This is a genomic window from Streptosporangium amethystogenes, assembly GCF_000721075.1.
Lineage (GTDB): Bacteria > Actinomycetota > Actinomycetes > Streptosporangiales > Streptosporangiaceae > Streptosporangium > Streptosporangium amethystogenes.
The window spans coordinates 57,672-115,342 of the sequence record NZ_JOEQ01000027.1; the positions used below are offsets into that span (position 1 = coordinate 57,672).

Below are 57,671 nucleotides of genomic sequence, written 5' to 3' on the forward strand. Positions count from 1 at the left end.
CAGCCGCGTGGTGGAGGAGCGGTTGACGAACAGCGCCTTGCGTCCGGTCTCGGCGTGCGTGCGCACCACGGGACGCTCGATCGGCGGCCACTTGGCCTGGACCTGCTCCAGGTCGAAGTCGTGCCCCTTGGAAATGGCCTTCTTCATCGAGGCCGTGATGTCGTGGATCGCGGTGAGCTCGTCGCAGAGCCGCTGGATGGGCGGAGAGAGCGTCTCGTAGGCCAGCTGGGCGTTGGCCCAGAGGGTGTCACCGCCGACGGAGGGCAGTTGCACGCAGCGCAGCAGCGAGCCCATCGGCGGAACCGGCTCGAAGGTGTTGTCGCTGTGCCACTCGTCGCCCCCCTCGCCCTTGGGGTCGGTCTGGTCGAGGACGTGGATGGCGGTGCCGCCGTCCTTCTTGAAGGCGGGGTGGTTGATCGAGCCGAAGTTCTCCGCGAAGCGGATGTGCTCTTCGTCACTGATGTGCTGGTCACGGAAGAAGAGGACCTTGTGCTCCACCCAGCCGCGCCGGATCTCCTGGACCTCCCCCTCCGACAGTGGCTTGCGCAGGTCGACACCGTTCACCTCGGCGCCGATGTGCCTGGTCACGGGTTTGAACTCGATCATCTTCGGACGCCCTCCATCGTGGCCGCACGGCATTCGTGAAGGTTAGGTCATCCTTACCTAGCCCTCTTTTCGAGCCTAGCCCGATCCACTAAAACAAGCAATTGCTTGGTAAAGCATACGTTCCGGGCCGGCGCCGGTCGAGGGTGAACCCCGCCCGCCGCGGACACCCTCGCCAGGAGGTCACGCCGGGCCGGCGGGGAGCGAGGGAGCTGGCAGGCTCCGCGCCATGGTTTGATGCATCCACTATGGACGTCACCACCTGGTATCTCGAACAGACCTCACGCTCGGACCTGCTGCCCGCCAAGTCGCCGTCGATCGAGGTCGACGTCGTGCACGCCGAGGTGCCCTCGCCCGAGTTCAGCCGGTTCCTCAGCACGGCCGTCGGCGGAGAATGGCACTGGACCAACCGGCTGCCGTGGACCTGGCGGGAGTGGAGCGACTGGCTGGAGAGCGGCGTGGAGACGTGGGTGGCCTATCACCGCGGCACCCCCGCGGGCTACGTCGAGCTCGCCCCCCAGGACGGCGCGGCGGTCGAGATCACCTGCTTCGGCCTCCTGCCGTGGGCGATCGGCAGAGGCGTCGGCGGCCGTCTGCTGGAGGTCGGCACCGCCAGGGCCTGGGACCTGGCCGACCGGCAGCCCGGCCGGGAGCCGACCCGGCGGGTGTGGCTGCACACCTGCTCCCTCGACAGCCCGGTGGCGCTCGCCAACTATCAGGCCCGCGGCTTCAGGATCTACGACACCAGGTTGAACGTGCCCGGCGACGAGCACGAGGGAGAGACCCCCGGCCCCTGGCCCGGGGCGGGCCCCAGGACCCGCGACACCCCCTGATACCCCCTGACACCCCGCCCGGAACGGCGGTAGCCCTCGGCGGCAGGCCAGGGAAGGCCCGAAGGTGTCGGATGAGCTGGGTATGGTATCGAGTCTCGGTACCATACCCGGCTTCCCGCCGGACGCCCCGGCCCGAGGCTTCCCGGGGAGCCGGTGCGGACGGTTCGACCACGAAGACAGAAGGAGGATGCGCCTCCCCCTCGGCCTGACGGCCGGGGCGCGCGCGCAGGAAATCAGATGGCTCGACGGACGACCACACCCCCGACCGACGAGGGCTTCGAGGAGCGGATCGTCGACATCGACGTTTCCACCGAGATGCGCACCAGCTTCCTCGAATATGCATATTCGGTCATCTACCAGCGTGCACTGCCGGACGCCAGGGACGGCCTCAAGCCGGTCCAGCGCCGCATCCTCTACTCGATGAGCGAGATGGGCCTGCGGCCCGACCGGGGCCACGTCAAGTCCTCGCGCGTCGTCGGCGACGTGATGGGCAAGCTCCACCCGCACGGCGACACCGCCATCTACGACGCGCTGGTCCGGATGGCCCAGCCGTTCTCGATGCGCCTGCCGCTCATCGACGGGCACGGCAACTTCGGCTCCCCCGACGACATGCCCGCCGCGATGCGCTACACCGAGGCCCGGCTGGCCTCGGCTGCCATGGCCGTGGTCCAGTCGATCGACGAGGACACCGTCGATTTCAAACCCAACTACGACGGTCAGGAGACCGAGCCCACGGTCATGCCGTCGGCCTTCCCCAACCTGCTGGTCAACGGGGCCACCGGCATCGCGGTCGGGATGGCCACCAACATGGCGCCGCACAACCTCGTCGAGGTCGTCGCCGCCGCCCGCCACCTGATCAAGAAGCCGGATGCGACGCTCGACGACCTGATGCGGTTCGTCCCCGGCCCCGACCTGCCCACCGGCGGCACGATCATCGGCCTCGACGGCATCCGCGACGCGTACGCCAAGGGCCGTGGCACCTTCCGGATGCGCGCCAAGTGCGCCATCGAGCAGGTCAGCCCCCGCCGCAAGGGCATCGTCGTCACCGAACTGCCCTTCAACGTCGGCCCCGAGCGCGTGGTCACCAAGATCAGGGAGCTGGTCACCGCCAAGAAGCTCCAGGGTATCTCCGACCTCAAGGATCTCAGCGACCGGCACAAGGGCCTCCGCCTGGTCATCGAGATCAAGAACGGCTTCATCCCCGAGGCCGTGCTGGAGGAGCTCTATCGGCTCACCCCGATGGAGGAGACCTTCGGCATCAACAACGTCGCGCTGGTCGACGGCGAGCCGCGCACGCTGGGCCTGCGCGAACTGCTCCAGGTCTACGTCGACCACCGTGTCGACGTGGTCCGCCGCCGTTCGCTGTACCGCAGGCGCAAGCGCGAGGAGCGGCTGCACCTCGTCGAGGGTCTCATCGTCGCCCTGCTCAACATCGACGAGGTGATCCGGGTCATCCGTTCCTCCGATGACTCCGCCCAGGCCCGCGAGCGCCTGACGCAGGCTTTTCAGCTGTCGGAGATCCAGGCCAACTACATCCTCGACACCCCGCTGCGCCGCCTGACCCGCTACGACAAGCTGGAGCTCGACCGCGAGAGCCAGACGCTGCGCGACGAGATCGCCGAGCTGACCGCGATCCTGTCCTCTGACGACAGGCTCCGCAAGGTCGTCTCCGACGAGCTCGCCCAGATCTCCAAGACCTTCGGCACCCCGCGCCGCACGGTGCTGCTGGAGTCCTCCGGGGTGGCGAGGAACGTCTCGGTTCCCCTGGAGGTCGCCGACGACCCCTGCCTGGTGCTGTTCTCGTCCACCGGACTGCTGGCCCGCACGACCGACGCCTCGCCGCTGGCCGGCGACGGTGACCGCTCGGCCCACGACGTGCTGGTCTCCGCGGTGCGGAGCACGGTCAGGGGCGAGGTGGGCGTGGTCACCAACCAGGGGCGGATGATCCGGGTCCAGGTGGTCGACCTGCCCACGCTGCCCCGCTCGGCCAACCCGCCGTCGCTGTCCGGAGGCCACCCGGTCACCGAGTACGTCACCTTCAACCCGGGTGAGACCGTCGTCGGCATCGGCTCGCTCGACCCCGACGGGCCCGGCCTGGCACTGGGCACCGCGCAGGGTGTGGTCAAACGGGTCGTCCCCGACTACCCGGCCAACCGCGACGACTTCGAGGTCATCGGCCTCAAGGACGGCGACACCGTGGTGGGCGCGGTGGAGCTGATGAGCGAGGACCACGACCTGGTCTTCATCACCTCCGAGGCCCAGCTGCTGCGCTACCCCGCCTCCGTGGTCCGCCCTCAGGGCCGCCCGGCGGGGGGCATGGCCGGCGTGCGGCTGGACGGAGACGCCGTGGTGATCTGGTTCGGTGTGGTCGACCCCTCCCGCGAGTCGCAGGTCGTGACGATCGCCGGATCCTCGACCGCACTACCGGGCACCCAGATCGGTGGCGCCAAGATCTCCGACTTCGCCGAATACCCGCCGAAGGGCCGCGGCACCGGCGGTGTCCGCGTCCAGCGGTTCCTCAAGGGCGAGGACGTCCTGCTGCTCGCCTGGGCGGGTCCCGGCCCGGCCCGCGCGGTCTCGGCCGTCGGCAAGCCCGTGCCGCTTCCCGAGGAGCTGGGCCGCCGCGACGGCTCCGGGGTCCGGCTCACCCACACGGTGTCGGCCGTGGGCGGCTCTCTGTGCGCCGAGGACGGCCCGCAGGACCAGGGGGAGGCCACCTCCCCGGAATGATCCTCATCCCCCGCGCAGGACCCCGAGGAGCCCCCGTCAGGACGACGGGGGCTCCTCGGGGCCGGCGGGGATGACGGGTCCCGCGAGGCCACCCGGCAGGTCTCGGCTTTCGGGGTGCACTCGGGATCTCAGGTGAGCGCCCCCTGAAGTGCGAACCTGATGGCCATCAGCAACTGCCAGGGCTCACCCGACTCCCAGAAGCGGATGACCCGGGCCACTCGATCCGGCGGATCGAACCCGCCGGCCCCGTACGGCCCGAAACACCCCGCCTCCACGAGGACGGCCACGAACGGGTCGTCCTCCTTCAGGGACCGGGTGTAGGCCGCCGCGTCGAGCAGGGCCAGCGCCGAGCGCGCGTTGCGCCCTCCGTCCCTGGACTCCACCCGGTCCAGCTTCCGCCTGCCCTGGTCACGGAGATAGTCGGCCAGCGATTCCGTCCTGCTCATTACCCTCTCCACCTCCCGGACTTCGAGTGACGACATCATCACTCAATGTCAGTTCGAGCGGTGGGATCTTGGTGAAGTCGTCACCTGAGGCGCCCCCGACAACTCTCGCTAAACAGGCATGCCGCATCATTAGTCCGTTAGCTCCATCGACCGAGGGATACGTACGTGAGTGCCTTTGACGACCTGCTGGCCGCCAACGAGGAGTTCTCCGCCACGTTCACCGACGCGGAACTGACCGGCAAGGCCGCTCGTGGCCTTGCGGTGGTCACCTGCATGGACTCCCGGATCGATCCGCTGGGTCTCTTCGGCCTGAAACCGGGCGACGCCAAGATCCTCCGCAACGCCGGCGCCAGGGTGACCGACGACGTGCTGCGCACGCTCGTCCTGGCGGTCAACCTGCTGGCGGTGGAACGGGTGCTGGTCATGCCGCACACCGACTGCGGCATGACCAAGGTCACCGACGACGAGGTACATGCGATCGCCGCCCGCCGGGGTGTCGACACCCGGAGTCTGGACTTCCACACCGTCCCCGACCAGGACGCGGCGCTACGCCACGACCTCATCCGGATCAGGACCAGCCCGTTCCTTCCGGCGGGCATGCCGGTGGGCGGCGCCATCTACGACGTGCGCACCGGCAAGCTGATGCCGGTCGAGATCTGAGCCTCGGGTCCCGGCCCCGTCGCGGCCCACGGCCCGCCGGACCGCCCCGCTACGCGTCGATGTGGTCGCGGTCGATCTCGGCCGAGCTGCTCACGATGAACTCCCGGCGCGGGGCCACGTCGCTGCCCATCAGGAGGGCGAAGATACGCTCGGCCTCCTCGATGTCCTGGATGCGCACCCTGCGCAGGGTGCGGTGGCGGGGCTCCATGGTCGTCTCGGCCAACTGGTCGGCGTCCATCTCGCCCAGGCCCTTGTACCGCTGGACCGGGTCCTTCCAGCGCTTACCCCTGCGCTCCAGATCACGCAGCACCTTGTGCAGCTCGGCGTCGGAGTAGCAGTAGACGTACTTGCCGTGACCGCGGCTGGGGTTGATGACCTCGATCCGATGCAGCGGCGGCACGGCGGCGAAAACGCGCCCGGCCTCGACCATCGGCTTCATGTAGCGGTGGAACAGGGTCAGCAGCAGACAGCGGATGTGCGCCCCGTCGACGTCGGCGTCGGCCATCAGGATGACCTTGCCGTAGCGAGCCGCCTCGATGTCGAAGGATCGGCCGGAACCCGCCCCGATCACCTGGATGATCGCGGCACACTCGGCGTTCTTGAGCATGTCCGCGACGGACGCCTTCTGCACGTTCAGGATCTTGCCCCGGATCGGCAGCAGCGCCTGGAACTCCGAGTCGCGGGCCGCGCGGGCGGTGCCCAGCGCCGAGTCACCCTCGACGATGAACAGCTCGCTGCGGTCGACCTCGTCACTACGGCAGTCGACCAGCTTGGCGGGGAGCGCCGAATTCTCCAGGGCGGTCTTGCGGCGCTGGTTGTCGCGGTGCTCCCGGGCGGCGATACGGGCCTTGGCCGCCGCGACGATCTTCTCCAGGGCCGCACGGAGCTGCGGCTTCACAGTGCGCGACGGGTTGGCGAGCAGTTCCTTGAGCTCACGCGAGACGACGTGGGCGACGATCCGGGAGGCCGCCGAGGTGCCCAGGACCTCCTTGGTCTGGCCCTCGAACTGCGGCTCGGGCACCCGGACGGTCACCACCGCGGTGAGACCCTCCATGATGTCCTCGCGGGTGACCGGGGCGTCGCCGTTCTTGAGCAGACGGGTCTCGCGCAGTTGCTCGTTCAGGGTGCGGACGAGGGCGCGCTCGAAGCCGTTGACATGGGTGCCGCCCTTGGGGGTGGCGATCACGTTGACGAAGGACCTGACCGTGCTGTCGTAGCCCTTGCCCCAGCGCACCGCCACGTCGACGGTGAGCTCGCGCTGGACCTCGGTCGGGGTCATGTGCCCCAGGTCGTCGAGGACGGGGACCGTCTCGTGGAAGTGGCCCGAGCCCTGCAGGCGCAGCACCTCGCAGACCGCCTCGTCGCGGGCGAGGAACTCGGTGAACTCCGAGATGCCGCCGTCGAAGTGGAACTCCTCCTCGACCGCCTCCTCGCCGCGGCTGTCACGCACGGCCAGGGTCAGGCCGGGGACCAGGAACGCGGTCTGGCGCAGGCGGACATGGATCTCGTCGAGGGAGACCTCGGCCTCGGGGAGGAAGATCTGGTGGTCGACCCAGAAGCGCACGCGGGTGCCGGTGACCTTCTTCGCGACGGCGCCTCCGTCACGCAGCCCCGACTTCTTCTTGAACTTGGCCTTGGGCCCGTCGCCCTCGAAGACGCCGGGAACGCCCCTGCGGAAGCTGATCTCGTGGATCCGGCCGTCACGGTCGACCTCGACGTCCAGCCGCGAGGAGAGGGCGTTGACCACGGAGGCGCCGACGCCGTGCAGGCCACCGGAGGCGCCGTAGGAACCGCCGCCGAACTTCCCGCCGGCGTGCAGCTTGGTGTAGACGAGCTCGACGCCCGCCAGACCGCTCTTGGGCTCGACGTCGACGGGGATGCCCCGGCCGTTGTCACGGACCTCGATGGAGCCGTCGGCGTGGAGTTCGACCTCGATCCGGGTGCAGTAGCCGGCCAGGGCCTCGTCGACCCCGTTGTCCACGATCTCCCACAGGCAGTGCATGAGACCGCGGCTGTCGGTCGACCCGATGTACATACCGGGGCGCTTACGGACGGCTTCGAGCCCCTCCAGCACCGACAGGTGGCGGGCCGTATAACCCGTCTCCGCGCTAACTGCGGTCACACCCACTCCCAGCTCTGTCGAACACGTGTGCGCAGCTTACCGTTCTTCCCGCCACGACGCGTACAAGCTTGCCATCCGGTGGACAACGGCGTTACATCCAGCGTGATCATCGTTACTTTCGGCCGCTTTCCGCTCTGGGCGTAGCAGGGGGTCGATTGGGAACGTTCGTATCGGGTTAGATGTTCTCTCAAGTGACTGACGCCAGATCCTCCACCTCAGGGGATGACCTGAAAGGCGATACGTGACTGGAACCCTCGCCCCCGCCAAGCAGCTGACCGCTGCGGACCGCTGTGACCGGTGCGGCGCCCAGGCCTACATCCGCGCGACCCTGCCCGTAGGTGGGGAGCTGCTGTTCTGCGCCCACCACGGGCGTCAGCACGTAGCCGTGCTGAGAGACAAGGGTGCCAACATCCAGGACGAGTCTGCGCGTCTCAGTGACGCTCCGGCAACGGCAGGCAACGACGAACGATAACCAGACGGATGGAGCCGTCATCGGACCCGATAGTGATATCGGCCCGCCACGGTGAAGCCATGGCGCTCGTAGAGCGTCCTGGCCACCGTGTTCGACTCCACCACTACTAAATATGCCCGCTGCGTGCCCTGCTCTCGCGCATGTGTGAGCAGGGCGCGTAACACCTTCCCTCCGTGGCCCTTGCGCCGCGCGTGCGGCACCACGGCCATGGAGTAGATCCCGAACCACTCCCCCTGGGCCACACCCCGCCCCACGGCCTCCTCACCGAGCGAGGCGTACGTGGCGGGCACACCGGTGAGGATCCGCGCGGCCGTCGCCAGACCGTCGCCGCCGAACCTCCCGTCCACGCTCCACCAGGCGTCCAGCCATGCCCGCGAGGGCGCTTCGGCGAGATCGACCTCCTCCCGCGACGCGCCGCCGTTCCCGGGCGCCTCGGGCACCAGATTCGCCGTCATGACCAGCGTTGGATCCACCACCCGATAGCCACGCGCGTGCAGCAACGCGTCCAGGCCGGGTGTGGCGCCACCTCCCACCGAGAAGACGCAGGGCAGGCCCCGGTCGGCGTAGAACTTCTCCGCCACCTCGACGCCCGCCTCCAGATCCCCCGGCTCCCCCAGCGGCAGCACGGAGTTGGCCCGCTTGGTCACCCCGTACGCCGCACGCAGGATCCAACCACCCGCGTCCAGCCGGTGAATCGCCGGCCATGCCTGGTCGACCAGCCGGTCAAAGACCTCAACGATCATGTTGCAGGATCCTAACCCCTCGGTCGCCGCACTACGCTCGGTGAATGTGCTGATTCTGCTACCTCCGTCCGAGGGAAAGGCCGCGCTGGGTGACGGCCCCGCCCTCAACCTGTCCCGGCTGAGTTTCCCCGCCCTCGCCCCGTCCAGGCGACGCGTCCTGGACGCGCTCACCGCCCTGTGCGAGGGTCCCGCCGCGCGGGAGGTGCTCGGACTGTCGCCAGGACAGGCAGGTGAGATCGGCAAGAACCTGCTTCTGCGCACCGCGCCCACGCTGGCCGCGGCCGACCTGTACACCGGCGTGCTCTACGACAATCTTCACCTGGCCTCGCTCTCCCCCGAGGCCGCCGCGCGGGCCTCGGAAAGTCTGCTGATCTTCTCCGGCCTATGGGGTCTCCTGCGGATCAGCGACCGGGTACCCCCGTATCGGCTGTCGATGGGGGTGCGACTGCCGCCGCTCGGCGGTCTTGGCGCCTTCTGGCGCCGATCGGTCACCCCGCTGCTCGACGCCGAGCCCGGTCTGGTGGTGGATCTGCGCTCGGGCACCTACGCGGCGGCGTGGCAGCCGGGCGGCAGGGCGGTGGCGGTGCGGGTACTCAAGGAGGGGAAGGTCGTCAGCCACATGGCGAAGGCCACTCGCGGCGTCATAGCCCGCTCGCTGCTGGAGGGGGGCATCGATCCACAGAGCCCCGAGGAGCTCACGAAGATCCTGGACCACCTTGGGCACTCCGTCACTCTGTGTCCACCTCCCGGGGGGAGGCAGTCATGGATACTTAACGTAACGGTGTGATATTCGCCACATTTCCCTTATAGCCCCACACCAAGACCTGACGGACCCGGTTCACGCCGGGACAAGGCGGAGCCGCCCACAGGCCCGCTCGAACTGCTGAGCGGGATCACCCAGATAGGACCACGGCAGCCGGCTGACCCTGCCCCCCGTACGTGTCAGGTGTCCACGCGCGGGCCTGCGCAGGTCGGCCAGGTAAAAGGCGGCCCCGAACAGGTTGTGCGCCTCTATCGATCGTGGATGGCTGTCGCCGCCCAGCCAGCGGCCCGCGTGCGAGACGATCTCGCGCAGCGCTCCGTCCGAGAACCAGCCTCCGCGTGACATCGGTGACCGCTCGGCGGCCACCTGCTCGAAGTGCGCCAGCGGCAGCAGGGCCGCCATCGGGTCCCCGTCGGGCGCCTGCGACACGGCCTGCCTGGCGAACTCCAGCATCTCCTGGGCGCTGCCGCCCCAGGCCGGGGACAACGTCATGAGCCTGGCCACATTGGCCGGGAACAGCGTCGGATAACGGCGAACGGCTTCAAACCAGACCGCGTCCTTCTCCTGACGCGGCCGGTCGAGGCCGAGATAGAGCCACATGATCGACTCCCAGGGCACCGGATCGGACGGCACGAGCGCCGCCGCGGTGAAAAGCGGCTGCCTGGCTCTCTCCATCGCCGCCTGGAACGCCTGCAGACGCTGCGCCTGCACGGCCCGGGCCTTGACATCCGGCTTGATCGTCCAGGCTTCCTCAATGCGGGTACGCCCGAGCCAGAGCCACAGGTCGGGGTTGGTCCGGTCATGGAGCGCCAGCGCCTCAATGGCGCCACTGTGACCGACTGCCGCCCTGGCCAGCGCCTCGACCCTGAGCGCGCGCCTCTCCGGATCACCTCGGGCCGCGCCGAGCGTGAACCTACCGCTCTCGAACACCCTCCGGCGCACCGCGGCGACCGCGTCGTCGAGCATCACGTCCGCCCACGGACGATCGACGATCACCCGCAGCCTCCGGGCGCGAATCCTGTCAACTTCGGCCACACCCATGAGGCGGGAGCCTAGAAGTTCGTTTCACACCCTGTGCTACCGACCTGTTACACCGGCGTTAATGACGTAGGGCCCGCACCGGACAGTGCGGGCCCTCTGTCAGAGAATCTCAGTCAAGGTAGTCGCGCAGGACCTGCGACCGAGACGGGTGGCGGAGCTTGGACATGGTCTTGGACTCGATCTGCCGGATGCGCTCGCGCGTCACCCCGTAAACCTTGCCGATCTCGTCCAGCGTCTTCGGCTGGCCGTCGGTCAGGCCGAAACGCATCGAGACCACGCCCGCCTCGCGCTCGGACAACGTGTCCAGAACGGAATGGAGCTGCTCCTGCAGGAGCGTGAAGCTGACCGCGTCGGCGGGGACGATGGCCTCGGAGTCCTCGATGAGGTCACCGAACTCGCTGTCCCCCTCCTCACCCAGCGGGGTGTGCAGGGAGATCGGCTCGCGACCGTACTTCTGGACCTCGACGACCTTCTCGGGGGTCATGTCGAGCTCGCGGGCCAACTCCTCGGGAGTGGGCTCGCGCCCCAGGTCCTGAAGCATCTGCCGCTGGACGCGGGCCAGCTTGTTGATCACTTCGACCATGTGGACCGGAATGCGGATGGTCCGCGCCTGGTCGGCCATGGCTCGGGTGATCGCCTGGCGGATCCACCAGGTGGCGTAGGTGGAGAACTTGTAGCCCTTGGTGTAGTCGAACTTCTCCACCGCGCGGATCAGGCCCAGGTTGCCCTCCTGGATCAGGTCCAGGAAGAGCATGCCGCGGCCGGTGTAACGCTTGGCCAGCGAGACCACGAGCCGGAGGTTGGCCTCCAACAGGTGGTTCTTGGCCCGGCGGCCGTCCTCGGCGATCCACTCCAGCTCGGCGCGGACGTCGACCGGGAGCCTCTCACCATCGGTTCCCAGCTGCTCCTCGGCGAACAGACCGGCCTCGATCCGCTTTGCGAGCTCGACCTCCTGCTCCGCGTTGAGCAGGGGGACCTTGCCGATCTGCTTGAGGTAGTCCTTGACCGGGTCGGCGGTGGCACCGGCGGCGGCGACCTGCGGCACCGGGGCGTCATCGTCGTCATCGGAAAGGATGAGGACCTCGTCCTCGTTGACCTCGACGGCCTCGGCCTTGGGCTCCTCCTCGGTCTCGGTCTCGGCCTCGGCTTCCACCTCGACCTCGACCTCGACCTCGGCGACGGCCTCCAGGTCGAAGTCCTCAAGCTCGACGTCCTCGAGCTCGATGACCTCGTCGTCATCGCCGGCGAGCGACTTCGACTCGGCAGCCGGAGCGGCCACCTCGGGACCGGCCTTCTTCGGCGGGGCCGGAACCGGCTTCTTGGCGGCCGGGGCGACTTTCTTGGCCGGCGCCGCGGGCCTCTTGGCCGCGGGGGCGGGCTTCTTGGCCGCTGCCGCGGGCTCGGAACCACCGACGACCGCGGTGACGGTCTCCGGCTGCTCCTTGGCCGCCGCGGCGGTCTTGGTCTTCTTGACGGCGGCGGGCGCGGCCGGGGCAGTGCGGCGCTTGGCCGGAGTGCGGGACTTCTTGGGAGCCGCGGAGTCCTCGGCAGTCAGCCGTACGGTGATGCCCTCTTTGCTGAGGCTTCGCAGGATTCCAGCGACCTGCGCCATCGGAATGTCCGCTTCCTCGACGGCCTTGCGGACATCCTCGGACTCGAGGAACCCCTGCGAGCGCCCCCGCTCCATCAGCTGCTGAATGACGGGCTCGTTCAGCTCGGATGGCTTCGAGCGAGTCGAACTTGCAGGCGACACGAACACCTCTCGAAGGAAAGCGAGACGAGAATGGACCCAGATGCCCAACTAGGGGCACTTCTACCTCTAGTTGTGGTTAGCGAGGCCGCGCGAACCGCGACGCACCTGTCCAGCATTGTGGCATGACACCGTGATCCATACGGCCGCCTCCTGGCGGTTGCCCTCCACCCTAGGCCGACCAAGAGAGTAGTGCGTACGGAAGCGAGGCACCGATACCCGAAAGCAACCGTTATGACTGTTTCATTCAGTCACTCTTCGTGGCGGCTGGAACGTGAATCGCGAGCACCGTGACGTCGTCATCCTGCTCATATCCAGACAACATCCGGTCGACAAGGAAATCTAGCAACATGTGAGGGCTTCCAACCACTTCGGCCGGCGCTTCGGTCACAACAGAGCAAAGATCAGCGAGTCCGGCATCCAGACCACGCTTCCGGTTCTCCACCAGACCGTCCGAATACAGGACGGCGGTGTGGCCCGGCGGGACACAGAACCTGAACTGCCTGCGACTCGTGGGCCAGCCCAGCGGGGTGCCCGGCTCGCCGTCACACAGTATCGGCACGCCCTCGGGGGAGACCAGCAGGGGCGGCGGGTGACCGGCCAGCGCCAGCGTGCCCTCTCCGGTGCCGGGCTCGACGACCATGTAGGCGAGGGTCGTGACCTGCTCCTCCTCCTCGGTCGCCTCGAAGACCCGGTCGAGGCCGGTGAGGACCGCCGCAGGCGGCGGGTTGGTCAACGCCAGTGCCCGCATGGCATTGCGGATGCGGCCCATCCCCGCCGCGGCCTTGACGCCCTTGCCCATGACGTCGCCGACCACCGCCGCGACCCGGCCGTCCTGGAGCACGAACGCGTCGTACCAGTCACCGCCGACCTGCACATGGCGGCTCCCCGAGCGAAACCGCTGGGCGAGGACCAACCCCCTGACCACCGGCAGGCGATCAGGCAGCAGGCTGCGCTGGAGCGTCTCGGCGGTGCGGTGCTCGCGCTCGAACAGGGTGGCCCGCTCCACGGCGAGGGCGCACTGTCCCGCGAGCGCCTCCAGGAACACCCCGTCCTCCTGGGAGATCTTCTGCGGGCGGGTGAAGGAGAATCTCAGTGCCCCGAGCGCACGACCCGCGGCCAGCAGCGGCAGGCCCACCCAGGCCCGCTCGTCGCTGTGGGCGATGAAACCGGTGACGCTGTCGTCATCGCCGCCCGCGTCGACCAGTTGGGACCGCAGGCTGTCCGGCGACTCGGCGAAGACCGGGCGCCGGCTGTTGACCGCCATGGTCATCACGCTGGAGTGTGACAGCGGGATCTCCTCGCCGGGCGCCCCCGGAACATCGGGGATGCCGCCGCTGTTGACCAGCTTCAGCGCGGCCCGGTCGACGTCGAGCAGCGCCACGGCCGACCGGTCGGCGGCCAGCGCCGTACGACCCACGTCGATGATGACCTGGACCACCTGCTCGACGGTGAGCGCCTCGGCGAGCAGCGCCGTGGCGCCCTGCAGGCGCGCGGTCCGCAGGGCCGCGGCGCCGAGCTGGTCGGTCAGGCGGCCCCGCATCTCCTCGGCCTCGCGCTGCGGGGTGACATCGGTGTTGGCTCCCACCCATTCGACGACCCGGTTGTGCCGGATGATCGGGACGGCGCGCACCTCGAAGTGCCGGTAGCCGCTGGCCCGGGTGCGGACCCGGTAGCTCCACTCGAACATGATCCGGCCACGCAGCGCCTCACGCCAGGCCTCCTCGGTGTGCGGGCGATCGTCCGGGTGGACGGCCTCCAGCCAGCCGTGGGTCAGGTACTCCTCCAGCCCCTGGCCGGTGATGGCCCGCCACTGCGGCGCGTCCTCCTCCACCACGCCGTTGGGCGCGGTGATCCAGACCAGCTGGGACTGGGCCTCGACCAGCGAGCGGTATCGCTCCTCGCTGCGCCTGAGATCCTCCTCGACCTGCCTGCTGTCGGTGATGTCGACGCCGACCAGGCAGATCGCGCGCAATGTGCCCTTGTCGTCATGGATCGGGGAGAAGGTCAGCGACCAGTGGTGGGTCTCGCCACCGGCGGTGCGCACCCGGATCCGCTGGTCGACGTCGACCGAGGCTCCCGAGACCATGCTCCGCACCGAGCCCTCGATCAGGGCCGTCAGGTCGGCGGAGAGCAACTCACCGGGGGCCCGGCCGACCAGGCGCTCGGCGGGCAGGCCGACCACGCCGGCGAAGACCTCGTCGACACGCTCGAAGCGACCTTGGGGGTCGAAGAACGCGAAGGCGAACGGCGACTGTGACAGCAGGCCCTGCAGCAGGCCGGAGTCTGAGATGTCCACACCCGACTCCCGGGGACGGGGCACGGAGGTTTCGGCGCTCATGGTCGGCACCTCCGTCGCGTGCCAGGGTCTCCCACGAGGCACATCTCCAAACTTGCGAATTGGCGTAGCGCGGCTCCGGGGGACCGGATCCTGGAGTACATCATCGGCGATGGGCAGGGGCGGACGGAAGCCCCGCCCAAGATGCGGTCAGCACACCCCGGGAACGCCACCGCTCCGATGGCCGGGATCCCCGGGCCGACACGCCGGAACTCCCGTACGGGCGGCGACCAGTCGGCGTTGCGCCTTCGAACGTTTGCGGCCAGGACCCTAGCAGGATCGCGCCGGACCGTCCCGGCAACTGCCCACCTCATCTCCGTCGGGCTTGCAGGCGAGATCAGGCTACTGACTCGCCGTCAATTCGGCTCCCTCTTCGGGGACAATCACTTACTCCGCTGTTGCAGGATTCAGTCAAGATACGGGGCCAGCTTCCCATATCAGGGTGCCGAGGGTTGACACTCCCGAGATAAGTTGTGGAATGAGAACGCACGTCCCCGCCGACACATCCGGGGGATGCTCCCGGGAAACTCCGGAGGAATGCGACATCCATGCCCGTTCTTGCCACCCGCTCCACCGGGCCTTCAACGACTTATCACGAGCCGGTGACGTCTCACCTGGCCGCCGAGTTCCTGACCGTGCCCGTCGAGACCGTCGGCAGGTGCGTGGCAGAGGTCTGTGCCTGCGCGGAGCACCTCGGCATCGAGGCGACGCCCGAGGTCGTCGAGCGTGTCGCCCGCGAGCATCTGCTCGCCCTTGTCAACTCCGCGCCGCCGCCCCGCGGTCCCCGGTAGCATCGGGGAACCCGGCCGTCTCTACGCACCGTTTGGACCGGGATTGCGAGAAGGTTGGGACGTGAGCGAGCGAAGCGAGCGGGCCGATCCGCACGGCGACGACCGCGATGGGCTCACGCGGCCGACGGGGGAGGCTGAGACTGCTTGAGCCGGCGACACCGTCGAGACCCCAGGGAGAGCCAGTCCCCTGAGGCGGTCTTCTCCGAGATGTTGCTCGCCGCTCGCGAGCTGCTGGCCGTACGCAGCCCGCTGGACGCCGAACTCATGGTCTCCGACATGGTCGGAGCCTGGTGGGGGCGCCGGCTGAAACGCGGGGACGCCGAACAGGTCCTCGGCGAGGGCCTGGTCGACTACGCGGCCAAGGCCGGCTCGCCCGCCGCGCTCACCCTGCTGATCGCGCTGGCCTACCTCGGCACGGCCCGCCAGGCCGCCAAGGCGGAGGGCGCCGCGCTGGCGCTCATGGAGCGCGGTGTGGCCAGGCCCCGCTGGGCCGACCGGCTGGGCGCGGTCAAGACGACCGGCTGCTTCGTCTCCCGGGACGCCTACGGCGACCAGGACACGGTGGTGTGCACCTTCGGCTACCGGGGCGCCGACAGCGGTGAGGACCGGCATGCGCTGGTCATGATCGTCGACTACAACATGCGCGGCATCGCCCGTGACGCCTGGGTCTCCTCGCACGTCGACAAGCTGCTGGAACAGGCCCGGGCCGAGGCCGAGGACAACCCGATGCTCAGGTTCGGCCAGATCGAGCCGCAACAGGCCAGGGCCCTGCTCGAATCGGCCATGAAGGCCACCGCCGAGTACGGCCACCGCAGGACGGCCGCGCCGGTCAGCGACAGCTACAGCGCCTACCACGCCTTCGCCAGGTCCCGGATCAAGGCGCTGCCGCCCGGCCGGAAGCGGCCGGCCCCGCTGCACAGCGAGGCCCCCTACAGCCGCGACCGCCGGGCGATGCTGGCCGCCGAGTTCCTCTCCTCGGACGCGGCCGAGCACCTTTCCGACCCCTCCGCGGCCTCCCGATGCGCCGATCACATCATCGACTACGGCTGCGACCAGGATTTCGGCCGTCCACTACGGGTCAGCCCGACCAAGTGCGAGACCTTCCTGCTCGACTGGCTGCCGCGCAAGGTGATGCTCAGCACCGCCGAGCAGGAGGCGGTGCCGCACGTGCTGGGTGCCTGGGCGCGTTTTGCCGCCGGCCGGACCGGGCTGCCGGACGAGGGGCTGCGAGCCACCCTCGACGCGGTCTGGGAGGCGACGGGCAAGTTCGCCGAGTCCTACCGCGATCCAACGACCTTCGGGCTCGACCGCGACCTGCTCGACCGGCTACTGCCGGACGGCGACCTGTCGGCGCTGGCCAGGCGGGTGTTCGCGTTCCCTTTCCTGCAGGGCACGCACGGCGAGATCCAACTCGGCCTGCTCAACCCCGCGGACGACACCGACCGGCGGATCCTGCTGGGCATCGACCACGCGGGCGAGCTCACCCGGCCCGGCCACGACGAGCATCTCGCCTGGCACGAGGAGATCGCCGCCCGGCTGTGGGAGGGCGATCCACCGCAGCTCTGGGAGGCCGCGCAGCGGCTGCTGGACCTGGGCCACGACCGGCACGACGTGCTGCACGTGCTGATCGAGATCGCCGAGCGTATCGGCGACGACCCCGAGGAGCTGGCCATCGCCCTCGACGACATCGCGGACATTCCCGACGAGCCTCCGGTGTAGGTGAGTCATGGTGATCGATCTCAACGCCGATCTGGGCGAGGGTTTCGGGATCTGGCGGCTGGGCGAGGACGAGGCCCTGCTCGAACTGGTGACCAGCGCCAACATCGCCTGTGGGTTCCACGCGGGTGATCCGCTGACCATTCGCCGTACATGCGCGGCGGCGATCGACCGGGGGGTCGCGATCGGTGCCCAGGTGTCCTACCGGGACCTGGCCGGGTTCGGCCGCCGTGAGATGGACGTCGACCCGGAGGAGCTCTGCGCCGAGGTGCTCTACCAACTGGGTGCGGTGGACGGCATCGCCAGGGCGATGGGCGGCCGGGTCTCCTACGTCAAGCCGCACGGCGCGCTGTACAACCGGATCTGCCGTGACCCCGAGCAGGCCGGAGCCATCGTGGCGGCGGTGGCCGACTACGACCGGGACCTGCCGCTGTTGACCCTTCCCGGCTCCGCCGTCCACGAGATCGCCGCCCGGGAGGAGGTCACCACGGTCGTCGAGGCCTTCGCCGACCGCACCTACACCGGTGCCGGAACGCTGCTCTCCCGCCGCTCCCCCGGCGCCGTGCTGCACGACCCCGGTACGGTCGCCGCCCGTATGGTGCGGATGGTGACCGAGGGCGTGGTCGAGGCGGTGGACGGCTCGCTGGTCCCCGTCGAGGCGCGTTCGATCTGCGTCCACGGCGACACCCCCGGCGCGGTGCTGATGGCCCGGGCCGTCCGCGACGGCCTGGTGGACGCCGGGGTGACGCTGAGGTCCTTCACGTGAGGATCCGGCGGGCCGGGGAATGGTCGCTGCTGGTGGAGACCGGCTCGCTGGAGATCTCCCACCGGCTGGACACCCTGCTACGGGCCGATCGGCCGGCCGGGGTGGTGGAGATCGTGCCCGGCCCCGCCACGGTCCTCGTCACCGCGCCGGGGGCCGACCTGACACGCCTGCGGGACCGGCTCCTCCACCTGCTGGAGACGGGGTCCACGATCGACGCGGGTAGCGCCGTGCCGGCACCGCCGGTGACCATCCCCGTCGTGTACGACGGCGCGGATCTCGACGAGGTGGCCGCGCTGAGCGGCCTCTCCCCCGGAGAGGTGGTCGAGCGGCACACCGGGCGGGAGCTGGTGGTGGGCTGGCTGGGCTTCGCCCCCGGGTTCGCCTACCTCACCGGGCTGGACCCCGCGCTGCGCGTCCCACGGCTGGCCACCCCGCGAACCTCGGTGCCCGCCGGATCCGTGGCGGTCGCCGGCCCCTACTCGGCGGTCTACCCCTCGGCCTCCCCCGGCGGGTGGCGACTGCTCGGCCGCTCCACGACGGCGGTCTGGGACGTGACCGCCGAGCCGCCCGCCCTGCTCACACCGGGGACTCGGGTGCGTTTCCTGGCGGTCGGCGAGCCATGATCGAGGTGATCGCGCCGGGGCCGTACGCCACCGTGCAGGACCTTGGCCGGCCCGGGTACGCCCATCTCGGAGTGCCCCGCTCGGGTGCCGCGGACGAGCCGAGCCTGCGGCTGGCCAACCGCCTGATCGGCAACCCGGAGGGCGCCGCGGGGATCGAGCTGACCTTCGGCGGCGCCCGGCTGCGCTTCACCACCGGGACCTGGGTCGCCGTCACCGGGGCCGCCTGCCCTCTGGAGCTCCTGCGACCGCGCGGGACCGCCCCGGACGACGCGGCTCCCGGTGAGCCGGTCCCACAGGGGATGTGCGCGCCTTTCTGGGTGCCCGCGGGCGGCGAACTGCGCACCGGGACGCCGGAAACCGGCCTGCGCACCTACATCGCCGTCCGTGGGGGCCTCGACACACCCGTCACGATGGGGAGCCGGTCGGCCGACTCGCTGTCCGGGCTCGGCCCTCCCCCGCTTCGTACCGGAACGGTCCTGCCCATCGGACCGACGAGCGGCCTGCCGCCGATCATCGTGGACGCGGCGCCCTCGCCGGGGCTCGGAGCGGGCGTCCTGCTCGTCCTGCCGGGTCCCCGGGAGGACTGGTTCGTCCCCGGAGCCCTGACCACCCTCTGCGCGGAGCCGTACGAGGTCGGCCAGGACAGTAACCGGGTGGGCGTGCGAATGCGCGGCGCCCGCCTGAAACGGGCCCTGGACGAGGAACTGCCCAGCGAGGGCATGGTGGCCGGGGCCGTCCAGGTGCCGCCCAGCGGCCAGCCGATCGTGTTCCTCGCCGACCACCCGCCGACCGGCGGCTACCCGGTCATCGCCGTGCTGACCCCGGCGAGCCTCGCCAGGGCCGCCCAGCTCCGCCCCGGCGACCGGGTACGCTTCCGCCGCGGCTGAACCGCTTCTCATTCGAACACGGAAGCCCCGGTTGTGACGGCTGGCGCAGCAGCTCGGACACCCGCTCGGTCTCGGCGGCGAGGGCCGCGGCGGGCACCGCCAGGCCGGCGGAGGAGGCCACCTGTGCCTGCACCCCGGTGAGCCTGCGCACGACGGAGACCGCGTCCGGCCCGTCTGCCGGGTCCACGAACTGCCGCTTCAACCGCCACGCGAGTACCTGGGGCCAGGTGGCCGAGACGACCACGGCCCATCTCCACACTCCGCCCCCGACAGAAAGCGCGCCTGTCCCGCTGTCGGGTGCCTCCGGGCTCCTTCGGGTGTTCAGCCGCCCGAGGACCGTGAGAGGCTCCGCCCAACCGGGCCGCGGGTCACCGGGTGAAGCCGATGTCCTGGTACCTCAGGTCGTAGAAGCCGCGGGCGCCGAAGTTGGCGACCGTGCTCTTGACCGCGACGTTCTGCGGTCGCTGGTAGAGCGTCACCACGTTGACCGCCTGCCAGATGAGCTTGTCGGCGGCGTTGGTATCGGCGATGGCCCGGCCAGGGGCGAGGGCGGCGGTCGCCTTGTTCATGGCGGCGTCGATCTGCGGGGAGCCGATGCGGCCGAGGTTGGCGTTCCACTGCCCGGTGTCGTCCGGGCGCCTGGTGGCGTCGGCGTACTGACCGTAGGCGCTGGAGACGGGAAACGGCGTGCCCATGTATGCGAAGGCCGTGATGTCGTAATTGCCGGGAATTATGTATTTGGTGAAGTAGTCATCGGTGGGTACCGACTGGAGAGTGACCCCGACACCGATCTGAGCGAGCATGTCCTGGACGAGTTCGGCCTCGGACTTGGTGAGCTGCAGGCTGGACGGCAGGACGAAGCGCAGGTTCAGCTCCCTGCCGTCCTTCCTTCTGATCCGCCCCTCCAGCTTCCAGCCCGCGGCGTCCAGTTCCCGCCCGGCCTGACCGGGGTTGTAAGTACCGATCTCGCCGGCGTTGTCCTGGTAGCCCTCCTGGGTGTTCATGAAGAAGTGGTTGTTCAGCAGGACGATCGGCCAGTCGAGGCCCTGAAGGTCGGACTGGGCGATGGCCTGGCGGTTGATCCCCATCGCCACGGCCCTGCGTACCCTCCGGTCGGACAGCAGGGCACTCTCGCCGTTCATCGTGATGTGCCGGAAGTCGGGCCCGGCCGCCTGCCGCACGATCGCGCCCGGGGTGGCCTTGACGCGCGCGTAGTCGGGCGCGGACGGACCGATGTCGAAGGTGTCGAGCTCACCGTTGCTGAAGGCCCCGACCAGTGCGTCGCTCTCCAGGGAACGGTAGATGATCTGGTCCAGCTTGGCCCGCTCTCCCCACCAGCGGTCGTCCCTGGCGATGGTGACGGTCTTGGCGGTCGGATCGAACGCGACGAACCTGAACGGGCCGGCGGTCACCGGGATGCGATTCAGCCAGGCGTTGTTGAACGCCTCGGGGGTGGCATTGGTGCTTCGGGGGTACAGCGGCGCGAACAGCGACTGCCAGTCGCCGAAGGGTTTGGCGAAGGTCACCACGACCTGGTGGTCGTCCTTGCCCCTGGTCACCTTCTCGATGTCCTGGTAGCCGGTGGTGCCGGCCACCCGGTAGTCGCCGTTGCGACCGTTCATCGCCTGCCACTGGGCCCGGTAGTCCTCCCAGGTGATCGGGGTGCCGTCGGACCACCTGGCACGCGGGTCGAGGGTCAGGGTGACGACCTGCTTGGGGCCGTCCGAGGTGACCCTGCCCGCCGACAGGTAGTCGGTGTTCGGGGAGATCTGCCCCTTGGCGTCGGAGCGGAACGGCGAGGGCATGAGGGCGTCCATGACCTTCTTGACCGTCGCCAGGTTGCCGTCGACGTGGTTGAGGTTCCAGTTGGCCGGATACTCGCCGAGCCCCCAGCGGAGCACCCCCCCGTCCACGACCCGGTCGCGGGCGACGGGGTTGACGTCGTAGGCCTTGATCGCCGAGGTGGACCCGCTCCCCGTCCCGCCCCCGCCACCACAGCCGGTCAGAGTCGGCGAGACCGCCAGGACCACGGCCAGCACGGTGGCGAGCGCGCCCACGCACCGGATCGATGTCACTGTTTTCCTCCCGGAGGATACGACTGGGCGAACAGAAGGGCACTCGGCTGGATCATTCGGCGCCGAGCCTCTCGGCGAAGTGGCACGACACTCCGTGGTCGTCTCCGAGCCGGCGTACCTGCGGTTCCTCCTCCACGCAACGCCTTCTGACGGCCTCGTCGAGGGATCTGAACAGGGGACAGCGGGTGCGGAAGCGGCAGCCGGAGGGGGGGTCGGCCGGGCTGGGCAGGTCTCCCTCCAGCAGGATCCGCCTTCTGGACCGTTCCATGACCGGATCCGGCAGCGGGACGGCCGACAGCAGTGCCCGCGTGTAGGGATGCATCGGAGCGTCGTACACCCGGTCGGCCTGCCCGATCTCGGCGATCCTGCCGAGATACATGACCGCGACCCGGTCCGCGATGTGCCGGACCACGGCCAGGTCGTGCGCCACGAGCAGGTACGACAGACCCAGGCGGGTCCTCAGCTCCTCCAGCAGGTTGAGCACCCCGGCCTGGATGGACACGTCGAGCGCCGAGACCGGCTCGTCCAGCACGACCAGCCGGGGCTCCAGGGCGAGGGCGCGGGCGATGCCGATGCGCTGACGCTGCCCCCCGGAGAAGTCCTGCGGATAGCGGGCGGCATGGCCGGCCTCCAAGCCGACCATGCCGAGCAGTTCGCGGACCCTCGGGCCCACCTCACGGCCGCCGTGCGCGCGCAGCGGCTCGGCGAGGATGTCGTGGACGGTCATCCTCGGGTCGAGCGAGGCCAGCGGGTCCTGAAAGACGACCTGCATGTCGCGCCGGACGGCCATCCGGTCACGGGCGCTCATCCGTGCGGTGTCATGGCCCAGCACCGTGATCCCGCCGCCCTGCGGTGCGGCCAGTTCGAGGATCTCCATCAGGGTGGTCGTCTTGCCGCAGCCCGACTCTCCGACCAGGCCGAGCGTCTCCCCCTCCCGGATGTCGAAGCTGACACCGTCCACCGCGCGGACCGTGCCGACCCGCCGCCGCAGGAGCGTTCCCTTCGTCAGGGGATAGTGCTTGACCAGGCCGTCGACGGCCAGGACCAGGTCACGCTCGCCACGCGGCCGTGGCCGCTCCCCACGGACGGCGGTGTCGGCGGTGGAGGCGACGGCACGCATGCCGTAGATCTGGGCGGGTGACCACCCCTCCGCCTCGATCTCGCCGGAGCGTACGCACGCCGCGAGGTGGCCGGGCGAGCCCACCCGTACCGGCTCGGGCTCGGACTCGGCGCACGCCGGGACGGCGATCGGGCAGCGCGGCTCGAACGGGCAGCCCGGCGGCAGCGCCGCCGGTGACGGCGGGCTGCCCTCGATGGGCACCAGCGGCTGCTCCCGGCCGCGGTCAAGGCGCGGGATCGAACCGAGCAGGCCCATGGTGTAAGGCATGCGGGTGCGGTAGTAGACCTCGTCCACCGAGCCGACCTCGACGGGGCGCCCGGCGTACATGACGAGAACCCGGTCGGCGAACCCGGCCACCACCCCCAAATCGTGGGTGATGATGACGATCGCCGCGCCCGTCTCCCGCTGCGCCGTCTTCAGCACCTCCAGCACCTGAGCCTGGATGGTCACGTCGAGCGCGGTGGTCGGTTCGTCGCACAGGATCACGTCGGGGTCGTTGGCGATCGCCATCGCGATCACCGCGCGCTGGCGCATGCCGCCGGAGAACTCGTGCGGGAACGCCCTGGCGCGCTGCGCCGCGTTGGGGATGCCGACCAGGTCGAGTAGTTCGACGGCGCGCCTGGCGGCCTGCGCGGCGCCGATCCGTTGGTGGACGCGGACCGCCTCGGCGATCTGGTCGCCGACCCGGTAGACGGGGGTGAGCGCGGAGAGCGGGTCTTGGAAGACCATCGAGACGGTCCTGCCGCGGAACGCGGTGAGTGTCCTCTCCGGGGCGCCCAGAATCTCCTGTCCGCGTAGCCGCACCGACCCGGTGACGTGGGCGTGCGGCGGGAGCAGGCCCATCACGGCCAGCGAGGTGACCGACTTGCCGGAGCCGGACTCGCCGACGATCCCGAGCACCTCGCCCGGACGGACCGCGTACCCCATCCCCCGAACCGCGCGGACCGCGCCGGGGCCCCGGCCGAAGGTGATGTCGAGGTCGCGTACCTCGAGCACGGGGTCGGCGGGCACGGGGTCGCTCCCTGCCCTCAACGGCAGAGGCGCGGCCCCGGAGCCGTGCCCGCCGGTCCGGCCGTTCCGGGATCTCGCGTCCGCGGTTCGCTCGCTTGTCATCCGCTCACCCACTCCTGCGGGCCGTGGGGTCGAAGGCGTCGCGCAGGGAGTCGCCGACCAGGTTCACCGCGAGCACGGTGACGATCAGCAGGCCCGCGCAGAACCAGAACGTCCAGGGGGCGTAGAGCGCCGTCTGGGCGCCGTCCGCGATGAGGCTGCCCAGCGAGACGTCCGGCGGCTGGATGCCGAAGCCGAAGTAGGAGAGGGACGTCTCGGTGAGGATCGCGGCGCTGACGTTCAGCGTGGCGTCGACGACCAGCAGCGAGGACATGTTGGGAATGATGTGTCGGAAGATGATTCTTGTCGGCGGCACGCCCATGAACCTGGCCGCCTGGATGAACTCCCGTTCCCTGAGCGAGATGGTCATGCTCCGGACGATCTTCGAGGTCACCATCCAGAGGAAGAGCGCCAGCACCAGCACGAACATCGGCCACTGTCCCCCGGCGAAGAGCGGGGACATGATCGCCAGGATCAGGAAGGCGGGGAGCACGAGCAGCAGGTCGGTCACCCAGGTCAGCGAACGGTCGGTCCAGCTTCCGAAGTATCCGGCGAAGGCCCCCACCACGGCCGCGAGCGCGGTGCCGACCACCGCGGCGAGCAGGCCGACGACCAGGGACCTGCGCGTGCCGCGCAGCGTGACCGCGTACACGTCGGCGCCGGTCTGCAGGGTCCCCCACCAGTGCTCGGTCGACGGCGGCGCGAGAAAGGCCGTGAAGTCCTTGGCGGTGTAGGTCCAGCGGGTGAGGTAGGGGCCGGCGAAGGCCAGCAGGAAGATCAGCGCGAGCAGCACGGAACCGGTCCGGCCCCGGCCCGAGCGCAGGAGGCGGCCCATGACCACCCGCAGCCGTGAGGGCGCCTTGATCCTGTCCACGGACGCCCGCTGCTCGGTGAGCTCCTCCTCGGCGATGGTCATCTCCGGCTCACCCCACCCGGACGCGCGGGTCGAGGACGGCGTGGAGCACGTCGGAGGCCAACGCGGCCAGCAGCACCGCCAGCGCGGCGAAGCAGCTGATCGCGGCGACGGTGTTGATGTCGTTGGTGGAGATCGAGTCGACCAGCTGCTCTCCCACGCCGTGCCAGCCGAAGATCTTCTCGGTGAAGGTGGTGCCGACCAGCAGCGCCCCGAAGGTGAAGGCGAAGTAGGTGACCGCCGGGATCAGCGCGGTGCGCAGCGCGTGCCGGGTCAGCGCGGCACGGCGGCTCAGCCCCTTGGCCATGGCCGTGCGGATGAAGTCGGCGCCGAGCACATCGAGCATCATGTTGCGCTGGTAGCGGCTGTAGACGGCGGCCAGGCCGAGCGAGAGCGACAGCGTGGGCAGCAGCAGATGCTGGATCCGGTCGATCCCGGCGGCGGCGAACCCGCCCTGGAGCCCGGGGGTCGCCTCTCCGCTGACGAGGAGGATCTGGGCGCCGACGGCCTCGTTGAACCGGACCGCGGCGATGATCAGGATGTTGGCCAGCACCACCGTGGGGACCGCGAGGACGACGAAGGAGAGAGCCGTCGAGAGCCGGTCGAAGGCGCCGTACTGCTTGACCGCGGCGTAGGCGCCGACCAGCACTCCGGTGACGCTGCCGACGAGAAGCCCGACCGTGATCAGGCGCAGGGTGACGCCGATCCGGCGCCCGAGGTCGTCGCCGACCGAGCCGCCGGCCACCGTCCTGCCGAAGTCGCCGTGCGCCAGGGCGCCCGCCCAGGTCAGGTAGCGCTCGAAGAGCGGGGTGCGGTCGTTGAGGTTGAGGTCGGTGAGGCGGGCGTCGACGACCGCGGGGGGGATCGGCGGGTTGCGGCCCTCGTAGTTGGATCGCGGGTCGAGCGCGGAGGCGGCCAGCATGTAGGCGAGGCTGGTGGCCACGACGATCAGCACCAGGTAGTTGAGCAGCCTGCGGGCAAGGAATCCCGCCATCTTTCCTCCTCCGGAGCCCCACCGCTGTCGGTGACCATCTTGCTACACTCGGCAACCGATGGGCTGCATAGCGTACCGAATCGGAGGGATCTCGGTGGACGATGGCGCCGGTCGGACCCGGAATCACTTTCCGGAGAGTTCGTCCACGGCGGCGCGCAGGTCAACGCTGGTGATGGTGGTCAGGTCGGCGGCGGTGGCGGTGGTGCCGCCCAGGGCGGCCAGGCGGACGTCCCTGCGCATCGCCGCGCGCTCGAAGAGCGAGCGAGCGAACCGGCCGTTGCCCAGGCCGTCGATCAGGCCCTCGTCGCAGACCCAGGCGAAGACCTCGGCCAGGTCACGCCGGGCGGCGTCGTCGAACCTGTCACCCGAGGAGTCGGCGAGCAGCACCGCGATCTCGGTGAGCTCCTCGGCGGAGTACGAGGGAAACCGCACCCGCTGGCTGAACCTGCTGCCCAGGCCGGGATTGGACGCCAGGAAGGTGTTCATCTCCCGCTCGTATCCGGCCAGGATGATCACCAGCCGGTCGCGGTCGTCCTCGGCCCGCTTGAGCAGCGTCTGCACGGCCTCGGTGCCGAAGGCGTCGCCCCCGCTGTAGCCGGAGTTGACCAGGCCGTAGGCCTCGTCGACGAAGAGCACCCCGCCGAGCGCCCGATCGACCAGCTCGTTCGTCTTGATCGCGGTGGCGCCGAGGTGCTGGCCGACCAGGTCGGCCCGCTGGGCCTCCACCACGTCGGGCTGGGAGAGCAGGCCGAGCGCGGCGAAGATACGGCCCAGGATGCGGGCCACCGTGGTCTTTCCGGTGCCCGGCGGCCCGGCGAAGACGAAGTGCCGCATCTGCGGCGGGGTCGGCAGCCCCCGCTCCTGACGCATCTTGGCCACTCTGAGCTGCGCGGCGATCGCGTGCACCTGCCGTTTGACCGGTTCGAGACCCGCCATGCGGTCGAGGTCGGCCAGCGCCTCCTCAAGGGAGGGCGCGGCCTGGTAGCCCCGGTAGCGGGCGGTGAGCTCGTCAAAGGCCTTGACGACATCCCCCAGAACCGTGGTGACCAGGTCCTCGGTGGTGGGCGCGCCACCCGCCCCCACCACGCGCACGTCCCTGGCCTGCGCGGCGGCCTCCACGAGGCTGCGGACGAACCGGGCGTTGCCCAGGTCGTCGACTATCGAGCGCCGGTGGATGTCCTCGAATCGGGCGAGCAGCGCGGGCGCGGCCTCCGGTGACATCCGATCGCCCCGGCGCCTCTGCAGCAGCTCGGTGATCTGGAGCAGCTCATCGGGAGCGTAGCTGGGGAAGCGGACCCGGCTTGCGAACCGGCTGGACAGGCCGGGGTTGGACGACAGGAAGGTGGCCATCTCCTTCTCGTATCCGGCCAGGATGACGACCAGCCGGTCGCGGTCGTCCTCGGCCCGCTTGAGCAGGGTCTGCACGGCCTCCGCGCCGAACCTGTCCGGCTGGCCGTCACCGGAGTTGATCAGGCTGTACGCCTCGTCGATGAAGAGCACCCCGCCGAGCGCCCGGTCGACCAACTCGTTCGTCTTGATCGCGGTGGCGCCGAGGAACTCCCCCACCAGGTCGGCCCGCTGGGCCTCGACCACATAGGGGGTCTCCAGCAGGCCGAAGGCGTAGAAGATCTTCGCGACGGTCCTGGCCACGCTGGTCTTGCCGGTGCCCGGAGGGCCGACGAACACGAAGTGCCGCATCGGCGGCTCGGTGGAGTATCCGGCCTCTCTGCGTAACCTGGCCGCCTCGATCGAGGCGGCGATCGAACGCACCTGTTCCTTCACCGGGGCCAGGCCGATCATGGCGTCCAGCTCTCCGAGCGCCTCCTCCACCGAGATGGGCGGCGGCGCCTCCCGCTCGTCGGCCACCGCGGCGGGTGCGGGGAGACCGCCCCCGCGGCCCCTGAGCCCGGCCTGGCTCCGCTCCCCCGCCGTCAGCCCCGCCCGCACCCGGCGGGCCTGGAGGAGGCGCTGGACGAGCACCCCGGCCGCCACCGCGTACGCGACCCAGATGGCGGTGACCGGCGCGAGCCCGGGGATGACCGCGCCGAGCAGCACGGCCACCAGTCCGGCGGGCACCAGTGCCATGGCCGTGCTCACCCACGGGGTGACCCAGCGGATGAGGTGGGCCGCGCCGGCCACCAGGGGGGCGAGGATCATCAGCGCGGTCGGGACCGGCGAGTTCCAGCCGGAGGCGCCCTGGAAGATCATCAGCGCCGACAGCCAGGCGAGCACCACGAGCAGGGTGGCCGCGGCGCGGGGAAAGCTCAGGGTCAGCGCCGCGAAGCCGAGCAGCGTCAGCGTGACGAAGAGCGTGTTGAGCACCGACCAACCAAGGCCGAACGCCAGCCCGACCGCTCCGACCAGTACCGCGACGTAGATCAGCCTGCGCAGAGGCGGCGAGAGCCGGAAGTAGCCCAGCCGCACCCGCTCGAACAGATCCCGTGCGGCCGCGCGCCCCGCCGGCTGGGCCCTGCTGGATTCCCGCATCACGCCTCCCCGGTCCGCCCCCGGTTATACCGCACCGGGAGGACGTTTGCGCGTGCCTGAGCGTCGCGCCACGCCGCCGCGCGGGCACGATCAGATATGTGGACGACAATGGATGAAATCCACGTTCGAGGTGGCAAGCTCCGACCGGTGCCGCACCGGTGGCCACACCCTTCCCTGTGCCGCCTCCGCGCCCCGCGCGCGGTGGTTCGCGCCGGTGTTCCCGCCTGGTGGGAGTACCCGGCCCCCGCGCCCGTCCTACCCGGGGAACCGGCCAGGTGACGGGCATGGGAATATCACCGCCGGGCAAGGCGGTCCGCGCTCCCGACGGCCGCCCGCGCCCGGCGTGGCCGCTCTTTCCGGGGGCGGCTCAGCCTCGGCGGGCACGGCCCTGGTGCCGGCCGGGATACTCGCCGACCACGACCTGCTTGGGGGTGACCCTCAGCAGGTCGGCCTCGGTGTCGCCGATCGCGATGCCGCGCACCTCGGCCCAGAGGCCGCGGCCCTGCTGGTCCGCGACGAAGACCGCCACCCTGGGGTCGCGCTCGGCGGCCTCCCACGCGTCGGAGGCCGCGATCAGGCGCAACTCGCCGCTCGGGCCGACCGAACTGACCGCGCCGACGGCCAGCGCGCGCGGGCCGCTGGGGTCGGCGTAGGCGAGCACCACCCCCCGCGCGTAGGTGAAGGCCGCGCGCACCTCCCCGCTGAGCCCCACCGGCGGGGAGGCATCGCCGGGCAGGCGGCCGCCGCAGCCGTCGCACATGACCAGCGAGGCGCGCCAGGGACCCGGCGCACCCCGCCACCACGCCCGCACCGACCTCGTGGCGAACACCGCCGACGAGACGGCCGGCAGCGCGGTTCCGGCCCGCCAGGCCCACTCACCCGCCTGCGCGAGCCCGAGCGTGGTGACCGCGGCCGCCATGCCGAGCAGAAGCGCCGCCGCGGCGGACAGGGCCAGCGCCACCGCCAGCCCGCGGTCCGCCGCCAGCACCCTGCCGAGGCCCAGGGCGGGACCGGCCCCGCGGTACGCCCAGCCGAGCACGAGCGGCACGGCGAGCGCGGCGAGCGCCCAACGCCGTTCGCCCAGGACCTCCGCCGCCAGCACCACCGCCACCGGCACCGACCAGGCCCGGCCCGCCACCAGCCAGAGGGTCACGTTGACGTCCCGCCGGGCCGTACGGTCGCCACCGGCCGCGGCGAACTCGGTCAGTGCCCTGACCGGCCGCCCGCGCCAGGCCTCGACGAGCACGCGCAGGACGAGCAGTACGGCGCCGTTGAGGAGCACCAGCCCGGCGAGGCCCGCCCAGAGCACCCCCGTGGCGTCCGGCGGCGGTCCGGCCAGGAGCGGTGGGACCTCCGATGGGAGGGTGGCGACGACCGCGACGTACGCGGCCACGACGACCAGGGTGATCAGGATCGACGTGCCGAGCCAGAGGTCGCGGGCGAGCATGCCGGGCACGTACGACCAGAGCCCGACCCGGTGCGCCTGTCTGAGGGTGATCACCAGGACGGCGAGCGGCACCAGCCCGCCCCCGATCCTCGCCACGCCTGCCAGGCCGAACCCGAACTCCGCCGCGCAGACCGCGACGAGGGCGACGGCCAGCAGGAGGCGGATCTGCCGCGACCATGTCTCCAGGGCGCGCCTGGCCCGGCCCGTCTCGCGGGGGTCGACCGGCCAGGCGGGGTCGTGGTGGGCACGTGGGCGCTCCCAGCGCAGCCAGGTCAGGCCGAGGTTGATCCTGGCGCCGGGATGGTCGGGCAGGCGGCGCAGCGCGTCGCGGTAGGCGGCCCGCGCGCGGGGGTACTCACCGCGCAGCAGCGCGAGGTCACCGATGAGGACATGCGGGTCCGGCTCCTCCGGCGCGTAGCGGACGGCCCTGGCCGCCTGTGCCCGCGACTCGCGCCAGCGGCCCGGCACCCTGCGCAGCGCCGCCCCCAGGCGCATCCGCGCGGCCCAGGAGCCCGGCGCGAGGCGCACCGCCTCCTCGGCGGCGGCCACGGCCTCCGCGTCGCGGCCGAGCCGCTCGAATGCGAGACTGGCGAGGCGGTATCCCCAGTCGGCTCCCGACTCGGACCGGGGGTCGAGGTCCAGCGCCCTGCGGGCGGCCTCCAGCGCGGCCTCGGGATGGTCACGGCCCAGCAACGCGGCGGCCACGGCACACCACTGCCGGGGGTCGTCGGGATCTCGGGGCGGCGACACCGGGGCCGAGTCGTGCCCGCCGAACCCGCTCACCACAGCGGTTCACGGGCCTCACGCTGACTCCCCACGATCGCCATGGTCCGTGGGAGATCACCATTTGCCTAGATAACGGTATATGCCTGTATCTCTCTAGAGAGGTCACTCACAGTGTCACCGGAAACACGGACTGTCGATCGACCCCGAGCGACAAGGTACACATATCCATGTAAATCCATCATCGAATGCCACCCCGCGCACTGCCGCACTTCGCCTAGGCTGCGACGTATGTTCGTCCAGGCTGACAATTCCTGAGCGGCCCATGACCACCATCATGGCCAAAGCCAGGGGTGGGGACGGCGGCTCACCGGCACCTGGGGCCAGCCGGTGGTCGATCCTCGCCCTGCTCTGCTTCAGCCTGCTGCTGATCGCGGTGGACGCCACGGTGCTGCACATCGCGGTGCCCACGCTGACGGCGGCCCTGGAGCCGACCTCCGTGGAGCTGCTGTGGATCATCGACGTCTACTCGCTGGTGGTCGCGCCGCTGCTGCTGACCTTTGGCACGCTCGGTGACCGCCACGGTCGCAAACGGCTGGTGCTGGCCGGATACGTGGTCTTCGGCATCGCCTCGGCGGCGGCCGCGTTCGCCCCGACCCCGCTCACGCTGATCTCGGCGCGAGCACTGCTCGGCGTCGGCGGTGCCATGATCATGCCCGCCACCCTCTCCATCATCCGGCAGGTCTTCACCGACCGGCACGAGCGGGCGATCGCGCTGGGCGTGTGGAGCGCGGTGGCGGCGGCCGGGGCCGCGGTCGGCCCGCTCATCGGCGGGCTGCTCGTCGAGAAGTTCTGGTGGGGCGCCGTCTTCCTGATCAACGTCCCCATCCTGATGGTCCTGCTGCCCGCCGCGATCAGGCTTCTTCCCGAGATCCCGAGACGCTCCGACCAGCCGTGGGACGCGCTCAGCGCGCTGCTGTCGGTATTGGGCATCCTCGGTGTGGCCTTCGGCCTGAAGGAGACGGGCGCCGGGCATCTCGGCGGGGTGGCGGTCCTGCTGTGCGGGGTCTGGCTGCTGACCTGGTTCGTCCGCAGACAGCGGCGACTGGCCTTCCCCCTGCTCGACCTGGAGCTGTTCCGGCGACGGGCGTTCTGCGCCGGGGTGGGCGGCGTGCTGCTGACCGTCTTCGCCCTGGTCGGACTGGAGCTCATGCTCGCCCAGTACCTCCAGCTGGTCCTCGGCGACAGCCCGCTCGAGGCGGCCGTACGGATGCTCCCGCTCATGATCGCCGCGATCGCGGGTGGCCTGGCCGGGGCTCGGCTGCTTCGGTGGTTCGGACTGCGCGCCACGATGAGCGGCGGGCTGGCGCTGACCGCCCTGTCCCTCGCCCCCACCCTGGCCTGGGGCACCGAGGGACATCCGGTGGCCCTGACGTTCTGCTTCGTCGGTATCGGCTTCGGCATCCAGGTCACCCTGCTGGCCGCCTCCGACACCATCATGTCGGCCGCGCCCGAGTCGCACGCGGGCGGCGCCGCCGCGATCGAGGAGACCGCCTACGAGCTGGGTGCCGGTCTCGGGGTCGCGGTGCTCGGCACGATCACCACGGTCGTGTACGCCCCCTCGCTGGGCCCGGTCCCCGGCGTCGCTCCCGAGACGATGCACCAGGCCCGCCAGTCGCTCGCCTCCGCCGCGCACATGGCACGGGAGATCGGCGGCGGCGTGGGAGACGCACTGCTCTCCGCGGCCCGCGTCGCGTTCGTCGCGGGCCTGCACACGACGATCGTGGTGAGTGTGCTCCTGCTCGGCTTCACCGCACTGGCCGTGCTGCTCCTGGTACCCCACCGCCCCGAGAAAGACGGAGAGGGGAGTAACTCCTCTTGAGGGGTTTGGAAGGTCCTCGCTCGGTCATCTATCGGTCAAGCCTGGGCAGGAACGGTGAATCTAACCAGAATGAGGAACCGTGCGACGAACCCTCCATGATCTTGCCTCCCTGGCCGCCAGGCTGGGGGTGGGCGGGATCTTCTTCGCCAACGGCTGGCACAAGCTCGAAGCGGGCCTGACCGCCACCGCCGGGCAGTTCACCACCCTGGGTGCCCCCGCACCGGGCGTGTGGGCCGCCACCACCATGCTGACGGAACTCATCGGTGGCGCGCTGCTGGTGGCCGGGCTCGCCGTACCCGCGTGCGGGCTGCTGCTGTTCGCCGAGGCCCTCGCCGTGTTCGTACTGGCCAGTGGCGAGACGGGCCTGCCGCTCACCGGGGGCGACGCCAAGCTGATCGTGGCACTCGGGGCCGCCTCCATCCTGCTGGCGGTGGGCGGCGCGGGCCGCCTGTCGGTCGACCACATGGTGGTGATCAAGCGCCGTGAGGCCGAGGCCGCCGAGGACTTCGCCGCCGAGAGCGAGGCCGACGACGTCATCGCCGCGCTGCGCGAGCCGGAGACCCCTCCGGCGCCCGCCCTGCCCGCCGCGGGGAAGAAGCCCGCCGACACCGACAAGCCCGCTCCGGCCACCTCCGAGAGCACCGTCGACACCGCGGAGTTCCCCGCCGCCGCCCGTCCGCGCACGCGTACCCGCAAGCCCTCCTCCGGTACCGCACCCACCGCGCCGCCCACCTCCGGCAAGGCAGGCGACACCCTCGTGGCGGGCAAGAAGGACGAGCCCTCCGGAAGCTGAGCCCTTCCGGGACCTGAGCGGACGAATCCCGGACGCCCGGCCCTCGCACGACTCACCGCGGTCGCACGGACGGTACCCCGGCACCATCACAGCCGACCTCGGGAGATGGCCGCGGAACCGCCGGCCTGACACCGGTCGGCCGTCAGTCCCTTCCCTGCCAGGTCGTCACGCACGCCTCGTTGCCCTCCACGTCCGCCAGCACCCAGAAGGAGGGCGCCGAGACGTCGGACAGCAGCACCCCGCCCGAGGCGAGGGCGGCCTCGATCCGGTGGGGCGCCTCGTCGTGGGGGACCGAGACGTCGAGATGGATCCGGTTGCGCTGCGGCCGGGGCGCGGTCATCCGCTGGAACCAGATCGCCGGCCCCTGCCCGACGGGATCCACCAGCGCGCCCTCGCCACCGGACGCTCCGGGCTCGTCGTGATAACCCATCACCGCCTTCCAGAACGGGCGGACGGCGGCGATGTCGATCGCGTCGATCGCGATCTCAAGGACCTGGACCGACCGCACCTCCTGGCCGCCCACGTCGGCGCCGGTGCTCAGCCCGAGCTCGCCCACGACCGCGGAGATCCGACCGGCGAGCTCGACCTCGACCGGCGTCACCGCGCCGGTGACCGGTGAGCGCAGGGTCAAGACCACCCGGCCGGGGCGGACGTCCATCTCCAGGCTTCGCTCGGCGTCCGCACCGGCCACGGCCACCGCGCGCGCGACGACCTCGACCGCCCGCGCGGGCGATGCCACGGCCACCGACGTGCGCACCACGTCCAGGACGTAGCGCCACCCAAGATCGCCGACAGCGTCGGAGATCTCCCGTCGGCTCAGCCTCTTGTCACCATCCGGAACCTGCTGCGTCATACCGCCATGATCGCAGCGCCCCTCCCTCTCGCGGGACCCCATCGGCGGACTCAGAGCTCGAAGCGGGCCACCCGGCGGAGTTTGTTCATCGCGTCCAGGGCGGCGACCTTGTAGGACTCGGCCAGGGTGGGATAGTTGAAGACGGCGTCGACCAGGTAGTCGATGGTGCCGCCGCAGCCCATGACCGCCTGGCCGATGTGGAGCAGTTCGGTGGCGCCGGTGCCGAAGACGTGCACGCCGAGCAGGGCACGGGTCTCCGGGGAGACCAGGAGCTTGAGCATGCCGTAGGTGTCACCGATGATCTGGCCTCTGGCCAGCTCTCGGTAGCGGGAGATGCCGACCTCGAAGGGGACGTGGGAGGCGGTCAGCTCGTCCTCGGTGTGGCCGATGAAGCTGATCTCGGGGATGGTGTAGATGCCGATCGGCTGCAGGTGGTGGATACCGCGCAGCGGTTCCCCGCAGGCGTGGTGGGCGGCGATGCGGCCCTGCTCCATGGAGGTGGCGGCCAGGGACGGGAAGCCGATGACGTCGCCGACGGCGTAGATGTGCGGCGCGGTGGTGCGGTAGTGCTCGTCGACCTGGATGCGGCCTCGGGCGTCGGCGGCCAGCTCCGCGTTCTCCAGCGCGAGTTCGTCGGTCATGCCATGGCGGCCGGCCGAGTACATCACCGTCTCGGCGGGGATCCTCTTGCCGCTCTCCAGCACGGTCAGCGCCCCTCGGGTGCGGCGCTCCACGGCGGCGACGGTCTCACCGAAGCGGAAGGTCACCGCCAGGTCGCGCAGGTGGTACTTGAGCGCCTCGACGATCTCCAGGTCACAGAAGTCGAGCATCCGGTCGCGGCGCTCCACCACCGTCACCTTGGTACCCAGCGCGGCGAACATCGAGGCGTACTCGATGCCGATCACCCCGGCCCCGACGACCACCATGGAGTCGGGGATGTCCTGCAGCTTCAGGATGCCGTCCGAGTCGATGATGGTGTGGTCGTCGAACTCCACGGTGTCGGGACGGGCCGGCCGGGTACCCGTGGCGACAATGATCTTGTCAGCGGTGACCTTGGTCTCGTGGCCGTGCTCGTCGACGACGCCGACCGTGTGCGGGTCGACGAAGTGGCCCATCCCGCTGAGCACCGCCACGTGGTTGCGCGACAGCTGGCTGCGGATCACGTCGATCTCCCGGCCGATCACGTGCTGGGTGCGGATGCCCAGGTCGGCCGCGGTGATCTCGTCCTTCACCCGGTAGCTCTGGCCGTACATGCCGCGCTGGTTGAGGCCGGTCAGGTGCAGGACGGCCTCACGCAGCGTCTTGGAGGGGATGGTGCCGGTGTTGATGCACACTCCGCCGAGCATGTTGCGCCGCTCGACGAGCGCGACGCGCCGTTCGAGTTTCGCGGCGGCGATCGCGGCCTTCTGCCCACCCGGCCCGGAACCAAGAACGATGACATCAAAATCCCACATAGGGCTCAGTGTGAACGCACCGGGCGATCTCAGCCAGACTTGTGATCCCGCGCCCACCGGGGGCTTCTCGCCTCCCCGGCCGGGAAAGACACCCCTGCCGGGTGAACCCGGACCGTGACGGCCTGGTCAACACCGCCGCGGGCCGCCGTCTCCTCCGGCCTCGGCGCACCGGCACCCCGCCCCGTGACCGCGTCTCAGACAAGCGTCTCCCCCAGCGGCGGCCGTACGCCGCCGCCCCGTGTCGTCACCGGCCTAAACCGTCATCCCCACATGGTCCACGATCGCGGTCGCCCCTTCCTGGCGTGCGCAGTTGGCGCAGCAGAACCAGCGCCGATCGGCCTCGACGCCGTGTCCGACGATGCGGACCCCGCAGTGCTCGCAGATCGGCGCCATCCGCTGGATCGCGCACTCGAAGCTGTCGAAGACGTGCACCCTGCCCTGGGTGTGCACCTCGAAGCTCATGTCGTAGTCGTTTCCGCACGTTTCACAGGTCGCCATGTTTCCCCCCGAAAAATCGTGGCTTTTCCGGTGCAGTCCTACCCAGGTATCCGCGAGTCAGACAATCCTTCCCACCGCGATCACCGCCGCGACCAGTACGAACACCGCCGAGACGGCCAGCAGCGGGGGGAGCAGCCGGGCGAACCTATCGCGCGCCACAAGACGGGCGCGGTTGGCGTCGATCCACTCCCCCAGGCGGGGCCAGGCGTAGGGCAGCGCCTGGTGGACCAGGCACGCCCGGCCTCCCCGGTGCTCGACCAGCCCCGCGAAGCCGTGCAGGACGTCCTCGGAGCCGGCGGGGATCCTGGCCTCGCGGGCGACCGCCTGCCCGTCGGTGTCGATGGCGACGAGCCTCAGGAACACCGCCGGCACGCGCTCCCGGTCCGTCGGGTCCAGCGCGGCGAACGCCGACTCGGCAAGCGCGCCCAGCCCCGGATCGTCGCAGGCCGTGCGGACCCTGGCCGCCACCTCGGCACCTGCCCGCAGCAGCGGGGCCGTTTCGGGCCCCGGCGTATCCCTCCGGGGAACGGCCGGGTCGGCGGCGATCAGGGCGATCAGCAGATCACGCGCGGCGGGTCTGGCACGGGGATCCTTGGCGAGCGCGGCAGCGGCCAGGGGCCGCAGCGGGCGGGGCAGCGGGCTCAGGTCGGGGTCGAGTGAGAGGATCCGGTGCATCACCGCGCCCAGGCTGCCCGCCGCGAACGGATCCTCGCCACTCGCGGCGTACAGCACGATCCCGCCCCAGGCGAACACGTCGGCGGCGGTACCCGCCTCGCCGCCGGTGAACACCTCGGGCGCCGTGTACGACGGCGCGCGCGGCCTGATCCCGGTGACGGTCAGCGCGGTTCCCAGGCCGGGGCTCACCCCGAATCCGAGGATCCCGGGCCCGTCCCGGCCGAGGAACACCTTGTCGGGGGTGAGGTCGCGGTGGATGACCCCGGCCTCGTGAAGGGCGGTCAGCGCGACGGCGATCGCCGTCGCGAGGGCGTGCAGGTCGTCACCGCCGAAGAACTGGCCGGCCCCGCGCAGGCTGGGGCCCTCGACGTACTCGCTGACGATGTACGGCCTGGGCCCGTCCAGATCGGCGTCCAACACCCCCGCCGTACAGAACGACGCCACCCGCGACCCTCGGATAAAAAGTTTCTACTAACCGGGGCAAACGTTGCGATAGGGCAGGTCACCGAGATAACTGCGCCACTCCTCGCGCGCGAGAGTGCGGCCCGCGCGCTCGCAGACCGCCCGCGCCACCGCCTCCGGCTCGACCGGATACTCGTCCAGGGTGCCGGCCGAGTCGACGACGACCAGCCGGGCTCCGTCGGGACTGAACGCCAGGGACCGGAACTCACCGCTCTGCGCGGCGATCGGCGGGCCGAGGCGGCGTCCGGTCTCGACGTCCCACAGCCCCACCGACCGGTCGTTCACCGCCCCTGCGACGACGTCTCCGCGAGGTGAGAACGCCAGGGTCGTCTTTGTGGCCGGTTCTGTCCTGATCAGGTTTCCCACCCGGTCCCTGCTCCGGGTCTCGAACACCGAGACCCGCCCGACCTGGTCGGCGGTGGCGAAGCGGGCGCCCTTCCTGTCGAAGGCCAGCGCGGTGGTCGGGATGGTGACGGTGGGCGCGCCGTACGTCTCGCCGAACGGCTCGCCCGTTGAGGCGTTCAGCAGCCGGTGCTCTCCCCCCGCGACCGCCAGCGTCCTGCCATCGGGGGTGAAGACCAGCCCCTCGACCGACTGCTGGGGCCTTGACCAGCGGAGCTTGCCGCCGGGCAGGTCCCACACGGTGATCTCCCCGTCCGGGCCGCCCGTCGAATCGAAGTAGAGGGTGTAGGAGGCCACCGCGGTGCCGTCCGCGCTGATCGCCACGGCGAACACCTGCCCCTCGCGGACCGTCTCGACGGCGGCGATCCGCTTGGCGCTGGCGACGTCCCACACGGTCAGCCGGGAGCTGTCCCCACCGGTGTTGGCCACCAGTCGCCGTCCGTCCGCGCTGAAGGCCATCGCGAAGGCGCCGTCGGCGCCTCCGGGCCCGACGTTCAGCGTGCCGGTCCGGGTACGCCGGCGCACGTCACGGATGACGATCTCATTCGCTCCCTCGTCCCTGGACGCGAGCAGCCGGCCGTCCGGGCTGAGCGCCGCCCAGTTGGTCCCGGGCCCCTTCAGCGGGGTGGGCCTGGTCAGCGCGCCGACGTCGAGGGTCGTCACCGAATCCTCGGTGAGATAGCGCAGCGCCCGCCCGTCCGGGTCGAAGGCAACGGCGGGCATGAACCCGTCGACCTTCTGGGTGAGCAGGAGCCTGCCGTCTCCTACCCGCCAGACGCGCAGGGTCGTGTCGGTCACCGCGGCCAGGAAGCGCCCGTCGGGGCTGAAGACCAGATCTCCACTGACACTCCCCTCGAAGAAACGGTCGAGATCGACCCCGGTGGACGCGTCGCGCAGTTCGAGCCTCCTGCCCCGGGAGACCGCGACGGTTCTGCCGTCCGGGCTGTAGGCCACCCGCAGTCCGCACCCGTTGCAGCGGGTGCCCAGTGGGATCCTGCGCAGGCCGTCCAGGGTGAAGGCCGCCAGTTCCCCGTCCAGCCCGCCGACGGCGATCCCGCTCCCGTCCGTGGAGATGTCGAAGTCGATGCCCGCGATGGGCGGGTACAGCTTCCTGCCGTCCAGGTGGTTCCAGACCGTGAGTCCCTCTCCCTGGGTCACCATGATCCAGTCATCGGACCGGCCGAAGAACGCCCCGGTGTCGCCGCCCGCGTTGCGTCCCTGGACGGTGAGGACCGCGCCGGTCGGCTTGCCTGTCGCCACATCCCAGACCCTCAGCTTCAGGCCGCTGATCACGACGAGCAGTCTGCCGCTCGGGCTCAGCGCGATCACGCGCAGGTCGTCGCCGATCCCGCTGAGGGCACTGACGCGCCTGCCGGTCCGCACGTCCCAGAGTCGTGCCTCACCGTCACTCGCGCTGACGAGCGTGCGCCCATCGGCGCTCAGCGCCCTGAGGGTGTGTATTCCGGCGGCCGGGTCGTGGAAGGTGGCGGTCTCCCGCTGGGTCAGCGAACCGGCCAGGCTCGCCCTGGCCTCGCTCACCGGTGCCAGCCGCCAGGCGGCCACGCTGAGCAGCATGGCCCTGACCGGCTCGGCGATCCGCAGCGTGTCGGCCGTCGCGGCGAGCCGGGCGGCCGTCGCCTGGTCGCGCTGGGAGGCGATGACGGCGCTGCGCGCGTCGGCCACCCTGCTCTGCTGCACGGCGAGCACCCCGGCGACCAGCGCGACGACCAGCAGTACGGCCAGCGTGCCGGACAGCGCCCGGCTCCGGCGGGCGCGGCGCCGGGTGAGGGCGGCACCCGCCTCCAGGAAGTCCCGTTCGACCGGGCTGAGCGTGATGTTGCGGCGTCCGGTGGCCGCCCAGCGCATGGCGTTCTCCAGGCTGCTGCCCTGGAACAGGTCGCCGTCCCGGTGCCCCTGGGCCTGCCAGCGCCGCGCCGCGGTCAGGATGCCGCGGTGCACGGCCAGACCGTCCCGGTTGGCCTGGACCCACATCCGCAGCCTCGGCCAGGCCTGCGGCAGCGCGGGCCGCGACAGCCAGACCTCCTCCTCGTCGTGGGCGATCAGGTACGAGAACACCTCCACCAGACGCCGGACCGCGGTCACCTCGCCCTCCCCGCGTCCGTCGAGGAGCTCTGCCCACCGCGCCTGCCGTACGATCAGCTGGTCGTCGTCGGTCACGGTGACCAGTCGCAGGAAGATCTCGGGGGCGAGTTCGCGCTCGGCCGGGCCGAGCGCGACGTAGGCGTCCTCGGCGAGGGTGCCCAGCGCGGGGTCGGCGGAGGCCGCGCGGATCTGGGCCCCGGCGTCGCTGCCCGCCGCCAGCAGTCTCGGGGTGTCGATGGCTCCGTCCCCGCTGACCAGGGCGAGCAGCAGGTCCCTGGCTGTGGGCCTCGCGGCGGGATCCTTGGCGAGCGAGGCGGCGACGAACGGCCGCAGGTGCTCGGGGAGCATGTCCAGCTGTGGCTGTACCGACAGCACGCGGTGCATGATCCCGCCCAGGCTCTCCGCCCGGAACGGGTCGGCGCCCGTCGCGGCGAAGACCATGATCCCGCCCCACGCGAAGATGTCGACGGCGGTGCTCGCACGCTGGCCCATGAAGATCTCGGGGGCCATGTAGGTCGGGGTGCCCGCCACCATGCCGGTCGCGGTCAGTGACATGTCCTCGGTGCGGGCGACACCGAAGTCGATCACGCGGGGACCGTCGGGCCCCAGCAGCACGTTGTCGGGCTTGAGGTCGCGGTGGATGACCCCTGCCTCGTGGACGGCGGTCAGCGCGGTGGCGATCGCCGTGGCGAGACGGTGCAGGTCTCCCCCGGTGAAGCGGCGCCCCTCGGCGACGGCCCTGCGCAGGCTGGGGCCCTCGACGTACTCGCTGACGATGTACGGCCTGGGCCCGTCCAGATCGGCGTCCAACACCCCCGCCGTACAGAACGACGCCACCCGGATCACCGTCGATAAGTGTCGTGCTCAACTCACACTCCGTTCAACGGCAGATTGGACGCCCCCGAGGGCGACGAAGTTCGCGGAGTGCCGAACATTTCGAACACGTCTCGCCCTCCTTGCGTGAACGGTGACGAAACTCTCGCGGCCGACATGGCCCGTGGCCCACTGGGCGGCTTCGACGAGGCCGGGAACACCGACCAGGATGCCTGCTTCCGGCCTGCCGGGGAGGACCGTTCGGAGATCGGAGACGTCACGGGCCGGCTGGTCGCCAGATTAGCCGGGCCCGCACCGGACGTGCCGCGTTCGGCGCGCGTACGCCGCGAAAAACACGTTGTGCCGTGGCGGCCGGAGGTGTCGGCGGCACGGGTCGTGACGATTTCGGCGACCAGCGTCCAGCCCCGAGTCGTCGTCACCATGCGTATGTCTTCGGAGTCTCTCCGTAGCCAAACCGGTTGATCCAGAGGGCGGGAGCGGACTAGGTTGGCTCGCACGGACTTTCGCGCGTGCCGGGCCCACCAGCCCCGGGCACGCCGGTGTCAGGCGACGCATAACACGGCGAGCCCGAGGAGGGGAGGAAGATCATTCGACGCGTCAGGATCATCCGGCAGCGGAACGCCCGCCGTCCCGCCCGCGTTTCCGGTCTGGATCTGAGGTCTCCCTCGGGCCGCACACTCCCCTATTGACCTGGTCTTTACGGCAGTCTTATGCGGCGATCTGTAGATATTTCATATAACGGAACCATCACGCCGGGGGGCTCAATGAAGAGACTTGTGGTCGTGCCACCATATGTCGCACGGCTCAAGATCAGGGATATTCGTTCCGCGACACGCCGTGGAGTGACCGGCGACACCAAGGTGGTCGATCTCAGCGCCTACACGGGCCGCAACGTTCTGCGCTTTCCACAGACGAGCGGTCCCACCTCCGCCGCCTGACCTCCATCGCGAAAGACCCGCCCGGGCGGGTCTTTCCCCGTTTCCGGCCCCTTCCCATGCCCGCTCGCCGGCCTCCGGGCCTGCTCGCGGCCCGGCGCCTTCCGGGTGAGGAGCGGCAGGATCATCGGAGCCGGCGCGCAGAGGGCGAGCACGCCCCGCTGTCAGGTCACACTCCCGCGGAACGGCACACGCGTGATGGAGACCATCTCGTTCATCGTCCCGTCGCTTTCGCCTCGTACCCGCTCCGGCCGGAGGCCGCGGAGACGAAGTCCGCGAAGGTCCCACGCCCGTCGGGGTGGTCGGGCGCGAGGTGCACGCCACGCCGGAAGGCGGCGGCGATCCTGCCGGGTAGGGGCAGCGGCATGACGAGCCCGCGCCCGCCGGTGAGCCGCAGATAGGTCCGCGCGAGCTCCGCCGCGCTCACGATCTCCGGGCCGCCCATGTCGGGCACCCGCCCGGCGGGTGCGCCCAGTGCCAGCTCCACCAGTCGCTCGGCGACCTCCGTGACCTCCACCGGTTGGAAGTCCGTCCCCGCGGAGACCGGCAGGACCCTGGACCTCGCCAGCTTCCCCAGCACGAGCACCAGCAGGTTGTGGAACTGCGTCGTGCGCAGGATGGTGTACGGCAGCCCCGAGTTCTCGATCAGCCTCTCGACCTCGTGCTTGCGCCGGTAATACGTGTACGGGTGCCGGTCGACGCCGACGATGGAGACATGGACCAGGCGGGTCCCGGGTGGCGTCGCGGCGATCAGCCGCCGGGCGGCCTCGACGTCCGCCGAGGGGTCGCGCGGGTCACTGGCGAGGTGCACGATCGTATCGACCCCTTCGAGAGCGGGGCCGAGTCCCGCTCCCGTCCGCAGGTCTCCGATGTAGGGCTCACGGGTGCGGCTCAGCACTCGGACCGGGTGACCGGTCCTGGCGAAACGGTCCACGACATGGCGCCCGAGGACCCCGGTACCACCGGTTACCAGCATGTTTTCCGTCATACCCCTACGAACCAGTGACCCCTTGCAAATGTGACAGCTTTTCCGGATTGAGCACGATACGCAGGCCGACGACGGTCTCGGCGGAGACCTCGATCACGAAGATCGAGATGATCTCTCCCCCGTGCCGGACCAGGACCGCGTCCTGACCGTTGACGTCGGCGTGGGCGAACTCCACCGCCTGCCCGTACCTGCCGGCGATCCCGGCGAGGTAGCGGACGACCTTCTCCCTGCCGGTGATCGGCCGCAGCGCGGCACGCGCCTTGCCGCCACCGTCGGCCCAGGCGACCACGTCGTCGGCGAGCAGCCGCTCCAGCCCCGCCAGGTCGCCGCTCGTGGCGGCCGTCAGAAACCGTTCCACGATCCTTCGCCGCTGCTCGCCCGGGGCGTCGAACCTCGGACGTTTACCGACCCTGCGCCGGGCCCTGCCGTACAGCTGGCGGCAGTTGGCCTCGGACAGATCGAGCACGTCTGCGATCTCGCGGTAGCCGTAGGAGAACGCCTCCCGCAGCACGAAGACGGCCCGCTCGGCCGGGGTGAGCCGCTCCAGCAGGAGCATGAAGGCCATGGACACCGCGTCGCGCTGCTCGGCGGTCTCCATCGGGCCGAGCGCGCCGGTCTGCGCGGGCTCGGGAAGCCAGAAGCCGACGTAGCGCTCACGGGTGGCGCGGGCGGCGGTCAGCCGGTTGAGGCAGAGGTTGGTGACCACCTTGGCCAGCCAGGCTCCAAGGGAGCCGATGTGCTCACGATCGGCACCGCTCCAGCGCAGGTAGGCGTCCTGGACGACGTCCTCGGCCTCGGCCGCCGAGCCGAGCATCCGGTAGGCCAGGCCGAACATCCTCGGCCGCTCCGCCTCGAACTCCTCGATCACCTGACCAGGGTGCCAGACGGAGCGGAGACCCCCGCCGCCGCCCTCCCCGACCTCGCGCGTCGCGGTCGCCGGCAAGGATGCCGAGACGGTGGCCAGGCCACCGGTGCCGGTGCAGCCGTCCCCGCGGGGACCAGCAGGATCCCGGACCTCGCCGGCCTCTCAGCACGAGTACCAGCAGGTTGTGGAACTGCGTCGTGCGCAGGATGGTGTACGGCAGTCCCGACGGTCCCACGCCGCCGGCTGTCAGGTTCCCCTCGGAAGGCAGTGCCGACATCCACGCCTGGATCGCCGGCGGGGCGTGTCACGGTGGTGACCGGGGCGGGCAGGAAGGCCGAGAGCCGCTGGGTGATGTGACCCGACGTCCCGGAGGCGGGCACGGGACCACGCCTCTGAGCACGGCCAGCCGATGAGGACATCCATCGGACTCCGCCGGGCACCCCGATCTATGATCATCTCCGTACCCGGGCACAGCCTCCGCGGCATGGCCGGGAACACAGGCCGCGGCCCCGGTGTGTCACCGGGGCCGCGGCGGTCAACGTGTCGGGCCGAAGCCGAACTCGTCAGATCCAGTTGGAGATCAGGCGTACCTCCATGCCGACCGGGCGGGCGGCGCAGGGCATGGACTTGATCTGTCCGGCGCTGCCGGCCTGGACGCTGTAGCAGGAGTCGACCCAGTCGTCGCTGTCGGTAACCCAGTCGCTGGGCAGCGCGCTGATGACCTTGTCGGCGATCGCGACGTACTGGCCGTTTCCGCTGACGACGAGCACGCCTTCGACGATGGCCTTGGCCACGCCGGACAGGTCGGCGTTGTCGTCGCGCTCCATGAAGACGACGTCGACGGCGGTCCAGCTGAAGTTAGACCACTCGATCAGGACCTGGTTCACGTTGCTGTAGGTCGTGCCCTCGTCGGTGATGTAGGGCATCTCGATGCTGTCGACCCGAGCCTTACCGTCGGTCCCGGCGCCCATGGTCCAGGCGTAGATCTCCGGTCCGCCCTTGTACCAGGGCTCGTGGTCGTTGTAGTTGGTGATGCGATGGATCTGGGCTGCCCAGCGGGGCGTTCCCGCGGCCTGCGCCGTAGGCTGCTGGGCCTCATCGGCCTTACGGTCGATTCCGGTGATGCCGGCCTCGGTGAGAGCCTTGCGAATGACCTGCTGGCCCAGCTCGGCGGTCTTGCGCTCGTTCAGGCCCACGACGAGCACCGCCTGCTTGGGAACCCGGCGGGCATCGAGTTCGTAAGTGCGACCGGCCGAGTCGTAGGCGGTGACGGTGCGGACGAACTTCTCGTCCTTGGACGGGGTGAACATGACCAGTGGCTTCTCGCCCGCGGCGACCCGCTTGACCGTGGCGGGGTCGGCCGAGACCTCCAGCAGCGACTCGCCCTTGCCTTCGGCCTGGAGACCCTTCAACTCCAGGATCTTGCTGTCGGCCTGGCGGGTGTAGTCGGTCAGGTCCTGCGCGCCTGGCACGGAGGCGAACAACGCGGCCAGGTCGGCCTGGCCGTCACCCGCCAGCTCGTGGTTGAGCACCGCCCTGAACTCACCGTTGTCGAGCCTGCGGGCGATCTGCTCGGCGAGCGTTCGCTTGAGCCCGTCCATGGTGGCGGCCGACTCTGCGGCCTTGAGCTTGGCCGACTGGCCGGGGGGCAGCGGATCGGCCACGGCCGTCGCCGGTGCTACAGCACCCATCAGGGTGGCGGCCAGGGCGAATGCCGCCAGCCCAACTACCTTCTTCACAAAACCTCCTGGTCAATGCGAGAAGAAGACCGATAGAGCACTACTGCCGGATTCTTGCGGGAACCGAGCAGTTGCATAAGGCAGAGAATGACCGGCACGCCTTATCAAATAATTATGTCTTCTTATGAATTCTTATGGTCAGCCCCATAATGGGTTTAACGTTCATTTTCGGACCTGGATGTGTGGACGCCCCCGTGCAGCCGGCTATGGGATCGGATCGCGATGGCCAAGGTCGGCACGGCCCCGCGTCGCCTCCCCCAGCGGGTCTTCGGGGTCGGTCATCCCGAGGTCGACTCGCACGCCCGGATGCTCCTGGCGAAGCCGGGCGAGCGCGGGCGCCAGCAGAGCGGCGCCCGCCGTGGCGAAGTAGCGTATCGCCAGCCGCTCGGTGTGCCCGGCTCATAGGTCGGTCACCTTCTACATCTCGGACGAGGGCACGACCAGCGCCGCCATCGTCGGATACCTGCTGCCGGGAACGACGGTGCTCGACGAGGAACCCGGCCCGCGCGTCATCTCGGGAATGATCGTCGCGCCCCTCGGCGCCGGGATGACGACGCCCGGGTCCGTCATGCCTGTCCGATCAGCCGCGGAGCCCTCACCGCACGGGAGGTCGGCTCCTCCGGTTGTGGGACACCCGAGTCGCGGCGCGAGCGGTGCGGGTCCGAGGCGGCAAAGCCCACAGACAGCCGGAGGCGGGGCACCGGACCTCCGCCGACGCCCCGCCTCTGACCGGGGGCCTCACATCCGAAGCACGCCCAAAATACCGGGGCAGAGCACTTATTCGTGGCTGCGGTATTCCTGCGTCATTCACCTCGCCGGTACGGGTCGATGGCGATCATCCTCAAGCTTCCCTTGGTCACCATGACCGTCTCCCCTGCTCCAAGATCTCGCAGTGCGGCCACCCTGGTAACCGACGAGGACCGCTCCAGGACGTGCCCATCAGATCGCAGGCGGAAGAGCAGGCCGCCCGCGCCGGCCACCACGAACCCCTCACCGTCTCGGACCACCTCACCGACGAGTGGCTGCCTGACGTCCACGTTCCACAACACCGATCCGGCTTCGGGGTCGACGGCGAGATAACCGGCCCCTGGTTCTCGCAGCCACACCACACCGCCGGTGAACTGGGCGGCCGAAGGCGAGAGGTCGGCATCGTGACGGAAGAACCGCTCGACGAGACCCGATGACAATCGAATGCTCACAACGGATCGCGGGCCGCACGGCACCAGGCAGCGGTCAGGGCCGACCGTGGTGAACGCCGGACGACCGTCGGTTTCGACCAATGGCTCCGGCAACCGCCAGCGGCCCAGTTCCCTGCCATCACCTGGATCGATCAGCCACGCTTCCGAGCCGTCTCCCAACAGCACACCGCCATCCCAGGGCAGAGGAAGCACCGTGGCCATGCGCCGCCGTGTCCGCCACAGAGACCGCCCGTCCTTCAGGTCGAAAGCAGACATGGGTGTGTAACCACGCCAGCCGCCGACGACGACCGTCTCCGCAATAGCCACGACATGCCCCGAGTATTGCGGCAACCCGGCGCGCCACACCACAGATCCCGTAGGGAGATCGAGACAGAACAGTTGATCGGTGTCCTGCGGCAGAACCAGACAACGATCACCGGTGACCACGACGGCACGCGGCCAGGTTCCTATCGGAACGTCCCAGCGGACCGAGCGGTCGTGGCGGTCCAGGCAGACAAGCCGAGTGTGGCGCTCATGGAGGACGACGCGGTCCTCCGTCGCCGCCAACGCCGAAGCGGACCCCCTCTGATGAAGCTGCCGCTCCTACAGCGTCTTTCCGATCATCCGCCGATTTCACCAGGAAAGCACTAGCGGCATCAATCGCATTAACAATGGGAGGTCATACCGGCCGAAGCCAGGAGTGGAACCCAACAGGTCCCGTTTGACCAGGAGCAAGGCCGCAGCAGACGTTCAGGATCGGTAATTACTCGCTAAATCCGGGCACGAGAAAGGGCACGACTCCTGAGGATCAGCGGTATCTGACGCCGTCTCATCCTTGGAGGAAGCCGTGCCCGTGGTCCTATCATCGCTGGTCAGCCTGGCTGAGAGCGGCCAGAGCACAGGATCGGTGCCCGATCGGCTGTTCCAGGAGGGTTTGCTGGCCCGGTTCCGCCGGATTCGTGATCATCGGTCCGCCAAAAACGTGCGACACCCGCTGGCCTCGATCCTGGCGCACTGGCCGCGTGCGGGGTGGCCGTGGTCGGTGGTGACTCGATCGTGGCAGTGTGGGACTGGGCCGTCGATGCGTGTCCGCAGAACGTACTGGCTGTTCACCGGCCGCTACACACCGCCCAGCGAGAGGACCTTCCGCCGGGTACTGGCCGGCCTCGACGGTGATGAACTCGATCGCCTGGTCTGCACTTGTCTGACCGAGCAGGGCGAGCTCGCGGCCTCCGACGATGCGCAGATCAGCCGAGTGGCCACCGATCCGGCGCCGGTGCGAGCGGCGTCACCAGCCGTCGGACCCGGGAGCCTGATGGCACACCGCTGCTGTCCGGGCTATGGGGGGAACCTCAAGGCTGTCTCGAGCCTTCTCTGGAGGCCCGAGACAGCGAACTCATTGAGATGTGGTGGCCTTACTCCACGCAAAGACTTGCTTGCGCCCAGCCTCAGCTGCAGCCGCTGGTGGAGCCGCAGCCCTCGCAGACGTAGCAGCTGCCCGCGGGGCGCATCTTGGTGCCGCAGGTCATGCAGAGCGGCGCGTCGGCGGTGCGGCCCTGGTGGGACTCCAGGGAGCCGGCCCCCCTCGGGGTTTCCAGCGGCACCGCCTCGGCTCGGGTCTGGAGCTCCTCGATGGGGGCCGAGGTGGCGAGTTCGGCGATGACCTCGTCGGTGTGGATCGGAGCCGGGTCCTCACCACGCTGCTGGGCGGCGCGCTCGGAGGCGGAGAAGATACCGAGGGCGGCGCGGTCGTCGTAGGGCAGGTGGTCCAGGGCCAGGCGGCGGAAGATGTAGTCCATCACCGAGGCCGCCATCCGGATATCCGGGTCGTCGGTCATGCCGGCCGGATCGAAACGCATGTTGACGAACTTGCCGACGTAGGTCTCCAGCGGCACCCCGTACTGCAGGCCGATAGAGATGGCCACCGAGAAGGCGTCCATGACGCCCGCGAGGGTCGAGCCCTGCTTGGACATCTTCAGGAAGACCTCTCCGAGGCCGTCGTCGGGGTAGGAGGAGGCGGTCATGTAGCCCTTGGCGCCGCCCACGGTGAAGCGGGTGGTGGTGCTGGGACGCTGGTTCGGCATCCGACGACGGGTCGGGCGGCTGATCTCCACGACCTGGATCTCCGGCTCGGCGACAGCCTCCTTCGCCTCGGTCTTCCGACCGGCGGCCGAAAGGGGCTGGCCGACCTTGCAGTTGTCGCGATAGACCGCGAGGGCCTTCAGGCCGAGCTTCCAGCCCTCCATGTAGACCTGCTCGATGTCCTCGATGGTGGCGGACTCGGGGAGGTTGACGGTCTTGGAGATGGCGCCGGACAGGAACGGCTGGGCCGCGGCCATCATCCGGACGTGTCCCATGGGGGCGATCGCGCGCTCGCCCATGGCGCAGTCGAACACCTCGTAGTGCTCGCGACGCAGGCCGGGGGCGTCGACGACGTGGCCGTGATCGGCGATGAACTCGACGATCGCCTCGACCTGCTCCTCCTGGTAGCCCAGCTGCCGGAGCGCGCGCGGGATCGTCTGGTTGACGATCTGCATGGAACCGCCGCCGACGAGCTTCTTGAACTTGACCAGGGCGAGATCGGGCTCGATGCCGGTGGTGTCGCAGTCCATCATCAGGCCGATGGTGTTGTGGCTGACCATGCCGTTGGCCACGTAGGTGACGTTGTCCGGGACGGACAGGTCATAGGTCGGCTGCACGCCGCCGTCCTCGTTCGCCTCGACTCGCTCGAAGAGGTAGCCGAGCGCGTGGCCGAGCCGCTCGTCGAGAAACTCGGCGAAGATCTGCTTGGCCAGCATGCGAGCGACACCGTCGCTCCTGCGAACCGACTGGAGCACGGTCCCGCGCAGGGAATGCCCCTCGGGCAGGATCGTCTCCCACACCTCTCGGGGCAGGAACACCTGGTCCTTCCTGGCGGACCGCTCAGGCTCCAGCTCGGCCATGAGCTTGTTCTTGCGGTCTCCCATGAACCCGACGATCTCGCCGAAGTTCAGGGCGTGGTCGATGTTGCGCAGCCGCACCTGGAAGATCGGCCCGCCGAAGCCACTGACCGTTTCACCGGTCGTGGTGGCCATGCCGAGGGCGAGAAGCAGGGTCCGGATCTCACCCGCGAAGGAGTCCGAAGCCGTCGAGAGGCTCGGCACGCCCTCCAGGACGGCGCCGTCTGCCTCGAAGAGACCACGCAGGAAGGCACCGTAGATCTCGCTGTCGTTGGTCTCAAGGATCGCCGAGGGAACCCGCGGCGTCCAGCCCTTGCCGGAGTGGTCGATACCGGGAAGTTCTTTCGCGAAACCCGAGGCCTGCCACCAGCGCGCGAGCCGCACCGACTGGAGGACGACCTCCTGGTATCCCTCCCGCTGGGTGAGCACCGGTTCGAGGTGGAAAAGCTCCTTGGACAGGATGCGGAGACGCTCGACCACATCTAGGTCGGCGTCCGCGACACAGAACCGGACACCCTTGGCGTGCAGGCTGCCGTCACCCATGAAGTAGCCGACCAGCTCGGCCAGCTCCGGCGACACCGTGTCGGGGACGACGATGGAGCGGTCTCCGGCGTAGTACGCCTGGTCGAGCACGGGCAGGGGAACCGCACGGCGCTCACCGACGAGGGTCTGCAGCTGCATGGGGACGAGGTCACCCGGCTCGATGTCGGCCAGGCGCTTCCACTCCCACACTCCGGTCGCGCTGTCGACGACCTTGACGCGGTGGGTCAGCGTGCCCTGGACGCGGTAGCCGCCGTGGGTGCGGATGAGACGGGTGGGCTCCTCGCCGTTGACGAAGAACTTCGTAGCCCGGCGCGGCCCCTCATCGGTGGAGACCATCATGTCGAGGTCCTGCCAGCGATCGCCGTACACGTTCGCGATCTCGGCCAGGCGGACGAGCCCTCGGTCCGTGGTGATCAGTGTTTCACCCGTCAGGCACCCGGTAGGCGCGAGCAGCGAGGCCTGGGCGTTGCGGTAGCCGTTCTTCTCACCGAGCCTGAGGCACTCGGCCCACTGCCTGGAGGCCTCGTGGTGGATGTCGCCGTCCATCTTCTCGAACGTGCGCAGGACCTCGTTGGCGTCGTTGTGCTTGCGCATGACCCGCTTGTGTGCGTCGGCGTTGCGGGCGTAGCCGTCGTACGGGCCCACGACCGCGGCCAGTTCCGCGCTGCGGCGGTAGGAGGCGCCGGTCATCAGCGACGTGATGGCTCCGGCCAGGGCGCGGCCGCCCTCGGAGTCGTAGGCGTGGCCGGTGGCCATGAGCAGCGCGCCGAGGTTGGCGTAGCCGATGCCGAGCTGGCGGTAGGCGCGAGTGGTCTCGCCGATCTTCTCGGTCGGGAAGTCGGCGAAGGTGATGGAGACGTCCATCGCGGTGATGATCAGCTCAGTGATCTTCACGAAGCTCGCGATGTCGAAGGTGTCGTCGTCCCTCAGGAACTTCAGCAGATTGATGCTCGCCAGGTTGCACGAGGAGTTGTCCAGGTGCAGGTACTCCGAGCAGGGGTTGCTGGCGGTGATGCGGCCGGTCTCGGGGCTGGTGTGCCAGTCGTTGATCGTGTCGTCGTACTGGACGCCGGGGTCGGCGCACTCCCACGCGGCCTTGCCCATCTTGCGGAACAGGCTCCTGGCGTCGACCTTCTCGATGACCTCGCCGGTGAGCCGGGCGCGCAGGCCGAACTCCTCGCCCTGCTCCACCGCGCGCATGAACTCGTCGGAGACGCGCACGGAGTTGTTGGCGTTCTGGTACTGGACGGAGACGATGTCCTTGCCGCCCAGGTCCATGTCGAACCCGGCGTCACGGAGGGCGCGGATCTTGTCCTCCTCGCGCGCCTTGGTCTCGACGAACTCCTCGATGTCGGGGTGGTCGACGTCGAGGACCACCATCTTGGCGGCGCGGCGGGTGGCGCCGCCGGACTTGATGGTGCCCGCGGAGGCGTCCGCTCCGCGCATGAAGGAGACCGGGCCGCTGGCGGTGCCGCCGCTGGAGAGCAGTTCCTTGGAGGAACGGATCCTGGAGAGGTTGACGCCGGAACCGGAACCGCCCTTGAAGATCACCCCCTCTTCCTTGTACCAGTCGAGGATCGACTCCATCTGGTCGTCGACGGCCAGGATGAAGCAGGCGCTGACCTGCTGCGGCGACGCCGTGCCGACGTTGAACCAGACGGGGGAGTTGAAGCTGAAGACCTGGTTGACCAGAGCGTGCTTGAGCTCGTGGTCGAAGATCTCCACATCCTCCTCGGCGGCGAAGTAGCCGTGCTCGACCGCCGTACGGGTGTAGACGCCCACCACGCGGTCGATCAGCTGCTTGAGGCTCCACTCCCGCTGCGGGGTGCCGACCGCGCCGCGGAAGTACTTGGTGGTCACGATGTTGGCGGCGTTGACCGACCACGACTGGGGGAACTCGACGTCGCGCTGCTCGAAGTTGACCGAGCCGTCGCGCCAGTTGGTCATGACGACGTCACGGCGCTCCCAGGACAACTCGTCATAGGGGTGCACGCCTGGGGTGGTGAAGATGCGCTTCATCCTCAGGCCCTTGCGCGGTCGTTTGCTCCCACGTGCCACCGCGCCGGCGGTCTCCGTCATGATTTCCCCCTCCTGGGGCTCCGCGAGCCCTCATATCGGACCACACCAACACGCCGCTCACCCCCGGCGCCCAGGGTCTTTCTCAGTCTTGCTCGCTGGAGCGCCCCGTCCGGAGCTGCTCGATCTCCGCCTCGAAGTCGGCCAGGGTCTCGAACCCCCGGTAGACGGAGGCGAACCGCAGGTACGCCACCTCGTCCAGTTCGCGAAGTGGACCCAGGATCGCCAGTCCGACCTCGTGGGCCGCGATCTCGGCGCATCCGGTGGCCCGGATGCTCTCCTCGACCCGCTGGCCCAGCTGCGCCAGGGAGTCCTCGCCGACGGGCCGCCCCTGGCAGGCCCGCCGGACCCCGGCGATCACCTTGTCCCTGAAGAACGGCTCCGTCACGCCACTGCGCTTGCTCACCATGAGCAGGACCGTCTCCTGCGTGGTGAACCTGCGCCCGCACTCCGGGCACGTGCGCCTGCGGCGGATGGCGCCGCCGTCCTCGGTCGCCCTGCTGTCGATGACTCGCGTGTCCGGGTGACGACAGAACGGACAGTGCACGCGCGTCGCCTCCTTGAGCTGCGAGAGCGGCTCACCCACCTCACCTGTCCCATGGCGCGCATGTCGAGACGCTCGCGCACGCCCCTCGAATAGTCGAGAGGCGGTAATAGAACCACAATCTGTGGTGAAGTGTTGCGGTGCAGCCACTAGATGTTGTGGTCTAACGGTAGAAGTGCGCGACCATGAACGCAAGTTGAAAGGCCCTCACCACACGAAGTCGCTGATCAGCCGTCACGTCTCGGCGTGTCGCCCCTCGGGCAACGCCCTCCCACCTCACGCGTCCCTTCCCTCACCTGCGCCCCAGACGATATGTCAGGCAGGACCCTCGTCGACCCCTCCCGCACGGCTCGCCCACGTCTTCCCCGAACCCGGCCGGCGAATCCCACGCGCCCCACCGAACACGCCCCTTCTCAGCGGACGAGGCCCTCGGGGAGATAGAGCCGGGTTCCGGGCCGGACCCCGGAGCCGGCCAGCCCGTTGAGGTCCATGATGCGGCGGACCGTCCGGTCGGCGTCGCCCTCCGGCGTCAACGCGTCCGCGATCTCCCACAGCGTGTCGCCCGCGTGCACCGTGATCCGGGGCAGGCCCTCACGACCTGTCCGCTCGCCCGCCAGGGCTGTGTCGATGCGCCCGGCGACCCAGAGCGCTCCCAGGGTGAACAGCACGAGCGCCGTCACCGCCACGATCCTCCCACGCCGGGTGAGCCGGAGTGGCCGCCTGGCGGTCCGGGGCCGGGCGGCACCCGGGCGGCGGACGCCCGCACGAACCGCTCCCGCCCCAGGCGCCCGCTCCGGCGCCCCGCGCCCAAACCCCTGCCGAGGCCCCTGCCCCCGCCTCACTCCACGCCCGAGTCCCGGCCTCGGCTCGCACCCGGCCTCCGGCTCCCGCGGCCGCCCGGCCACCCGCTCACGTCCGGGCCGCCCCGGCCCCCTTCCGCCTTCCGGACTCCGCCCCGCCCCGGTCCCCCTGCCGGATTCCGGTGCGGGAGCGGACTCCGATCTCGGCGGCGGCACAAGGCGAAGCAGCGGTGCCCCCGGCGATCGCCGCGCGGTCCGGGATCTCGGCACGGCCATGGATCGTGGTGTCGTCGCGGTCGGTTTCACGGTGGCCCCCATCCCCTCGACCTGGCCGAACACATGTCGAAGAAAGATCGGTGAATCGAACACGATGTCGATCGAACTCCCGTACGATGTTGTACACCACGGCGTCGCCGATATCGAGGACATTCGAACAATTGTTTGAATATGATCTTCGGCCATTGTATGGTCGCTGTGTGCGACACATCAGATACAGACCGGGAGGCGAGGAGTTCGTATGAGCCAGCACAACGAGAACGGTTCGGCCGCCAGCGACCTGGCGGTGCGAAGGCGTGACTCCCTTGGCCTCACCCCCAGGCAGCGGAAGATCCTTGAGGTGATCCGCGACTCCGTGCAGCAGCGCGGTTATCCGCCGTCCATGCGGGAGATCGGTGAGGCGGTGCAACTCACCAGCACCTCCAGCGTGTCGCACCAGTTGACGGCTTTGCAGCGCAAGGGCTACCTACGGCGTGACCCGCACCGCCCCCGTGCTCTGGAGGTCCGCCTTCCCGGCGAGCCCGTGCTGTGGGTGGATCCCGACTCCGGCGAGGACGAGACCCCGGTCAGCCGCCCCACCGCAACCTACGTGCCACTTGTCGGCCGGATCGCCGCCGGTGGCCCGATCCTCGCCGAGGAGAGCATCGAGGATGTCTTCGCCCTGCCCAAGCAACTCGTCGGCGAGGGCACGCTCTTCCTCCTCCAGGTGACCGGAGACTCGATGATCGAGGCCGCCATCGCCAACGGCGACTGGGTGGTCGTACGCCAGCAGCCGGTGGCCGACAACGGTGACGTGGTCGCGGCGATGATCGACGGCGAGGCCACGGTCAAGACCTTCAAGCGCAGGGACGGCCACGTCTGGCTGGTCCCGCACAACCCCAACTACGACCCGATCCCGGGTGACGAGGCCACCGTGCTCGGCAAGGTCGTGGCGGTCCTCCGCAAGCTCTGAGGCACGCGCCTTCACCCCTCCGGGCCATATGCCCAAGCACGACACGCCGGGCGACCGGCACCCCGACGTAGGGGTGCCGGTCGCCCGGCGTTTTCTCAGGTGACGGTACGACGAGCAGACGGCAGTGCCCGACCCGGATGAGCCGGACCCCGGTCCACCCGTGAACGTTCGGGGCACCCGCCGGACGGGCGCCCCTCTCGAACGTCTACGGGACGATGTTGACCAGCTTGGGCGCGCGCACGATGACCTTACGCGGCGCGCCGCCGGGGAGGAACGCCTGGACCTTCTCCGACGCCAGCGCCAGCGCCTCCAGGTCCGCCTCGGAGATCTCCGGAGAGACCTCCAGCCGGTCGCGTACCTTGCCCGCGATCTGGACGACACAGGTGACGGAGTCCTGGACCAGCAGCGCCGGGTCCGCCGCCGGCCAGCCCGCGTGTGCGACCGAGCCGCTGTGTCCCAGCCGCTCCCAGCCCTCCTCGGCCGCGTACGGCGCGACCAGGGAGAGCATGACCGCCAGCGTCTCCGCGGCTTCCCTGACCGCGGGGTCGGCGGCGCCGGGCCCGGAGTCGATGGCCTTGCGGGTCGCGCTCGTCAGCTCCATCATCCGGGCCACCGCGACATTGAAGCGGTGCGATTCGACCAGCCTGGTGACCTCGTCGATCGTACGATGCACGACCTTGCGCAGGTTCAGGTCACCACCTGTGGAGTCGACGCCGGGAGCGGAGGCCGCCCCAGCCTCGGCCATCACCCGGAACGCCCGGGCCAGGAACTTCTGGGACGCGGCCGGCGAGACGTCGGCCCAGTCGATGTCGTCCTCGGGAGGACCGGCGAAGACGACGGTCAGCCTGACCGCGTCGACACCGTAGGCGTCGATCTGCTTACCCAGGTCGACACCGTTGCCCAGCGACTTGGACATCGCCTTGCCCTGGTTGATGACCTGCCCCTGGTTCAGCAGGCGGGTGAAGGGCTCGACGAAGTCGACCATGCCCATGTCGTGCAGGACCTTGGTGAAGAACCTGGCGTACAGCAGGTGCAGCACGGCGTGCTCGACGCCGCCGATGTACTGGTCGATCGGGCCCCATCTGCGGACGCGCTCGACGTCGAACGGGCCGTCCTCGTAGGAGGGGTCGACGTAGCGCAGGAAGTACCACGAGGAGTCGACGAAGGTGTCCATCGTGTCGGTGTCGCGCCTGGCCGGGCCGCCGCACTTGGGGCAGGAGACGTTGACCCAGTCCTCGGCCGAGGCCAGCGGGGAGACGCCCTTGGGCGCCAGGGCCTCGCCGCGCATGTCGGGCAGGGTGACGGGCAGCTGGTCGTCGGGGACGGGGACCTCGCCACAGTCGACGCAGTGGATGATCGGGATCGGGCAGCCCCAGAAGCGCTGGCGGGACAGCAGCCAGTCGCGCAGCCGGAAGTTGACCGTGAAGCGGCCGGTGCCCCGCTCACTCAGCACCTCGATGATCTTCCGGATCGCGTCGGCCTTGGTCAGGCCGTCCAGCGGGCCGGAGTTGACCATCGCACCGTCGCCGGCGGTGGCGATGCCGGTCTCACCGGGGTCGGCCAGGCCGGTGTGCACGACGACCCGTACCGGCAGGTCGAAGGCGCGGGCGAAGTCCAGGTCGCGCTGGTCATGCGCGGGCACGGCCATGATCGCGCCATGACCGTAGTCGGACAGCACGTAGTCGGCCGCCCAGACCGGCATGCGCTCACCGTTGACCGGGTTGATCGCGTAGCGGCCCAGGAAGACGCCGGTCTTCTCCTTCTCGGTGGACAGCCGGTCGATGTCGGACAGCTTGGACACCTCGACCCGGTACGCCTCGAACGCCTCGCGCCGGTCGTCGGTGACGATCTCCTCGGCCAGCGGTGCGTCCGGAGCGACCACGAAGAAGGTGGCGCCGTACAGGGTGTCGGGACGGGTGGTGTAGACGGTGACCGGCTCGTCACGGCCCTCGATCACGAAGTCGACGTCGGCGCCCTCGGATCGGCCGATCCAGTTGCGCTGCATGGTCAGCACGCGCTCGGACCAGCCGCCCTCCAGCAGGGCCATGTCGTCCAGCAGCCGGTCGGCGTAATCAGTGATCTTGAAATACCACTGGGTCAGCTCGCGGCGGACGACCTCGGCGCCGCAGCGCTCGCACCTGCCGTCCTTGACCTGCTCGTTGGCCAGCACGGTCTGGTCGTTCGGGCACCAGTTGACCAGGCCGCCCTTGCGGTAGGCCAGGTCGCGCTCGAAGAAGCGGTTGAACAGCCACTGGGTCCATTTGTAGTACGAGGTGTCGCTGGTGTGCAGGCGGCGGGACCAGTCGAAGGAGATCGCGTAGCGCCTGTAGGAGTTGGCCTGGGTCTCGATGTTGGCGTAGGTCCACTCCGCCGGGTGCGCGTTGTGCTTGATCGCGGCGTTCTCGGCGGGCAGGCCGAAGGAGTCCCAGCCGACGGGGTGCAGCACGTTGTAGCCACGCTGGACCCAGTAGCGGGAGATGACGTCGCCCAGGGCGAACACCTCGGCGTGCCCCATGTGCAGGTCGCCCGAGGGGTAGGAGAACATGTCGAGCATGTAGCGCCGCTCACGCGGGTCGGCGGGGTCGTCGGAGGCCCGGAAGGGGTCCAGTTCCTCCCACCTGCGCTGCCACTTGACCTGCAGGGCCTGCGGGTCATAGTGCTGCTCGTCGCTCTGCATGTCGGCTCGCTCGCTCACGTCGATTTTCCCTCGGGTATGGCTGCGTGGATGGTCTGACCCGCCTGGCCCAATGCAAAAACCCCCCGCTCACGCGGAGGGCGGCCGCATCGGCAGGGCGCTCAGGGGCGGGGAGGCCGATGCGGCCCGATAAGCAGGGTCGCGGCACGCATAGAGCAAGACTATCGCAGCCCGCAAGGCGTATTCGTGGCCTGGGGAAACAGACCCGATCACGGCAAACGGGAGACAGCCGTCCGAGCAGGTCGGCAGAATGAGGATTTCCGCATTCGCCGGAGCGAACGAGACCCGATGGCTATACACCTGTTGTGACCTCGTACGTCCTTCGCGTTTACTCTTTTCACCGTGGCACATTCAGTAGAGCCGGGGCGGGGCCCGGATCCGTTGGAGGTCGGCCTGCCCATGCAGGACCCCCCGACCGACCCAACAGGACTCCAGTTCAGAGGGGCGTTCTCCAGTTTCCCTGCGAGCCCCCCCGTCTCACGTGAGATCATGCCCAATACGCCTAATTCGGGCACCCACGCGGGAGGTAAGGAAAGCATGGCCTCGGAGCAGTCCAGCCAGTCCCACCTGCCTCCGGTATGGCCGGAGGCTGCCGAACCGTCACACTCGTGGACGAACGATCCTCTCGGCACCGGTCCCCAGCTCCCTCGCCCGCAGGAGGAGCCACAGAGCGGCAACGCCTCCTGGCAGACCTCGCCCGGTGGGGGGCAGCGCGCCTCCGATCCACAGGCCGGTTCGCCCGGCCAGACCTCCCCCGGCGGCGGCTGGGCACAGGCCTCCACCCCACAGAACGACAGCTGGGCAAAGGCCTCCAACCCACAGAGCAACGGCTGGGCACAGGCCTCGGCCCCGCAGAACGACAGCTGGGCACAAGCCTCGGCTCCCCAGAACCGGCCCCGCAGGGCGGCGCCGACGACCCGCGCCAGACCTCCCCCGGCAACGGGTGGCCGCAGCCCACCCCGTCACAGGGCGGCGGCTGGTCACAGACGTCCGGCCCACAGGGCGGCGCAGACGACCGCAATCCGTCCTCCC

Annotated in this window: 43 protein-coding genes (1 of these 43 only partly in view); 15 read left to right on the top strand and 28 right to left on the bottom strand. The window is 69.9% G+C overall.

Going from position 1 to position 57,671, the window contains the following annotated elements; translation table 11 throughout:
- A protein-coding gene (locus IG98_RS0131045; RefSeq protein WP_030920226.1) for a TauD/TfdA dioxygenase family protein crosses the window boundary here: on the bottom strand, positions 1 to 606 show its 5' portion. Its footprint begins 216 nt before the window's first position; 606 of the gene's 822 nt are visible here — the first part of the coding sequence; it begins with the start codon at positions 604 to 606; its stop codon lies off the left edge, out of view.
- Positions 607 to 851: 245 nt separating this feature from the next.
- On the opposite strand from IG98_RS0131045, the gene IG98_RS0131050 reads away from it, so the two are divergent.
- Together IG98_RS0131050 and IG98_RS0131055 are read left to right on the top strand one after the other, a co-directional pair.
- Positions 852 to 1,436: a GNAT family N-acetyltransferase gene (locus IG98_RS0131050; RefSeq protein ID WP_030920229.1), complete on the top strand. Its 585-nt coding sequence runs from the start codon at positions 852 to 854 to the stop codon at positions 1,434 to 1,436.
- Positions 1,437 to 1,673: 237 nt separating this feature from the next.
- Complete coding sequence (locus IG98_RS0131055; RefSeq protein ID WP_030920232.1) at positions 1,674 to 4,166, top strand: DNA gyrase/topoisomerase IV subunit A; 2,493 nt, start codon at positions 1,674 to 1,676, stop codon at positions 4,164 to 4,166.
- 128 nt (positions 4,167 to 4,294) lie between these two features.
- On the opposite strand, the gene IG98_RS0131060 is transcribed toward IG98_RS0131055, so the two are convergent.
- On the bottom strand, positions 4,295 to 4,612 hold the full coding sequence (locus IG98_RS0131060) for a hypothetical protein (RefSeq protein ID WP_030920235.1): 318 nt from the start codon (positions 4,610 to 4,612) through the stop codon (positions 4,295 to 4,297).
- Positions 4,613 to 4,777: 165 nt separating this feature from the next.
- On the opposite strand from IG98_RS0131060, the gene IG98_RS0131065 reads away from it, so the two are divergent.
- On the top strand, positions 4,778 to 5,272 hold the full coding sequence (locus IG98_RS0131065; protein WP_030920238.1) for a beta-class carbonic anhydrase: 495 nt from the start codon (positions 4,778 to 4,780) through the stop codon (positions 5,270 to 5,272).
- A gap of 49 nt (positions 5,273 to 5,321) precedes the next feature.
- Here IG98_RS0131065 and IG98_RS0131070 read toward each other — a convergent pair whose 3' ends face one another.
- On the bottom strand, positions 5,322 to 7,394 hold the full coding sequence (locus IG98_RS0131070) for a DNA gyrase/topoisomerase IV subunit B (RefSeq protein ID WP_030920240.1): 2,073 nt from the start codon (positions 7,392 to 7,394) through the stop codon (positions 5,322 to 5,324).
- Between the two features lie 241 nt (positions 7,395 to 7,635).
- Here IG98_RS0131070 and IG98_RS0131075 point away from each other — a divergent pair, with 241 nt between their 5' ends.
- A complete protein-coding gene (locus IG98_RS0131075; RefSeq protein ID WP_030920243.1) occupies positions 7,636 to 7,866 on the top strand; it encodes a DUF7455 domain-containing protein in 231 nt (76 codons plus the stop codon).
- Positions 7,867 to 7,883: 17 nt separating this feature from the next.
- On the opposite strand, the gene IG98_RS0131080 is transcribed toward IG98_RS0131075, so the two are convergent.
- Positions 7,884 to 8,609 (bottom strand): GNAT family N-acetyltransferase, encoded by a 726-nt coding sequence (locus IG98_RS0131080; RefSeq protein WP_030920245.1) that lies wholly within the window; start codon positions 8,607 to 8,609, stop codon positions 7,884 to 7,886.
- Between the two features lie 46 nt (positions 8,610 to 8,655).
- On the opposite strand from IG98_RS0131080, the gene IG98_RS0131085 reads away from it, so the two are divergent.
- Complete coding sequence (locus IG98_RS0131085; RefSeq protein ID WP_030920247.1) at positions 8,656 to 9,396, top strand: YaaA family protein; 741 nt, start codon at positions 8,656 to 8,658, stop codon at positions 9,394 to 9,396.
- Positions 9,397 to 9,447: 51 nt separating this feature from the next.
- Here IG98_RS0131085 and IG98_RS0131090 read toward each other — a convergent pair whose 3' ends face one another.
- From IG98_RS0131090 to IG98_RS0131100, 3 genes are all read right to left on the bottom strand, one after another.
- On the bottom strand, positions 9,448 to 10,368 hold the full coding sequence (locus IG98_RS0131090) for a hypothetical protein (RefSeq protein ID WP_245651789.1): 921 nt from the start codon (positions 10,366 to 10,368) through the stop codon (positions 9,448 to 9,450).
- 154 nt (positions 10,369 to 10,522) lie between these two features.
- Positions 10,523 to 12,166, bottom strand: a complete 1,644-nt coding sequence (locus IG98_RS0131095) for an RNA polymerase sigma factor (protein ID WP_030920251.1) — start codon at positions 12,164 to 12,166, stop codon at positions 10,523 to 10,525.
- A gap of 244 nt (positions 12,167 to 12,410) precedes the next feature.
- A complete protein-coding gene (locus IG98_RS0131100; protein WP_030920253.1) occupies positions 12,411 to 14,504 on the bottom strand; it encodes a SpoIIE family protein phosphatase in 2,094 nt (697 codons plus the stop codon).
- 599 nt (positions 14,505 to 15,103) lie between these two features.
- On the opposite strand from IG98_RS0131100, the gene IG98_RS0131105 reads away from it, so the two are divergent.
- The 5 genes from IG98_RS0131105 (at position 15,104) to IG98_RS0131125 (ending at position 19,284) form a co-directional block, all read left to right on the top strand.
- Positions 15,104 to 15,292: a hypothetical protein gene (locus tag IG98_RS0131105; RefSeq protein ID WP_386274015.1), complete on the top strand. Its 189-nt coding sequence runs from the start codon at positions 15,104 to 15,106 to the stop codon at positions 15,290 to 15,292.
- Positions 15,293 to 15,499: 207 nt separating this feature from the next.
- Positions 15,500 to 17,011: a hypothetical protein gene (locus IG98_RS0131110; RefSeq protein WP_037971708.1), complete on the top strand. Its 1,512-nt coding sequence runs from the start codon at positions 15,500 to 15,502 to the stop codon at positions 17,009 to 17,011.
- A 7-nt stretch (positions 17,012 to 17,018) separates the two neighbouring features.
- Entirely contained in the window at positions 17,019 to 17,774 is a 756-nt protein-coding gene (locus IG98_RS0131115; protein WP_030920259.1) for a LamB/YcsF family protein, read from the top strand.
- Positions 17,771 to 18,397 (top strand): 5-oxoprolinase subunit B family protein, encoded by a 627-nt coding sequence (locus IG98_RS0131120; protein ID WP_157594610.1) that lies wholly within the window; start codon positions 17,771 to 17,773, stop codon positions 18,395 to 18,397. The genes IG98_RS0131115 and IG98_RS0131120 overlap by 4 nt, the downstream gene beginning before the upstream one ends.
- Complete coding sequence (locus tag IG98_RS0131125; protein WP_030920263.1) at positions 18,394 to 19,284, top strand: 5-oxoprolinase subunit C family protein; 891 nt, start codon at positions 18,394 to 18,396, stop codon at positions 19,282 to 19,284. Before IG98_RS0131120 ends, IG98_RS0131125 begins: the two co-directional genes overlap by 4 nt.
- 368 nt (positions 19,285 to 19,652) lie before the next feature.
- Here IG98_RS0131125 and IG98_RS0131130 read toward each other — a convergent pair whose 3' ends face one another.
- The 6 genes from IG98_RS0131130 to IG98_RS0131155 all read right to left on the bottom strand — a co-directional run bounded on the left by IG98_RS0131130 (position 19,653) and on the right by IG98_RS0131155 (position 30,213).
- Complete coding sequence (locus IG98_RS0131130) at positions 19,653 to 21,359, bottom strand: ABC transporter family substrate-binding protein (protein WP_030920265.1); 1,707 nt, start codon at positions 21,357 to 21,359, stop codon at positions 19,653 to 19,655.
- 52 nt (positions 21,360 to 21,411) lie between these two features.
- Positions 21,412 to 23,490: a dipeptide ABC transporter ATP-binding protein gene (locus tag IG98_RS0131135; protein ID WP_245651790.1), complete on the bottom strand. Its 2,079-nt coding sequence runs from the start codon at positions 23,488 to 23,490 to the stop codon at positions 21,412 to 21,414.
- 106 nt (positions 23,491 to 23,596) lie between these two features.
- Complete coding sequence (locus IG98_RS0131140; protein ID WP_030920269.1) at positions 23,597 to 24,505, bottom strand: ABC transporter permease; 909 nt, start codon at positions 24,503 to 24,505, stop codon at positions 23,597 to 23,599.
- Positions 24,506 to 24,512: 7 nt separating this feature from the next.
- Positions 24,513 to 25,496, bottom strand: coding sequence for an ABC transporter permease (locus tag IG98_RS0131145; protein ID WP_030920271.1), 984 nt, complete (start codon positions 25,494 to 25,496; stop codon positions 24,513 to 24,515).
- Positions 25,497 to 25,619: 123 nt separating this feature from the next.
- The gene (locus IG98_RS0131150; RefSeq protein ID WP_030920273.1) at positions 25,620 to 27,983 is read right to left on the bottom strand and encodes an AAA family ATPase; all 2,364 of its coding nucleotides are present in this window, start codon (positions 27,981 to 27,983) and stop codon (positions 25,620 to 25,622) included.
- A 367-nt stretch (positions 27,984 to 28,350) separates the two neighbouring features.
- Positions 28,351 to 30,213: a tetratricopeptide repeat protein gene (locus tag IG98_RS0131155; protein WP_245651791.1), complete on the bottom strand. Its 1,863-nt coding sequence runs from the start codon at positions 30,211 to 30,213 to the stop codon at positions 28,351 to 28,353.
- A 265-nt stretch (positions 30,214 to 30,478) separates the two neighbouring features.
- Here IG98_RS0131155 and IG98_RS0131160 point away from each other — a divergent pair, with 265 nt between their 5' ends.
- Together IG98_RS0131160 and IG98_RS47520 are read left to right on the top strand one after the other, a co-directional pair.
- Positions 30,479 to 32,035 carry an MFS transporter gene (locus tag IG98_RS0131160; RefSeq protein WP_051753206.1) on the top strand — a complete coding sequence of 519 codons (1,557 nt, stop codon included), beginning with the start codon at positions 30,479 to 30,481 and terminating at the stop codon, positions 32,033 to 32,035.
- 79 nt (positions 32,036 to 32,114) lie between these two features.
- Positions 32,115 to 32,828: a DoxX family membrane protein gene (locus IG98_RS47520; protein WP_084195779.1), complete on the top strand. Its 714-nt coding sequence runs from the start codon at positions 32,115 to 32,117 to the stop codon at positions 32,826 to 32,828.
- Between the two features lie 142 nt (positions 32,829 to 32,970).
- On the opposite strand, the gene IG98_RS0131170 is transcribed toward IG98_RS47520, so the two are convergent.
- The 5 genes from IG98_RS0131170 to IG98_RS0131190 form a co-directional block, all read right to left on the bottom strand.
- The gene (locus IG98_RS0131170) at positions 32,971 to 33,681 is read right to left on the bottom strand and encodes a VOC family protein (protein WP_030920283.1); all 711 of its coding nucleotides are present in this window, start codon (positions 33,679 to 33,681) and stop codon (positions 32,971 to 32,973) included.
- 50 nt (positions 33,682 to 33,731) lie between these two features.
- Entirely contained in the window at positions 33,732 to 35,135 is a 1,404-nt protein-coding gene (gene sthA / locus IG98_RS0131175; RefSeq protein ID WP_030920286.1) for a Si-specific NAD(P)(+) transhydrogenase, read from the bottom strand.
- A gap of 252 nt (positions 35,136 to 35,387) precedes the next feature.
- On the bottom strand, positions 35,388 to 35,633 hold the full coding sequence (locus IG98_RS0131180) for a hypothetical protein (RefSeq protein ID WP_030920289.1): 246 nt from the start codon (positions 35,631 to 35,633) through the stop codon (positions 35,388 to 35,390).
- A 57-nt stretch (positions 35,634 to 35,690) separates the two neighbouring features.
- Positions 35,691 to 36,725, bottom strand: coding sequence for a serine/threonine protein kinase (locus IG98_RS47525; protein WP_169750215.1), 1,035 nt, complete (start codon positions 36,723 to 36,725; stop codon positions 35,691 to 35,693).
- Between the two features lie 54 nt (positions 36,726 to 36,779).
- The gene (locus IG98_RS0131190; protein ID WP_030920295.1) at positions 36,780 to 40,121 is read right to left on the bottom strand and encodes a WD40 repeat domain-containing serine/threonine protein kinase; all 3,342 of its coding nucleotides are present in this window, start codon (positions 40,119 to 40,121) and stop codon (positions 36,780 to 36,782) included.
- Positions 40,122 to 40,235: 114 nt separating this feature from the next.
- On the opposite strand from IG98_RS0131190, the gene IG98_RS50995 reads away from it, so the two are divergent.
- Both IG98_RS50995 and IG98_RS52055 read left to right on the top strand, forming a co-directional pair.
- A complete protein-coding gene (locus tag IG98_RS50995) occupies positions 40,236 to 40,571 on the top strand; it encodes a sigma-70 family RNA polymerase sigma factor family protein (protein ID WP_157594612.1) in 336 nt (111 codons plus the stop codon).
- A 320-nt stretch (positions 40,572 to 40,891) separates the two neighbouring features.
- Positions 40,892 to 41,047 (top strand): hypothetical protein, encoded by a 156-nt coding sequence (locus IG98_RS52055; RefSeq protein ID WP_169750212.1) that lies wholly within the window; start codon positions 40,892 to 40,894, stop codon positions 41,045 to 41,047.
- A gap of 211 nt (positions 41,048 to 41,258) precedes the next feature.
- Here IG98_RS52055 and IG98_RS0131200 read toward each other — a convergent pair whose 3' ends face one another.
- From IG98_RS0131200 to IG98_RS52060, 9 genes are all read right to left on the bottom strand, one after another.
- The gene (locus IG98_RS0131200) at positions 41,259 to 42,020 is read right to left on the bottom strand and encodes an SDR family oxidoreductase (RefSeq protein WP_245651792.1); all 762 of its coding nucleotides are present in this window, start codon (positions 42,018 to 42,020) and stop codon (positions 41,259 to 41,261) included.
- Between the two features lie 16 nt (positions 42,021 to 42,036).
- The gene (locus tag IG98_RS0131205; RefSeq protein WP_030920299.1) at positions 42,037 to 42,900 is read right to left on the bottom strand and encodes an RNA polymerase sigma-70 factor; all 864 of its coding nucleotides are present in this window, start codon (positions 42,898 to 42,900) and stop codon (positions 42,037 to 42,039) included.
- A gap of 560 nt (positions 42,901 to 43,460) precedes the next feature.
- Positions 43,461 to 44,636, bottom strand: coding sequence for a DUF3103 family protein (locus IG98_RS47530; RefSeq protein WP_051753209.1), 1,176 nt, complete (start codon positions 44,634 to 44,636; stop codon positions 43,461 to 43,463).
- Between the two features lie 204 nt (positions 44,637 to 44,840).
- The gene (locus IG98_RS54930; protein WP_157594620.1) at positions 44,841 to 45,017 is read right to left on the bottom strand and encodes a LysR substrate-binding domain-containing protein; all 177 of its coding nucleotides are present in this window, start codon (positions 45,015 to 45,017) and stop codon (positions 44,841 to 44,843) included.
- Between the two features lie 36 nt (positions 45,018 to 45,053).
- Positions 45,054 to 45,206, bottom strand: a complete 153-nt coding sequence (locus IG98_RS51005; RefSeq protein ID WP_157594613.1) for a hypothetical protein — start codon at positions 45,204 to 45,206, stop codon at positions 45,054 to 45,056.
- Positions 45,207 to 45,439: 233 nt separating this feature from the next.
- The gene (locus IG98_RS49230; RefSeq protein ID WP_084195781.1) at positions 45,440 to 46,381 is read right to left on the bottom strand and encodes an outer membrane protein assembly factor BamB family protein; all 942 of its coding nucleotides are present in this window, start codon (positions 46,379 to 46,381) and stop codon (positions 45,440 to 45,442) included.
- A gap of 881 nt (positions 46,382 to 47,262) precedes the next feature.
- Positions 47,263 to 51,375 carry a vitamin B12-dependent ribonucleotide reductase gene (locus tag IG98_RS0131230; protein ID WP_030920309.1) on the bottom strand — a complete coding sequence of 1,371 codons (4,113 nt, stop codon included), beginning with the start codon at positions 51,373 to 51,375 and terminating at the stop codon, positions 47,263 to 47,265.
- Between the two features lie 82 nt (positions 51,376 to 51,457).
- Positions 51,458 to 51,919, bottom strand: a complete 462-nt coding sequence (gene nrdR / locus IG98_RS0131235) for a transcriptional regulator NrdR (protein WP_030920311.1) — start codon at positions 51,917 to 51,919, stop codon at positions 51,458 to 51,460.
- A gap of 410 nt (positions 51,920 to 52,329) precedes the next feature.
- The gene (locus tag IG98_RS52060) at positions 52,330 to 52,596 is read right to left on the bottom strand and encodes a LysM peptidoglycan-binding domain-containing protein (protein WP_030920314.1); all 267 of its coding nucleotides are present in this window, start codon (positions 52,594 to 52,596) and stop codon (positions 52,330 to 52,332) included.
- A gap of 637 nt (positions 52,597 to 53,233) precedes the next feature.
- On the opposite strand from IG98_RS52060, the gene lexA reads away from it, so the two are divergent.
- Positions 53,234 to 53,944 (top strand): transcriptional repressor LexA, encoded by a 711-nt coding sequence (gene lexA, locus IG98_RS0131245; RefSeq protein ID WP_030920317.1) that lies wholly within the window; start codon positions 53,234 to 53,236, stop codon positions 53,942 to 53,944.
- 205 nt (positions 53,945 to 54,149) lie between these two features.
- Here lexA and leuS read toward each other — a convergent pair whose 3' ends face one another.
- Positions 54,150 to 56,621 carry a leucine--tRNA ligase gene (leuS, locus tag IG98_RS0131250; protein WP_030920320.1) on the bottom strand — a complete coding sequence of 824 codons (2,472 nt, stop codon included), beginning with the start codon at positions 56,619 to 56,621 and terminating at the stop codon, positions 54,150 to 54,152.
- Between the last annotated feature and the right edge of the window lie 1,050 nt (positions 56,622 to 57,671).

Coding starts and splice junctions, on each gene's coding strand:
- IG98_RS0131200 (WP_245651792.1), bottom strand. CDS start 42,020: ATGCTGGTAACCGGTGGTACCGGGGTCCTCGGGCGCCATGTCGTGGAC.
- IG98_RS51005 (WP_157594613.1), bottom strand. CDS start 45,206: ATGACGGACCCGGGCGTCGTCATCCCGGCGCCGAGGGGCGCGACGATC.
- IG98_RS0131115 (WP_030920259.1), top strand. CDS start 17,019: ATGGTGATCGATCTCAACGCCGATCTGGGCGAGGGTTTCGGGATCTGG.
- IG98_RS0131110 (WP_037971708.1), top strand. CDS start 15,500: ATGTTGCTCGCCGCTCGCGAGCTGCTGGCCGTACGCAGCCCGCTGGAC.
- lexA (WP_030920317.1), top strand. CDS start 53,234: ATGAGCCAGCACAACGAGAACGGTTCGGCCGCCAGCGACCTGGCGGTG.
- IG98_RS0131160 (WP_051753206.1), top strand. CDS start 30,479: ATGACCACCATCATGGCCAAAGCCAGGGGTGGGGACGGCGGCTCACCG.
- IG98_RS0131125 (WP_030920263.1), top strand. CDS start 18,394: ATGATCGAGGTGATCGCGCCGGGGCCGTACGCCACCGTGCAGGACCTT.
- IG98_RS0131050 (WP_030920229.1), top strand. CDS start 852: ATGGACGTCACCACCTGGTATCTCGAACAGACCTCACGCTCGGACCTG.
- IG98_RS0131055 (WP_030920232.1), top strand. CDS start 1,674: ATGGCTCGACGGACGACCACACCCCCGACCGACGAGGGCTTCGAGGAG.
- IG98_RS0131100 (WP_030920253.1), bottom strand. CDS start 14,504: ATGAGCGCCGAAACCTCCGTGCCCCGTCCCCGGGAGTCGGGTGTGGAC.
- IG98_RS0131150 (WP_030920273.1), bottom strand. CDS start 27,983: ATGCGGGAATCCAGCAGGGCCCAGCCGGCGGGGCGCGCGGCCGCACGG.
- leuS (WP_030920320.1), bottom strand. CDS start 56,621: ATGCAGAGCGACGAGCAGCACTATGACCCGCAGGCCCTGCAGGTCAAG.
- IG98_RS0131230 (WP_030920309.1), bottom strand. CDS start 51,375: ATGACGGAGACCGCCGGCGCGGTGGCACGTGGGAGCAAACGACCGCGC.
- IG98_RS0131170 (WP_030920283.1), bottom strand. CDS start 33,681: ATGACGCAGCAGGTTCCGGATGGTGACAAGAGGCTGAGCCGACGGGAG.
- IG98_RS0131180 (WP_030920289.1), bottom strand. CDS start 35,633: ATGGCGACCTGTGAAACGTGCGGAAACGACTACGACATGAGCTTCGAG.
- IG98_RS0131145 (WP_030920271.1), bottom strand. CDS start 25,496: ATGGCGGGATTCCTTGCCCGCAGGCTGCTCAACTACCTGGTGCTGATC.
- IG98_RS0131060 (WP_030920235.1), bottom strand. CDS start 4,612: ATGAGCAGGACGGAATCGCTGGCCGACTATCTCCGTGACCAGGGCAGG.
- IG98_RS0131080 (WP_030920245.1), bottom strand. CDS start 8,609: ATGATCGTTGAGGTCTTTGACCGGCTGGTCGACCAGGCATGGCCGGCG.
- sthA (WP_030920286.1), bottom strand. CDS start 35,135: ATGTGGGATTTTGATGTCATCGTTCTTGGTTCCGGGCCGGGTGGGCAG.
- IG98_RS0131140 (WP_030920269.1), bottom strand. CDS start 24,505: ATGACCATCGCCGAGGAGGAGCTCACCGAGCAGCGGGCGTCCGTGGAC.